The sequence below is a fragment of the Vibrio sp. TRT 2004 genome, assembly GCF_050113735.1.
GTDB lineage: Bacteria > Pseudomonadota > Gammaproteobacteria > Enterobacterales > Vibrionaceae > Vibrio.
In genome coordinates this window covers 1-57671 of record NZ_JBNJOH010000009.1, presented here as the reverse complement: position 1 = coordinate 57671, position 57671 = coordinate 1, and the positions used below count along the sequence as shown (strand labels likewise).

44 protein-coding genes and 3 pseudogenes (1 of these 47 running past the window's edge) are annotated in these 57671 nt (G+C 45.1%); 23 read left to right on the top strand and 24 right to left on the bottom strand.

Annotation, left to right across the window (positions count from 1 at the left end):
• On the bottom strand, positions 1-269 hold the 5' end (the start) of the coding sequence (locus tag ACQEXR_RS05895) for a LysR family transcriptional regulator (protein WP_138973207.1). The gene continues 652 nt to the left of window position 1, outside the view; the window shows 269 of its 921 coding nt (coding positions 1-269); the start codon lies at positions 267-269; its stop codon lies beyond the left edge, outside the window.
• Positions 259-711, bottom strand: a complete 453-nt coding sequence (locus ACQEXR_RS05890) for an Lrp/AsnC family transcriptional regulator (protein ID WP_331417468.1) — start codon at positions 709-711, stop codon at positions 259-261. The genes ACQEXR_RS05895 and ACQEXR_RS05890 overlap by 11 nt, the downstream gene beginning before the upstream one ends.
• A gap of 203 nt (positions 712-914) precedes the next feature.
• Between ACQEXR_RS05890 and yjeH the strand changes: the two genes are divergently transcribed.
• On the top strand, positions 915-2174 hold the full coding sequence (gene yjeH, locus ACQEXR_RS05885; protein ID WP_427019934.1) for an L-methionine/branched-chain amino acid transporter: 1260 nt from the start codon (positions 915-917) through the stop codon (positions 2172-2174).
• Here yjeH and ACQEXR_RS05880 read toward each other — a convergent pair.
• Together ACQEXR_RS05880 and ACQEXR_RS05875 are read right to left on the bottom strand one after the other, a co-directional pair.
• Positions 2167-2925, bottom strand: a complete 759-nt coding sequence (locus ACQEXR_RS05880; protein WP_331428032.1) for a class II glutamine amidotransferase — start codon at positions 2923-2925, stop codon at positions 2167-2169. The genes yjeH and ACQEXR_RS05880 overlap by 8 nt on opposite strands.
• Before the next feature lie 38 nt (positions 2926-2963).
• On the bottom strand, positions 2964-4385 hold the full coding sequence (locus ACQEXR_RS05875) for a PLP-dependent aminotransferase family protein (RefSeq protein ID WP_427019933.1): 1422 nt from the start codon (positions 4383-4385) through the stop codon (positions 2964-2966).
• Positions 4386-4481: 96 nt separating this feature from the next.
• Between ACQEXR_RS05875 and ACQEXR_RS05870 the strand changes: the two genes are divergently transcribed.
• Positions 4482-5141, top strand: a complete 660-nt coding sequence (locus tag ACQEXR_RS05870) for a pyridoxamine 5'-phosphate oxidase family protein (protein WP_427019932.1) — start codon at positions 4482-4484, stop codon at positions 5139-5141.
• Here ACQEXR_RS05870 and ACQEXR_RS05865 read toward each other — a convergent pair.
• Positions 5138-5410 (bottom strand): annotated as a pseudogene (locus tag ACQEXR_RS05865) (helix-turn-helix domain-containing protein); the annotation flags it as partial. The gene ACQEXR_RS05870 and the pseudogene ACQEXR_RS05865 sit on opposite strands and share 4 nt — an antisense overlap.
• Between ACQEXR_RS05865 and ACQEXR_RS05860 the strand changes: the two are divergent.
• The 5 genes and pseudogenes from ACQEXR_RS05860 to ACQEXR_RS05840 form a co-directional block, all read left to right on the top strand.
• Positions 5411-6292 (top strand): annotated as a pseudogene (locus tag ACQEXR_RS05860) (HlyD family secretion protein); the annotation flags it as partial.
• Positions 6293-6488: 196 nt separating this feature from the next.
• Positions 6489-7835, top strand: a complete 1347-nt coding sequence (locus ACQEXR_RS05855; protein ID WP_331428029.1) for a magnesium transporter — start codon at positions 6489-6491, stop codon at positions 7833-7835.
• 728 nt (positions 7836-8563) lie between these two features.
• On the top strand, positions 8564-9802 hold the full coding sequence (gene codB / locus ACQEXR_RS05850) for a cytosine permease (protein ID WP_331417476.1): 1239 nt from the start codon (positions 8564-8566) through the stop codon (positions 9800-9802).
• A 9-nt stretch (positions 9803-9811) separates the two neighbouring features.
• The gene (locus ACQEXR_RS05845) at positions 9812-11089 is read left to right on the top strand and encodes a cytosine deaminase (protein WP_331417477.1); all 1278 of its coding nucleotides are present in this window, start codon (positions 9812-9814) and stop codon (positions 11087-11089) included.
• Between the two features lie 630 nt (positions 11090-11719).
• The gene (locus ACQEXR_RS05840) at positions 11720-12169 is read left to right on the top strand and encodes a dCMP deaminase family protein (RefSeq protein ID WP_138973198.1); all 450 of its coding nucleotides are present in this window, start codon (positions 11720-11722) and stop codon (positions 12167-12169) included.
• A gap of 121 nt (positions 12170-12290) precedes the next feature.
• Here the strand turns inward: ACQEXR_RS05840 and ACQEXR_RS05835 are convergent.
• Positions 12291-13283, bottom strand: a pseudogene (locus ACQEXR_RS05835) (sensor histidine kinase); the annotation flags it as partial.
• Here ACQEXR_RS05835 and ACQEXR_RS05830 point away from each other — a divergent pair.
• Both ACQEXR_RS05830 and ACQEXR_RS05825 read left to right on the top strand, forming a co-directional pair.
• Positions 13263-13589 carry a hypothetical protein gene (locus ACQEXR_RS05830; RefSeq protein WP_331427622.1) on the top strand — a complete coding sequence of 109 codons (327 nt, stop codon included), beginning with the start codon at positions 13263-13265 and terminating at the stop codon, positions 13587-13589. The pseudogene ACQEXR_RS05835 and the gene ACQEXR_RS05830 overlap by 21 nt on opposite strands.
• A gap of 337 nt (positions 13590-13926) precedes the next feature.
• Positions 13927-15363, top strand: a complete 1437-nt coding sequence (locus tag ACQEXR_RS05825; protein ID WP_138973197.1) for a glyceraldehyde-3-phosphate dehydrogenase — start codon at positions 13927-13929, stop codon at positions 15361-15363.
• A 195-nt stretch (positions 15364-15558) separates the two neighbouring features.
• Here ACQEXR_RS05825 and ACQEXR_RS05820 read toward each other — a convergent pair whose 3' ends face one another.
• The gene (locus ACQEXR_RS05820) at positions 15559-15765 is read right to left on the bottom strand and encodes a hypothetical protein (RefSeq protein WP_138973196.1); all 207 of its coding nucleotides are present in this window, start codon (positions 15763-15765) and stop codon (positions 15559-15561) included.
• Positions 15766-16019: 254 nt separating this feature from the next.
• On the opposite strand from ACQEXR_RS05820, the gene ACQEXR_RS05815 reads away from it, so the two are divergent.
• Both ACQEXR_RS05815 and ACQEXR_RS05810 read left to right on the top strand, forming a co-directional pair.
• Complete coding sequence (locus ACQEXR_RS05815) at positions 16020-16505, top strand: acyl-CoA thioesterase (protein WP_427019931.1); 486 nt, start codon at positions 16020-16022, stop codon at positions 16503-16505.
• A 123-nt stretch (positions 16506-16628) separates the two neighbouring features.
• Positions 16629-16874 carry a hypothetical protein gene (locus ACQEXR_RS05810; protein ID WP_269375684.1) on the top strand — a complete coding sequence of 82 codons (246 nt, stop codon included), beginning with the start codon at positions 16629-16631 and terminating at the stop codon, positions 16872-16874.
• 336 nt (positions 16875-17210) lie between these two features.
• Here ACQEXR_RS05810 and malG read toward each other — a convergent pair whose 3' ends face one another.
• The 3 genes from malG to malE form a co-directional block, all read right to left on the bottom strand.
• Complete coding sequence (gene malG, locus ACQEXR_RS05805) at positions 17211-18101, bottom strand: maltose ABC transporter permease MalG (protein ID WP_138973193.1); 891 nt, start codon at positions 18099-18101, stop codon at positions 17211-17213.
• A 12-nt stretch (positions 18102-18113) separates the two neighbouring features.
• The gene (gene malF, locus ACQEXR_RS05800; RefSeq protein ID WP_427019930.1) at positions 18114-19688 is read right to left on the bottom strand and encodes a maltose ABC transporter permease MalF; all 1575 of its coding nucleotides are present in this window, start codon (positions 19686-19688) and stop codon (positions 18114-18116) included.
• Positions 19689-19762: 74 nt separating this feature from the next.
• Positions 19763-20944 (bottom strand): maltose/maltodextrin ABC transporter substrate-binding protein MalE, encoded by a 1182-nt coding sequence (malE, locus tag ACQEXR_RS05795; protein ID WP_331417484.1) that lies wholly within the window; start codon positions 20942-20944, stop codon positions 19763-19765.
• A gap of 653 nt (positions 20945-21597) precedes the next feature.
• Between malE and malK the strand changes: the two genes are divergently transcribed.
• Positions 21598-22716, top strand: a complete 1119-nt coding sequence (gene malK / locus ACQEXR_RS05790; RefSeq protein ID WP_138973190.1) for a maltose/maltodextrin ABC transporter ATP-binding protein MalK — start codon at positions 21598-21600, stop codon at positions 22714-22716.
• Positions 22717-22941: 225 nt separating this feature from the next.
• Here the strand turns inward: malK and ACQEXR_RS05785 are convergent, their stop codons facing one another.
• On the bottom strand, positions 22942-23772 hold the full coding sequence (locus ACQEXR_RS05785) for a phosphate ABC transporter substrate-binding protein (RefSeq protein ID WP_426952548.1): 831 nt from the start codon (positions 23770-23772) through the stop codon (positions 22942-22944).
• Between the two features lie 172 nt (positions 23773-23944).
• Here ACQEXR_RS05785 and ACQEXR_RS05780 point away from each other — a divergent pair, with 172 nt between their 5' ends.
• Together ACQEXR_RS05780 and ACQEXR_RS05775 are read left to right on the top strand one after the other, a co-directional pair.
• Complete coding sequence (locus ACQEXR_RS05780) at positions 23945-24298, top strand: DUF3024 domain-containing protein (RefSeq protein ID WP_426952546.1); 354 nt, start codon at positions 23945-23947, stop codon at positions 24296-24298.
• Between the two features lie 412 nt (positions 24299-24710).
• On the top strand, positions 24711-25340 hold the full coding sequence (locus tag ACQEXR_RS05775; RefSeq protein WP_138973187.1) for a response regulator transcription factor: 630 nt from the start codon (positions 24711-24713) through the stop codon (positions 25338-25340).
• 84 nt (positions 25341-25424) lie between these two features.
• Here ACQEXR_RS05775 and rnb read toward each other — a convergent pair whose 3' ends face one another.
• Positions 25425-27431, bottom strand: coding sequence for an exoribonuclease II (gene rnb, locus ACQEXR_RS05770; protein ID WP_427019929.1), 2007 nt, complete (start codon positions 27429-27431; stop codon positions 25425-25427).
• 404 nt (positions 27432-27835) lie between these two features.
• On the opposite strand from rnb, the gene ACQEXR_RS05765 reads away from it, so the two are divergent.
• On the top strand, positions 27836-29800 hold the full coding sequence (locus tag ACQEXR_RS05765) for a DEAD/DEAH box helicase (RefSeq protein WP_427019928.1): 1965 nt from the start codon (positions 27836-27838) through the stop codon (positions 29798-29800).
• A 56-nt stretch (positions 29801-29856) separates the two neighbouring features.
• On the opposite strand, the gene ACQEXR_RS05760 is transcribed toward ACQEXR_RS05765, so the two are convergent.
• Together ACQEXR_RS05760 and ACQEXR_RS05755 are read right to left on the bottom strand one after the other, a co-directional pair.
• Positions 29857-30843: a chemotaxis protein gene (locus ACQEXR_RS05760; protein WP_138973184.1), complete on the bottom strand. Its 987-nt coding sequence runs from the start codon at positions 30841-30843 to the stop codon at positions 29857-29859.
• A 147-nt stretch (positions 30844-30990) separates the two neighbouring features.
• A complete protein-coding gene (locus ACQEXR_RS05755; protein WP_427019927.1) occupies positions 30991-31956 on the bottom strand; it encodes an ABC transporter substrate-binding protein in 966 nt (321 codons plus the stop codon).
• A 121-nt stretch (positions 31957-32077) separates the two neighbouring features.
• Between ACQEXR_RS05755 and ACQEXR_RS05750 the strand changes: the two genes are divergently transcribed.
• The gene (locus ACQEXR_RS05750) at positions 32078-34027 is read left to right on the top strand and encodes an ATP-binding protein (RefSeq protein WP_427019926.1); all 1950 of its coding nucleotides are present in this window, start codon (positions 32078-32080) and stop codon (positions 34025-34027) included.
• Positions 34028-34043: 16 nt separating this feature from the next.
• Here the strand turns inward: ACQEXR_RS05750 and ACQEXR_RS05745 are convergent, their stop codons facing one another.
• From ACQEXR_RS05745 to rbsD, 6 genes are all read right to left on the bottom strand, one after another.
• Entirely contained in the window at positions 34044-35048 is a 1005-nt protein-coding gene (locus ACQEXR_RS05745) for a substrate-binding domain-containing protein (RefSeq protein ID WP_331417491.1), read from the bottom strand.
• A gap of 27 nt (positions 35049-35075) precedes the next feature.
• Entirely contained in the window at positions 35076-36002 is a 927-nt protein-coding gene (gene rbsK / locus ACQEXR_RS05740) for a ribokinase (protein WP_331417492.1), read from the bottom strand.
• A gap of 123 nt (positions 36003-36125) precedes the next feature.
• Positions 36126-37004, bottom strand: a complete 879-nt coding sequence (gene rbsB / locus ACQEXR_RS05735; RefSeq protein WP_138973180.1) for a ribose ABC transporter substrate-binding protein RbsB — start codon at positions 37002-37004, stop codon at positions 36126-36128.
• Between the two features lie 60 nt (positions 37005-37064).
• On the bottom strand, positions 37065-38048 hold the full coding sequence (gene rbsC, locus ACQEXR_RS05730; protein WP_138973179.1) for a ribose ABC transporter permease: 984 nt from the start codon (positions 38046-38048) through the stop codon (positions 37065-37067).
• Positions 38045-39550, bottom strand: a complete 1506-nt coding sequence (gene rbsA / locus ACQEXR_RS05725) for a ribose ABC transporter ATP-binding protein RbsA (protein ID WP_427019925.1) — start codon at positions 39548-39550, stop codon at positions 38045-38047. Before rbsA ends, rbsC begins: the two co-directional genes overlap by 4 nt.
• 24 nt (positions 39551-39574) lie before the next feature.
• On the bottom strand, positions 39575-39994 hold the full coding sequence (rbsD, locus tag ACQEXR_RS05720; protein WP_427019924.1) for a D-ribose pyranase: 420 nt from the start codon (positions 39992-39994) through the stop codon (positions 39575-39577).
• Positions 39995-40303: 309 nt separating this feature from the next.
• Between rbsD and ACQEXR_RS05715 the strand changes: the two genes are divergently transcribed.
• Complete coding sequence (locus tag ACQEXR_RS05715; protein ID WP_331427633.1) at positions 40304-40567, top strand: DUF3012 domain-containing protein; 264 nt, start codon at positions 40304-40306, stop codon at positions 40565-40567.
• A gap of 62 nt (positions 40568-40629) precedes the next feature.
• Here the strand turns inward: ACQEXR_RS05715 and ACQEXR_RS05710 are convergent, their stop codons facing one another.
• From ACQEXR_RS05710 to ACQEXR_RS05695, 4 genes are all read right to left on the bottom strand, one after another.
• On the bottom strand, positions 40630-41298 hold the full coding sequence (locus ACQEXR_RS05710; RefSeq protein ID WP_427019923.1) for a LuxR C-terminal-related transcriptional regulator: 669 nt from the start codon (positions 41296-41298) through the stop codon (positions 40630-40632).
• Between the two features lie 207 nt (positions 41299-41505).
• Complete coding sequence (locus ACQEXR_RS05705) at positions 41506-42504, bottom strand: trypsin-like serine protease (protein ID WP_427019922.1); 999 nt, start codon at positions 42502-42504, stop codon at positions 41506-41508.
• A gap of 97 nt (positions 42505-42601) precedes the next feature.
• Positions 42602-43720 (bottom strand): glycine cleavage system aminomethyltransferase GcvT, encoded by a 1119-nt coding sequence (gene gcvT, locus ACQEXR_RS05700; RefSeq protein WP_331417498.1) that lies wholly within the window; start codon positions 43718-43720, stop codon positions 42602-42604.
• Between the two features lie 258 nt (positions 43721-43978).
• Entirely contained in the window at positions 43979-44599 is a 621-nt protein-coding gene (locus ACQEXR_RS05695) for a helix-turn-helix domain-containing protein (protein ID WP_138973173.1), read from the bottom strand.
• A gap of 372 nt (positions 44600-44971) precedes the next feature.
• Between ACQEXR_RS05695 and ACQEXR_RS05690 the strand changes: the two genes are divergently transcribed.
• The 6 genes from ACQEXR_RS05690 to ACQEXR_RS05665 form a co-directional block, all read left to right on the top strand.
• Positions 44972-46267 carry a serine hydroxymethyltransferase gene (locus ACQEXR_RS05690; protein ID WP_331427635.1) on the top strand — a complete coding sequence of 432 codons (1296 nt, stop codon included), beginning with the start codon at positions 44972-44974 and terminating at the stop codon, positions 46265-46267.
• A gap of 34 nt (positions 46268-46301) precedes the next feature.
• Positions 46302-46682 carry a glycine cleavage system protein GcvH gene (gene gcvH, locus ACQEXR_RS05685; RefSeq protein ID WP_138973171.1) on the top strand — a complete coding sequence of 127 codons (381 nt, stop codon included), beginning with the start codon at positions 46302-46304 and terminating at the stop codon, positions 46680-46682.
• 121 nt (positions 46683-46803) lie between these two features.
• On the top strand, positions 46804-49677 hold the full coding sequence (gcvP, locus tag ACQEXR_RS05680; protein ID WP_426952529.1) for an aminomethyl-transferring glycine dehydrogenase: 2874 nt from the start codon (positions 46804-46806) through the stop codon (positions 49675-49677).
• Positions 49678-50247: 570 nt separating this feature from the next.
• A complete protein-coding gene (gene lnt / locus ACQEXR_RS05675) occupies positions 50248-51783 on the top strand; it encodes an apolipoprotein N-acyltransferase (RefSeq protein ID WP_427019921.1) in 1536 nt (511 codons plus the stop codon).
• Positions 51776-52303, top strand: coding sequence for a hypothetical protein (locus tag ACQEXR_RS05670; protein ID WP_427019920.1), 528 nt, complete (start codon positions 51776-51778; stop codon positions 52301-52303). Before lnt ends, ACQEXR_RS05670 begins: the two co-directional genes overlap by 8 nt.
• Positions 52300-57671 (top strand): SpvB/TcaC N-terminal domain-containing protein (locus ACQEXR_RS05665; protein ID WP_427019919.1); only part of this gene is annotated, 5372 nt, incomplete at its 3' end. The genes ACQEXR_RS05670 and ACQEXR_RS05665, both read left to right, overlap by 4 nt.

The following is a 57671-nucleotide window of genomic DNA, read 5'->3' as shown; positions in this document are numbered from 1 at the left end:
GGATCAAACGGCTTATCGGCCAGAAGAGCATCAAACTCTCCAAGCAAGCTACGTAGCTTGTCCTGCATTTCAAGGGCTCTTGGTGTAGGCACAAGCTGGTTACCATCACGAACCAGTAACGGATCACCGCATACATCACGCAGTTGCGATAGCTGTCGGCTCACAGCAGATTGTGTAATATGCAGTCGCTGTGCCGCTCTGCTGACGTGACACTCTTCAAGTAAAACATGCAGCGAACGCAACAGATTGAGATTTAAGTTACTTAGCATGGTGTAAAGTGTTAAAAAATTCGGTTAGCACAGTGTGGGTCATCAAATGACGAAGCTCTGGGATTTTTTGCAATCGATCTCGAATCGCATTCAATTGCGTCATCGTTTCAACTTCAACGTAAAGCATCATATCGGTTTCTCCACTAATTGCATGGCACCATTTGACCCCATCAATTTGATAGATTTGATCGGCGTAGGTCTCGCAATATTGAGTCGAACTCGACATATCAAATTTCAACGCTAGATAAGCCTTAATGAATTCGGTGCTCTCCTTTTTTGCCACCGATGCGTGATAACCAAGAATAACCTTCTCAGATTCTAGTTTTTGAATGCGTGCGGTCACTGCTGAGCGCGAAAGATTTACCTGGCGTGCAATATCGCTTACGCTCTCTCGGGCATTGAGTTTTAAGATATTAAGAATCTGCTGATCAAACTTGTCCATTAAGTTACTTCCCATGTGCTCCAACTTATCCTGTCGGTTGAGTGCAATGTGACATAAAAAGTCGCCAGATGAAAGCAGACAAATTGACAGCGCTTAGTTAGCAAACCGACAATATGACGGCAAACTGCGACGAAATGACTAATGCATAGATAAGCCGCTTCAGCTAATCTATGTGAAAAAATATGCAGGGATGCAAGAAAAACATGAGCCAATTAAAACAAGAGATTACATTGCTGTCAGGGATCGGACAGCTATCAACGACCTTGCTAGGCACGGGATTATTTATGGTGCCAGCCATCGCTGCAGGCATCGCTGGTCAGTTGTCGTTATGGGCATGGCTGGTGCTGTTTATTGCCATCTGCCCTATCGCTTTAACCTTTGCTCAACTGGGTAAACACTTTCCCAACGCTGGCGGCACCGCCTATTTTGTTCGCAAAGCATTCAATACCAAACTTGAAAAAAGCGTCGCTTGGCTGTTTTTAAGCGTCATACCGGTAGGGGTGCCTGCCGCGATCGCTTTAGCCGCGGGTTTCCTGCAACAACTACTACCCGACGGCCTCGGGTCCTCGTTAACAGCGCAAATAGTAACCGTTGCACTGTTGGTTGGCGTCAATCTGGCAGGTGCGAAATCATCAGGCCGCCTACAGACCGTCATTGCCATCGCCATTTTTTCTTTGATTACGGCATTTTGGTGGAAAGGCGGCTTTACTGTCCAAGACCTCACCTTGCCTCCTCTCACCACTGAAGGCTTACTGCCGATTGGATTGGCTCTTGGCGTGATGTTTTGGTGCTTTGTTGGTATTGAAGCCTTTGCCCATATGGGAGAAGAGTTTAAGAATCCACAACGCGACTTTCCAATCGCTATCATCATTGGCTGTTTTGTCGCGGGGGCTACTTATTGGATCTGTTCAATCATCATTCTCAAAATGGGCGCGTTCGGTAACCCCGCGTTCGACAGTACCTCTATTCCCTGGATATCAGAGCAGTTGTTTGGGGTTGAATTCAAAACACTCATCAGTGTGATTGGTTTTGCTGCCTGTTTTGCCAGTGTCAACCTATACACTCAGAGCCTGTCACGTATGTTGTGGGCACAAGCAAGAGAGTACACACCTCAAAGCGCAATCGCTCGTTTATCCATTCGAGGTGTACCCGCCAACGCTACCCTAGCCGTCGGCGCAGTGGTTTTGGTGTCATGTCTGTTCGGTGAAATGTCTGGCTTAGACTTGGAGTTTTTCCTTAAGCTCGCGAACGGAATCTTTGTACTTATCTACCTGCTCGCGATGCTGTCAGCCTATAAGCTACTGACCGGTTTTAGCCGCAAGCTTGCGGGTCTCTCACTAGTGCTGTGTAGCGCAGTATTTGTCTGCCTTGGTTGGTCGATGCTTTATGCAGTCTCTGTGTTCGCCATACTAAACCTACCTTGGAAAAGATGGCGAACGCTAAGACAGAGCAACGTTAGATAAGAAAACTTTCGACAACGTCAGAGTGGATTTGGAGAATACTTTGTGGTGTAACCGATTTCCACTCACTGCTTTGCTCTAAAGGCTCAGAAGCCAATACGATGTTGGCGCCATCTTGTTTGATAAACACGGTCGGCGCATCTTGGTTAGAGCTATAACGCACTACCCAGAAGTGTTGACCATCAGAAATACAGATCGACGCTTTTAGCGGATCGCCAATCTGTTTCTTTTCCATCTCGATACGAATCGTTTCCAACGTTTTTCTTATCGCTTCAATCGGGTTGTCTACCAAACCATTTTGCAACATTAACAGGAAAATCAACTCGCTGTCAGTTGTCCCCATACGTTTCAAAAATAGTGGCTCACTGAGCAATAGCTGCAATGGGTATTTAACCTGATCAAAACCACCTATCTGACCATTATGAAGAAACATCCAGTTCTCATAGATGAATGGATGGCAATTAGAGCGCGAAACTTGCGTTCCGGTGGACGAGCGTACATGTGCCATAAAGCGATGTGAACGGATATGGTGAGCCAAAGAGCGAAGATTCTCATCTCCCCACGCTGGTAAAACTTCATGGAACTGGCCCGGCGTTTTCCGCTCAGTATACCAACCCAGTCCAAAACCATCAGCGTTGACACGAGTCACTGCTTTTCTCGCTTCTAAGCTTTGATGGACCAATGAGTGTTCCGGCTGATAAACCAACTCATCTAAATAGATCGACTCTCCCTGATACGCTAACCAGCGGCACATGTTCTTCCCTTATATGATGTTTACTTTGCTTCATATCATCACGATTCAAACAACTCGGCAAGCGTTTGAATGTGCATTTCTATCTCGTTTAACGCAACGTTTCCAAAACCTAGTACTGCACCAGACCAGTCTCGTTGAGTTTGACTAGTATGTTCATAATAGCTCAAAGGACGAATCACGATTCCACGTTGTTTCGCTAAGTCCGTCCACTGCTGTTCATCAACATAACCTCGCCATTTAAGGGTAATGTGCAAACCTGCCGCTTGGCTGATGACTTCAACCTTATCCGCGAAATAGAGCGTGATCATTTCAAGCATTCGTTGATGCTTTAGCTTATACAAACGGCGCATCTTGCGAATATGGCGGATAAGATCGCCTTCTGAGATAAAGTCTGCGAGAGCCGCTTGGGCATGAGTGGGCGAGTCCCCTGTTAGCGCATCTTTAATCATCAACGCCTTCTTAACCTGCGATTCCGGAACCACAAGGTAGCCGAGCCTCAAGCCGTTAAACATCACTTTGCTCAAAGAGCCAACATAAATCACATGATCGTCATAACCGGTTTTTGCCGCCAATCCCTGTAAACTTGGGTAAGGACGATGAGCAAACTGGAACTCACTGTCGTAATCATCTTCAATGATCCACCCCTGCCTCTGCTGCGCCCACTCAATCAACCTGAGTCGTTGATTGATATCGAGCGTTGTCCCCATTGGATATTGATTACTGGGTGTCACATAAATCACCCGTGCTTCGCTTTGCTCAACCCTCTCTAAATCGAGGCCATTTTTTTCTGTCACTGTCGCTTCAAGCAACGCTAAGTTGAACAGTTTGAGTACTTTAGCCATTTGTGTATAACCAGGCTGTTCCATTAACACACCTGAGTCATGCTGCTTAGTTAACAACGCGGCAATGGCCAAAGCCTGCTGAGCACCAGATGTAATAATGATCCGACTGGGCTGACAAACCACGGAGCGACTTGATGCCAGATAGCTAGATAGCGCCTGACGCAACGCCATATCTCCTTGCACCTCTTGCCCTCCTAATAACGAGGCTCGACCTAAGTGACGCATGAGTAGCCTTTGCCATTTCTGCTGAGGGAATTGAGCCAAATCAGGAACTCCGGGAGCAAACGCTTGATTATTAATCGAGGAGGTAGTCACACACTGAGGTTCGGCCCGCGCCACAGAGGTGGCAACAAACTGATCGGGCAGTTCAAGTGCGACGAAGTAGCCTGACCCGATGCGACTTTCTAAATAGCCTTCTGCGTGAAGCTGTTCATAGGCGTGTATCACGGTGTTTCGACTCAGATTGAGCTCTTGTGCCAGTTTTCTCGTCGAGGGAAGCTTTAAGCCTTTACCCCATAACTGCGCGACTATCTTGTTGCGAATCGCCTCAAACAACGCGGTTTGTTTGGTGGTCGTCTTGTCATCAAGTTGCAAGTCGCCAATATCAATCAACGCCATAAAGTGGATCCATCCATTATCTAAAACTGGCTCTAAATTAAGATCCAATCTAAAGCTACATTAACGATAAATCAAACCGTTATCGAGGAGAGAGTCATGTTATCGACCACCAGCCGAACTGAAATTAAAAAAGGGGCGCATAAAGCCGTCAGCGACAGGCAAGCTTTGTACGACATCATCGATGAATCACTGGTCGCACATATTGCGATTACCACTCAGGATCAACCCTACGTGATCCCAATGCTCGCTTGGCGTGTTGACGACTATGTCTACATCCATGGCGCTCACAATAGCCGCTTATTGCGCAATTTAAAAAGTGGAACTCAGACATGTTTGACCTTCACTCTGTTTGACGGTTGGGTATTGGCAAGAAGTGCATTTCACCACAGCGCTCACTATCGCAGCGCGGTTGTATTGGGCCAGTTTACTCCGATTGAAGATCTGAGTGACAAAGACAGATTGCTCAATCACTTTATTGAGCAAATCGCGCCACATCGTACACAGGATGTCCGTTTAAGTAGCACTAAAGAGTTAAACACCACCATGCTACTCGCTATTCCTTTGACAGAAGCGTCAGTGAAGATCAGTTGTGGTGAGGTAAACGACGATCAGAGCGATCTCTCACTAAACACTTTTGCAGGCTACCTACCCTATCGAACCGTTGTTGGTCCCCTAACGGCCGCCAGTGATTCCAAGCATCAGCACCTCCCTGATTACAGTCAGGCCTATGGTTCTCGTTGGCACGAGGAGACTTAATTCACTCTCTGCCCATCCAAAGCAAAATGCTGTATGTATTGGCTGGGCGTCATCCCGCGATTTTTCTTAAACATCCGATTAAAGCTCGCGGTATTTTGATAACCTAATCGTCTCGCCACGGTATCCGTGTCCACCCCTTTAGCCAGCATAGAGACAGCGATATTGCTCAGCACATAGCCACATACCGTTGAAAAGTTCATGCCCAGTTTTCTCAATGCTCTTTGAAGCTGTTGGGGCGACATAGCTAATAAGGAGCTAACATGCTCAAAGCAGCACAAGTGGCTCATCAAGTTTCGATTGAAGACATTGCCATTGCAAAAGCAACCTACACCTCGATGTTGCAGGACGTTAAGACGACTCAAAGTCGCTTAGCCTCAGCCAAAGCAGACTACGAGTTGCAACAGAAAATGCTTAAACGGTACCAAGAGCAGAACCGTGTGGTAAAAAATACCATTACTGCCAGTGATATCGATAAGCAGCAAACCACCGTTGAAAAAGCTCGACATAACATCGCAACGATTGAGTCTGAGTTAAGCAGTAAGAAAGTCGCGGCAGATAAAGCAAAGTTGGCGATTACCAAGTCAGAACTTACGGTTCAGAGCCGCCAAGCGGATTGGAAAACCGCAAGCGAACAACTGGCGAAAGCTCAATGGGACTTAGACAGCACCAAAGTCTATGCTCCGGCGGATGGATTCGTGACGAACTTTATTCTGCGAGAAGGTCAGCGCGTCTCTATGATGCCTCGCCTCCAAATGTACACCAATGAGAAATACGTATTAATGCGGGTTAATCATCAGGCTATCCGCAATGTCAAACCGGGTCAGCCGGCTGAATTTGCCTCTTCAGTCTACCCTGGTAAGATTTTCTCAGCTCAAGTAGAAGGTATTGTTGAAGCCACTGGTGAAGCACAGGGTAACTTATTAGGTATGGACCAATCCGTGCGCACGACAACGGGAAATAACTTGCAAAACAAGCACCACTTTGTGCGTCTGAAGATTGAAGAAGGTCAAGGCTACGATATACCTGTTGGTTCCGTCGGCTTGGCGTGGGTGAGCGGTGAAAAACCGATTGGATTCATGGCGTTTTTGGATGCAATTCGCGGAATTATCATCTGCATGAAATCGCAGCTTTACTACTTCTATTCCATTTAATCACTGCAAGGACACAAATATACCGCCAGCCCGTCTGGCGGTATTTGGTTCACCAGCGATTAATATGGCTTAAAAACGTCCACTCAACCTCAATCCAATGCTCAAACTATTGTCTGTGACTCGCTAGTGTATTGTTTTTCTGCTAATTTCAACTACCGTAATAAACAGAATCTCCGTATAAACAACGAGGTAGTTAGTGAGCCAGTTCCAAGATCTCTCCACCCTTATTGCGCAGATCGCGCAAGCAAATGAAGCCAATCAGATTAGCATTCTTAATAACGCGATCGAACTTGGTTTAGATTCCGGCTCTATTGCACTGGTTCTTGAAGCCTTTCCCCTAGAGGATCGTGTGCGTTTATGGCGCAGTCTCCCTCTTGAACTTCATATCGATGCATTGACCGATGCCCGTGCTGAAGTACGTCATTCTATTATCGACCAGCTTTCTGAAACCGAGTTGAAGCTAACTCTAGCAAAACTCGACAACTTATCGCTTATCGAATGGGCCGATTCTCTTCCTGAAGAGATCATTAATGAAGCCTTGCAGTTAATCGAGAAGGACGAACTTGAGCTCTACGACCAAGCAAACCAGTACCAAGACGATGAATTAGGTCGTTGGGCAGAACGTAAAGTGGTGACATTACCTTTTAGTATTTCGGTCGAAAAAGCGAAAGGGTTGATGGAGCGATACAGCTATGATGCACCGCAAAAAATCTACTTAATCAATAAAGCTAAACAGTTTCGTGGCATGGTAAGTTACATTGATCTACTCCGTGCCGATCCTGTTGAGAGACTGAAAAATCTCGCATTAGACAATATCGTGCCCCTCAGTGCTAAGCTGAGTTTGGCGGAAAGTATCGATGCTTTGGAGCACTCCCCTCTACCCGTTATGCCCGTCACTGACGAATCACAATTGCTGGTTGGTGAAATAGATTGGCAATTTGCTCTAAGCAGCCAACGCGAAATCTACGAAGCGCGATTAATGGCCGGTACCGGTATGGACGAAGGCGATGACCTGTTCGCTCCGGTTGTAAAGAGCTCACAGAAACGTGGGGTTTGGCTTGGTATCAACCTAATGACGGCGATTTTAGCCTCTGTCACCATCGGGTTGTTTGAAGATGTCATCGCCCAAGTCGTGGCATTAGCGGTTCTAATGCCGATTGTTGCCTCAATGGGCGGTATCGCAGGTAGCCAAACCCTTACCCTGATGATCCGCGCTATGGCTCTTAACCAGATCACAACGGGTAACCGTTGGGCGCTACTTAAAAATGAAATTGGCATTGGTTCGATCAACGGACTGCTGTGGGCATTGATCATCGGCGCGATTGCTGGCTTATGGTTTCAATCATCAATCCTCGGGGCAACGATCGCCTTAGCCATCATAGTCAACATTATTACCGCTGCTATGTTCGGGGTGCTGATTCCAATCGCACTGGATAAACTTAAGTTGGATCCCGCTCTTGCGGGCTCTGTAATCCTCACCACAGTCACGGACGTCGTTGGCTTCTTTGCTTTTCTTGGCACAGCGAGTTTGGTCATGCTGTAAAGGCAGAATTAGCAAATATGATATGAGTTGCATTTTGCAATTTCAATATGCAAAAAGAAAGCGTAAATATCTGCAAATACCCGCCGTTTTAGCGCAATTAGTCGCTATTAAAACTGGCACATATACTGCAATAGTATGCTTGACCCTTTTTAAGCCGAGGGTCACCTAGCCAACTGACGTTGTTAGTGAACCTGATTTGTTCACATTTATAGCGGCCAATCTCCGAACTTGAGATTGGCCTTTTTGTTATATGAAGAACTGACTCAAACCATCGGCTCTCTACATCAGAAACATTCTTTTTTTAACCTTTAAACCAAATCCACCCAACAAGCCAACATTAACACCACTCAAAGATCGAAAATTAACCACCCATATTAGAACAAAGCGCAATGATGATAAGAAAACGTTTGCTTATCTGAAGAGAATGGCTAGCACCAGCAAACACTAATTACAGAATGCCATATATGGCAACTTATACAAAAAATTCATATTTGCGTGAAATTTATCAGATTTAAGTTCAACTAAATTCATCTTTAATGTGAAATAAACATAAAAAAACAAAAACAATAACGCATTGTTTTTAATGCACTTAAAATAAACATATAAGGAATTTATTCAAAAAAATCACCTAGAGAATTGACAGCAAATTAAATATCAACATAATACGCGCCGTTTACCTAAAATATACTGACAAATTTTCATCATCATTCTATTTGCGGAGGTTATAGATGGCTGCGGACAATAACTACAGTCTTGGACCAGTACCGGACACAGCGAGAAAAGGCGTTGCTTCACTGACCATGGTCATGTTGGGACTGACATTTTTCTCCGCAAGTATGTGGACAGGCGGTTCACTTGGTACGGGGCTCTCATTTGACGATTTCTTCCTCGCAGTCCTAATTGGTAACCTCATTCTTGGCATTTACACTTCTTTTCTCGGCTACATCGGCGCTTCTACTGGTCTCTCTACTCACCTTCTTGCACGTTTCTCATTTGGTACTAAAGGCTCATGGCTTCCATCCGCTCTATTAGGTGGCACTCAAGTGGGCTGGTTTGGTGTCGGTGTTGCCATGTTTGCCATTCCAGTTCATAAAGCAACGGGAATTGACACCAACACCTTGATTATCATCTCTGGCCTGTTAATGACTGTAACGGTTTACTTCGGAATTAAAGCGTTAATGGTACTTTCAGCGGTTGCGGTACCCGCAATTGCTATCCTTGGTAGTTACTCTGTGTCTATGGCAGTAGACAGTGTTGGCGGATTGGCACAACTGCAACTTATTGAGCCTGAAACCCCGATGGACTTCTCAGTGGCGTTGGCAATGGTAGTAGGTTCGTTCATCAGTGCTGGTACCTTGACCGCCGATTTCGTTCGTTTTGGTAAAAAGCCAGCTGGCGCGGTACTGGTGACCATGGTGGCGTTTTTTATTGGTAACTCACTGATGTTTATCTTTGGTGCAGCAGGAGCGGCGGCAACAGGTCAAGCGGACATTTCTGATGTGATGATTGCGCAAGGATTACTGATCCCGGCTATCATTGTTCTGGGTCTAAATATCTGGACGACCAATGAAAACGCCCTATATGCATCGGGACTAGGCTTCTCTAACATTACAGGCCGTTCAAGCACCATAATGTCTATAGTCAACGGCATAGTAGGAACGATATTCGCTTTGTGGTTATACAATAACTTCGTCGGCTGGTTAACCTTCTTATCGACTGCAATCCCACCAATTGGCGGCGTAATCATTGCTGACTTTATCATCAACCGTAAACGTTATGGAAACTTTGCAAATGCCCAATTCAAAACCGTTAACTGGGCTGGTATTGTTGCTGTAGCCGTTGGCGTTGCGGCAGGTAAATTTATTCCGGGAATAGTACCGCTAAACGCTGTACTTGGCGGTGCACTTTGCTACGCACTTCTAAACCCACTATTCAACAAATACGCGCTGAAAACACAAGCAGCGTAAGGAAGCATCATGACAACGCTATTGATCAAAAACGTAACACTACCAGACCAAGAGGGTTTGAAGCAGATCCTGATTGAAGATGGTCAATTTAAGCAGATCTTAGACAACGATGCTGATTTGGCTTACCAAGGAAATCTTCTCGACGCAGAAGGTGGATTAGCTGTTGCGCCGTTTTGTGAACCACATATTCACTTAGATACCACCCAAACCGCAGGTGAGCCTAACTGGAACATTTCAGGCACTTTGTTTGAGGGGATTGAACGCTGGGCTGAGCGCAAAGAATTGCTTTCTATTGACGATGTCAAAACACGCGCTAAACAGACTCTGAAATGGCAAATTGCCAATGGTGTCCAACACGTCCGTACCCACGTTGACGTATCAGATCCAACACTGACTGCGCTAAAAGCGATGGTTGAGTTGCGTGAAGAGATGAAACCATGGGTTGATATTCAAATCGTCGCTTTTCCGCAAGAAGGAATACTCTCCTACCCAAACGGTAAAGAGTTGATGGAACAGGCAGTACAATTAGGTGCCGACGTGATTGGCGCAATCCCTCATTTCGAGTTCACTCGCGAATATGGCATTGAATCTCTGCATTATGCCTTCGAGTTAGCACGAAAATACGATTGCCTGATTGATGTTCACTGTGACGAAATTGATGACGAACAGTCGCGCTTTGTAGAAACCTTAGCAGCGCTCGCGCATAAATATCAGATGGGTCACAAGGTGACGGCAAGTCATACCACGGCTATGGGGTCATACAACGGTGCTTACGCTTCTCGCCTGTTCCGTTTACTGCGTATGTCTGGCATCAACTTTGTTGCGAATCCTTTGGTCAATATTCATCTTCAAGGACGCTTTGATGATTACCCTAAGCGTCGCGGTGTCACGCGAGTTAAGGAGATGCTGGCAGCCAATATCAATGTCTGCTTTGGGCACGATGATGTATTTGACCCTTGGTATCCGTTGGGCACGGCGAATATGCTACAAGTGCTTCACATGGGGCTGCATGTTTGCCAGGTGATGGGTTACGAGCAAATCAACAACAGTTTAGATCTCATAAGCACCAACTCAGCACGTACGCTGAACATTACCGACAAGCATGGCATCGAAGTCGATAAACCTGGCAGCTTGCTGATACTACCTGCTGAGAATGGTTTTGATGCCGTCCGACGCCAGGTTCCTGTTCGATACTCTGTACGCGCAGGTAAGATCATTGCACAAACTCAACCTGCAACAACGGAAATACATTTGGATAGCACTGAAAGCGTGACGTTCAAGCGATAAGAAAACCCCACTAAGCTTTCGCCTAGTGGGGTCTATTCTTACTCGCAGCAATCCGGCTACTAATAGGTGCTCCCTGCATCTATTCCTTGATAGTAAGCTGAATCCTTCAGCACTTTCCTTATCATCGCCTTCCTAGCGGTGTCCTTCGCTTTCCATGCCAATTATTCATCCTGAATAATCGAATCTTCTTCCTGAAGATGACCTATCCTTGGGTCTTTCCTGTTCCGTGTCTGCATCCTGCCGACAAATTAAGATTAAGCTAACGGTATTTTTTCACAACGGATAAATTTTCATTTTTGATAATTTTTCCTTTGCTCAAGAAACATACAAAACATTTAATATTAATAAGTTACGATTAACTTTACTGTTTTTCTCAAACAACCAAGCTCTCAATGCTCACGACCTCGTGAGAGATCTCGCACAAAGTGACAGGCGTATCACTGCATTCTTGCGCTTTGATAAAGTGACTTGGATCACTAAGCCTCCTTGTACGAGAGTGAATCCACCAAACAGCAGCGCTTTTTTCTGGACTAACTGCACTTAAATTAGGATATTATGACCAGATCAATATCACAGAACTCAATTAACCTAGTTCAATTCTAGGCCGATATCTTTTAGAGGACAGACTCAATGATTTCTAAGTGGGCTCAACGTTTTTACCAAATGGCGGAATTAGTCGGCTCTTGGAGTAAAGATCCGTCTACTCAGGTTGGCGCCGTTATTACTAAACAGAACCGAATTGTCTCTGTGGGTTTCAATGGCTACCCGCACGGTATTTCCGATAGCGCGATGACCGATGATCGAGAGATGAAATATTTGAAAACGCTTCACGCCGAAGAAAACGCCATTTTGTTTGCTAAACGTGATTTAGATGGATGTGAAATCTGGGTAACTCACTTTCCTTGCCCGAATTGCGCCGCCAAAATTATCCAGACAGGTATTTCCGCAGTCCACTGCCCCGAGCAAACAGCTGACTTTCTATCCCGTTGGGGAGACAAAATCACCGTAAGCCAAGAGATGTTTTTGCAAGCCGGCGTAAAAGTGAACTGGCTGCCATTGAGCGAACTTGGTCAACCTTAATTAAAATTTAAGGTCTCAAACAATTGTTGTGATTTGTAGGGTTTAGGCAGATAAGCGTCCATACCAACGCCAAAACAATTCTGAATTTCTTCAGGCAATACGCTAGCCGTCAAGGCAATAATCGGCGTGTAATACTGCCATCCTCTTGAGTAAATGGCTTGAAAATTTCACTCAGCTTTTCCTGTGAAATGCCTACCCCACTGTCAGCAACATGACAAACGAGGAACCCTTCCTGTGCTGCCACTTCAATACTGACCGATCCCTGTTGGGTGAACTTCACCGCATTACTGAGCAAGTCCATCAGAACTTGTTTAAAGCGAGAGTCATCGATATCAATATGGTTAGAAAGATCATCCGCGAACTCAACTTTCAATTCGACGTCCTGCTTTAGCGCTTTTGAACTAATCATATTAATTGTGTCAAACACCATTTCTCGTAAACTGACGCTGTGAATTGATAGCATCAGGTTTCCAGATTCAATCTTAGACAAATCTAAAATATCGTTGATCAGCACTAGCAGGGCATGAGACAAGGTATCAATGTCCGACAAAATCTCTTTCTGGCTGCTCGATAGATGGCTATCCGAGAGTATTTCCGCCATGCCAATAATTCCGTTTAGGGGCGTGCGAATCTCATGGGACATATTGGCAAGAAAGATACTTTTTGCTCGGCTGGCTGCCTCAGCGTCTTCTTTTGCCATTACCAGTTTTTGTTCATACTCTTTTTGTTGTTCTATGATTTGGTTGAGCTCGCTGTTGATTCGCATCAGGGTGCTATATCCCCAGGTAAACATCACAGTAAAAATGGTAACGCCTAAAATTGCGATTAACCACAGTGCTTGCTGAAAATCTCGGCTAGCCAAAATGTCGAGTAGCACATCGATCTGCTCAGAGTCCGCGCCGAGATTAATAAATTTGTCCAAATAGAACTGCTGCCTTTCACTGATACGAAAGTACTCCTCCGCATAATCTGTGTATACCCAACCGAACCAGTTGATTTCCTGAGTCAGCCAAGCCTCTCTCTCCATCCAGTAATAGAGCCAACTCAAATCAGAAAGCACCAAATCTAAGCTGTGAATCGCAATCGAAGAGTTATGGCTAGCCAGTGGTTGCACTTTCAAGCAGAAGCTATCTTAACCAAGGATATTAGTGCTAACTGGTATGCGGGGCTAGATTACAGTTTGGGGAAAATCACACCTTATATTCAATATGGTCAGGCTCGGGTTTCAAGAACCAGCGAAAGCTACTTAGTCGGATTTCGTTATGACTGGACACCACAAATCAATACATCTCTCGAATGGCAACGGTTCACAGGAGAGCAAAACGTGATCAGTGGACAGTTTACTCAGTTGCAAGATCCGAGCAAACCGCTCGCGTCTAAAGTCGATGTCGTTTCCGCGGGTGTATCGTTTACCTTTTAAGTGTATTAATCAACTTTGATCACAGACAGACGAGATAAATCGCATTCTTGTTACACATTTTATGTGCGACAAGTATTTTTTATCACGAAATAAGCTACATCCTTTAAAAAAGTCAATAGGCGTTCCCTCGTACTCATTACAGTATTTTTCGCCAAATCACCCTCAATCTATGGCCTTTAGGTCTCATATTAATTTTACTAGCAGAATAAGATGTTAGACCTTACAATCCTGCCGCATAAAAATTACAAAAATAATACATAGTTTATTTATCTCTACCTGCTCCCCTACAACAGCAAAGTAGAGTCAGTCCCCAAAACGTGAAAGGTCCAAACGAAACATGAGTCCAGAGAAACATCTTTTAGACTGGCAAACTAGCCAAACGATTGCGGAATCTATTTCTCCCCTGCTTGGTCAGCTTTACCGTCAGAAAGGCGTAGAAGTTTTACTTTTCGGTAAAACACTAGTCAACGCGGCAACCATTGATATCATCAAAACTCACCGTCTAGCACGCCGTTACACAGGTACTTCTCTTACCCCAGAACAAACTCTTCCACTGATTAAAGCGTTATCTGAAATGGAACTGTCACCATGTCGTGTCGACGTTGGTCAGCTTGCGCACGAGTTCTGGAAAGGACGAGATGATGAGCATGGCGTAAAGGATTTCCTTCACACTGCTCTAATGGGTGCTATGGATGGCAAGAGCGTTACGGAACCACGTGACGTCGTGCTTTACGGCTTTGGTCGTATAGGTCGTCTGCTTACTCGTCTACTTGTTGAGAAAAGCGGCCCAGGCTACCCACTAAGATTAAAAGCCGTTGTCGTTCGTGGTGGTAAAAAAGGCGATCTAGAAAAACGCGCCAGCTTGCTACGTCGTGATTCTGTTCACGGTCAGTTCAATGGCAGCATCATTGTTGATGAAGAGCGCAAAGCAATCATTGCAAATGGCAACTTCATCCAGTTTATCTACGCAAACAAACCACAAGAAGTGGATTACACCAGCTATGGCATCAACAACGCTCTCGTTGTTGATAACACAGGTGTATGGCGTGATGCTGAAGGTCTGAGCCAGCACCTAGAGTGTAACGGCGCAGAAAAAGTTCTGCTGACGGCTCCAGGCAAAGGCGACATTAAGAACGTTGTGTTTGGTGTTAACGACAGCGTTATTCAACCTGAAGACACGATTATTTCTGCGGCGAGCTGTACAACGAACGCTATTACTCCGGTACTAAAAGCGATCAATGATAAATACACTGTCACTTCTGGTCACATTGAAACCGTTCACTCGTTCACTAACGACCAAAACCTAATTGACAATTTCCACTCAGGAGAGCGTCGTGGTCGTAGCGCTTCGCTAAACATGGTATTGACTGAAACGGGTGCAGCGAAAGCGGTTGCTAAAGCACTACCTGAACTAGCAGGTAAGCTAACTGGTAACGCAATTCGAGTACCAACGCCTAACGTCTCTATGGCTGTTGCAAACCTTAACCTAGAAAAAGGGACTAACAAGGAAGAGTTGAACAACTACCTACGTGAAATCGCTTTGACCTCTGAGCTAGCGGCGCAAATCGATTACACTGAATCTACTGAAATCGTATCAACTGACCTTGTTGGTTCTCGTTTTGCTGGTGTCGTTGATGGCGCGGCGACGATTGCTCAAGATAACCGTTGTGTTCTGTACATTTGGTACGACAACGAATTCGGCTACAGCTGCCAAGTTGTTCACTGTATGGAACAGATGATGGGTGTTCGTTACAAAACGTTCCCTACAAAATAATCTCGCGGGATAAATAAGCGGGTTCTATTGGATAGAGCCTGCTTATAACAGAATATCGCTCTCACCTTCTCGGGAGCAAAACTCCACAACACTAATACCTATAATAATCCCCCGTAGTTGCCACTTCCGTTTTATGGTAGTGGCCTTTTTGTTTTCACCACGAGAGAGTCACAAGTGCCGTCTATACTACGGTCATTATTTGGAGACTTCTTCAAATTCACCCTCGATAACGTTTTTACGGTTACCTTGGCTGAACATAGGGTGGTTCATTTTAATTGCTCGTTCGAGTTTTTTACCTGTAATAAGCGCCGCTATCGTTAGCGGTATAGCTAGAATCAAGCCAAATATGAGGGTAAAGAATCCGATGAAAAGCGCAAATACGCCAGTAATCATTCTATTCATAATCAATCCTCTATTAAGTTAGCTTTAGCTTAACGAACTCAAAATGAATCAAACATGAACAGAAGTTTAAAAAAAACGCCCAAGAGTATGCCGCTTCAATCGTAAGACCACGAAGTGCTGCATACGACGACAATATCAGGCTTGAGACCTTGTTTTTGCGTCTAAACTCCAATAGATGTTGCAGATAATTGACAGCTTTGTTATCTAGTATTTTAGCGAGTCGTAAACACACCTATAACAATAAGGATTGACAGATGAGTACTGGTCAACGAGATATAACCTTACGTTTTCTAGCTGAGCCCGGAGATGTTAACTTTGGCGGTAAAGTCCATGGTGGCGCCGTGATGAAATGGATAGATTTAGCGGCATACGCTAATGCTGCCGGATGGAGTGGTAAGTATTGTATTACTGCCTACGCAGGCGGAATTCGCTTTGTTCAACCTATTCATGTGGGTAACTTGGTCGAAGTCAGTGCCAAAGTGATTTACACAGGTCGAAGCTCCATGCATATCGCAATCGATGTACAGGCTTGCGATCCTAAAGAGCTCAAGAACAGGTTAACTACTCACTGCATCGTGATCATGGTTGCGGTCGATGAAGAAGGCAAACCTACCTCTGTTCCAGAATGGGTTCCAGAGACACCTGAAGACATCGAATTACGCGACTCAGCCATCCGTCTGATGAATATGCGCAAGCAGATCGGTGAAGAGATGGAAGCTCACGTCAAGTATCTGAAATAACCCATTCAACACACGGTTGTGATGGCAGAGAGTGTTTTGGCACCACAACCCAGCCTCTGTCATTTTTCTTTCATGTTTCTTTGTTTAAATCCTTGAGCACAGAAACAATTGAAGGAATAGACCTTGAACCTGAGTCAAACCACATTGAGTGAAACAACGCTGCTGAACCTTAAAGCGATCGAATATCAATGGGTGAGAACAATGTACGTTGAAGGGTATAACGACACAGAGATTAACCACTACATTCGTACTTGCTTCGGTGGTGATGAGCTGTTTGCTGATCTCTTTCGCAAAGTGGCGTTATCACAGGAAAGTATCTATGTGCTTTTGCAACATTTAGGCTGTGCGCCTTCTAACCGCGAGCTATAAACCCTAGCATTTCTGTGCTTTTTGCCGCAACTATCTGCAACGCCTCTATGCGTTGCATTTTGTAATCACCGCCTCCTCGCAACACAGCTATTCGACCCTGCCGTTCCATTTTTGCCTCCGTATAATCCCTTGATAGCTGAATTTCAGACATAAAAATACCCGGACAAGCCGGGCAATGGTTACAAAAACTGTTAGTAGTAAATAGTAAGGAATCTAGCTAACAGCCAGCTATGCGTAACGCCAGTTATGCTCTCTTCTTAACTGATCGGCGGCCAAACCAAAAGTGTTAAGCAGAGAAACAAATGGGCGACCTTGCGGTCGCCCTTATCGTTCTTATTAACCTTTCACACCACCGGCGGTCAATCCTCCGACCAACCAGCGCTGAGCAAGTAAGAATACGATGGTTATTGGTAAGGCAGACAGTACTGCTGCCGCTGCAAAATCGCCCCACAAATAGTTTTGAGGGTAGAGGTATTGCTGCATACCAACCGCTAATGTGTAAGAGTTTACATCAGAAAGTAGCAATGACGCCACAGGAACTTCTCCTACAACACCAATGAACGACAGAATAAACACTACCGCAAGAATTGGCACAGAAAGAGGGAGTAGTACCAATCTAAACGCCTGCCAAGGTGTCGCACCATCAAGAGCTGCGGCTTCTTCCAATGAGGTGTCAATCGTTTCAAAGTACCCTTTGATGGTCCAAACATGCAGTGCGATACCACCAAGGTAAGAGAAAATTAGACCACCGTGTGTATTCAAACCAAGGAACGGAATGTACTGACCCAACTTATCAAACAGCGCATAAAGTGCCACAAGGGCTAGCACGGCTGGGAACATCTGAAAAATCATCATTGCTTTCAGAATCGTTTCTTTGCCTTTAAAACGCATACGAGCAAAAGCGTACGCTGAAGTAGTAGACAGAGCCACAATAAGCACAGATGTAATACCCGCAACTTTCACAGAGTTCCACAACCAAGTAAGAACAGGGAACGGCGGTGGTGTAACCGAGCCATCAGCGTTTGTAACAGAGAAACCTAATGCCAGTTTCCAGTGCTCCAGTGACGGATTATCTGGAATCAGGCTACCCGTTGCGAAGTTACCTTCACGGAATGAGATCGCAACCACCATCAGTAGTGGGAAGATAATCGCTGACAAGAAAATCCATAGGGCAATATGCGTCGCCCATACGCGGTATTTAAGTGACTTACCTTGTACCATTGCCATTGTCAGTACTCCTTAATCTTGAGACAGCTTAGTGAAGCGTAAGTTGAGTAGTGCCAATCCACCAACCAATAGGAAGATAAGCGTTGCGATAGCACTTGCCAGACCAAAGTCCTGACCGCCACCACCTTCAAATGCGATACGGTAGGTGTAGCTGACGAGTAAGTCGGTGTAACCCGCTGGCTCAGAAGTACCAATCATGTTTGGTCCACCTTGAGTCAACAACTGAATTAGAACAAAGTTGTTAAAGTTGAACGCGAAACTCGCAATAAGTAACGGAGTAAGCGGCTTGATCATCAACGGTAATGTGATAGTACGGAAGTTATCAAAGAAGTTAGCACCATCAATTGCCGAGGCTTCGTAAAGGTCATCCGGAATCGCTTTAAGCAGACCCATACACAGAATCATCATGTAAGGGAAACCTAACCAAGTGTTAACGATGACGATCATTGCCTTCGCCGTTAGCGGATCTGAAAACCACGATGGACTGATACCAAATAGTGCTTCTAGTACCATGTTGATCTCACCAAAGCTTTGGTTAAATAAACCTTTAAAGATTAGGATTGAGATAAACGCTGGCACTGCGTAAGGCAAAATTAGCAACACTCGGTAGATTGCACGACCCTTAATCTCCTCCCATTGAACGATACTCGCAAGTACCAGACCAATGATCACGGTCAGACCAACGGTCAACGCTGAGAAAAGAATTGTCCAAATGAAGATGCTGACAAACGGTTCTTTAATACCTTCGTCTTTCCAAACTCGCTCAAAGTTCTTCGCACCAATGTCGACGACAAAACCAGGAGATACCGTCGCACCACTAAATTGACCGTTCTCGTCAATAGGCTGGTAGAAACCAATCTCCATGTTTGGACGTAGAGTTTCACCAGTACGGTTGTTGTAGAGCGTCTCGCCGTCATCTTGCATCGTGTAGAGCGGTACAACCGCAGCAAACTTACGTAAGCCGCTCATGCGGATATCGTCACCATTTGGAAGGTGCAGGTCGAGATTACCCAGTGCCACTTTGTGGCTGATAATCGTCTTAATTTGTTCCTTGTCACCCTCAATCGAGTCAACAGGCTTCAAATCCATATCGCTTGCTGTCAGGGAAGCAAGGTCAAAAACATCAGTTGCTAGCAGTTGATCACCCTTCTTAATTGAAAGAAGGTGACCTGTCTCTGTTTTATACAGAGTGAATGGATAGCTATCACCACTTTGGAATGTACGATCCATCAGTACCACTTGGGCACGGTCAAATGAAAGTTGGTTTTTCGCACTGTAGTTAGTGAAAGCAAGACTGACCGTGTAAGCAAGAGGGAACAGGATGAATAGAATCATGCCTGCGATGCCTGGATAAATGTAACGGTGTGCGTATGTCTTTTTACTACCAAAAATGTACAACGCCAGAGCGGTTAAAATAAGGGTAAGTAGCGCAAAAGCCGTCTCACCACGAGAATACATAAGAACGGTTGCGTAGCCATTAACAATACCAACAGAGGCCAATACGCCCCATTTGATGAATACGCTTTTACTTGATGGCAAGCTCGTTGTTGTAGATGGCATAACATCTGTACCTTGAACTGACTGCATAAGAGAACCTGCTAGCGATAATAAAACTTGAAAAGGAGGAGAGGTTACCCTCTCCTCAAAAGGGTATTACTAAATTATTTGGTCATTTGTTTTTCTGCATCAGCAAGTGCTGCATCTACAGTTTGGCGACCGTCAACAACGTTAATGATTGCGTTTTTAGCGGCACCCCAAAATGCGCCCATTTGTGGGATGTTAGGCATGATTTCGCCATTCATTGCGTTGTCCATTGTGGCTGCAATACGCTTGTCAGCATCAAGTTCACGTTGGAATGAGTTAAGAGCAACCGCACCAAGTGGTTTGTCGTTGTTTACTTTACGTAGACCCTCGTTGGTTAGTAGGTAGTTCTCAATGAACTCAACCGCGAGATCTTTGTTTGGTGAAGCAGTGCTGATACCAGCAGTTAGTACGCCAACAAAAGGTTTTGAAGATTGGCCGTTGAACTTAGGTAGCGTCGTTACACCGTAGTTAATGCCAGACTTTTCAATGTTACCCCAAGCCCATGGGCCATTGATTGTCATTGCTGTTTTACCTTGGTTGAACGCTGACTCAGAGACAGAGTAATCCATGTCTGAAGAAATCACGCCTTTGTCGACAAGACCTTTCACAAAGTTCATTGCGTCTTTAACGCCATCTTTCGCGATACCTGCATCTTTCACATCGTAGCCAGCTGCACCATATTTGAATGCGTAACCGCCATCAGCTGCCATTAGAGGCCATGTGAAGTACGGTTCTTTCAGGTTCCACATGATTGCGGATTTGCCATCTGCTTTTAGCTTAGCGTCTAGAGCCGCGACTTCTTCCCAGCTCTTAGGTGGATTTGGTACAAGATCTTTGTTGTAGATAAGAGATAGAGATTCTACCGCTACTGGGTAGCCGATTAGCTTGCCGTTGTACTTAACTGCATCCCAAGCAAAATCGACAATACCTTCTTTAAGTTGTTTTGACGGGTTCACTTCAGCCAGCAGACCCGCTTCTGCGTAGCCACCGAAACGGTCGTGGGCCCAGAACACAATATCAGGACCGTCGCCAGTTGCAGCAGTTTGTGGGAACTTGTCTTGAAGTGCGTCAGGGTGAGCAACTGTTACCTTGATACCAGTATCTTCTTCAAACTGTTTACCTACTTCAGCAAGTCCATTGTAGCCTTTGTCACCATTGATCCAGATCGTTAGTTGACCTTCTTCGATAGCAGCATTTGCGCCAAATGAGCCAAGAGCAACAAGAGTTCCTAGTGCTACTGTGCTTAGGGCATTTTTCATGTTCATATCCTTTTTATATTTGTGTTGTAGGGCTCAACCAGAGGCTTCACCGTATTTCAGCAGTTATTTTCAGCCAAACGAATCAATGGCTCATCCTCCTACTCCCTACGCCCTCGCTATTATGGACTATTTTCGTGATCTCCATCGATACAGGTTAGCGACCTAAGTCACAAATCAACTCTCGAACGTGATCGAACTCTATATAAATGCAAGCAATAATTTGAACTTGATCTCTTTGTGCTTTCTCATCCCTTGATAACCTCATCCCCTCCTACTCCCCCTACAATTATTGCGTATAGGAGGATGTCGTTGCCCTCATTTTTCCGCAAACTACAGTCATCCAAGAGTGGATGGTAAGAACCCTTTCCAGTAAGACATGAATCATGTCACTGGTTGCAATGCCGCGAGGGTTTGCTAAGAGTACACAAGTGACATAGGTATTCAGGTAACTGATTCAACCGGGGGAGAAGCTTGTGTTACACGGGGGAAGCAAACTTGACTTTGGCTTGATGGGTGTCGCGAGGAACTCCTTCACCCATATTTTCTTACCTGTAAAAAATCCATTTTCTTACCTAATTCCTACTATTATTGCCTTGTCCATAATTCATATAATGATAGGCAGTAAAATATAAAATTGATCGAGGACGAGCTAGATGGCGAGTGTCACGTTAAAAAATGTATGTAAAGCTTACGGTGACTTACTGATTTCAAAGAATGTAGATCTAGACATTCAAGAAGGTGAGTTTGTCGTATTTGTTGGTCCATCAGGCTGTGGTAAATCTACACTGCTACGCTGTATCGCTGGCTTAGAGGACATCACTTCCGGCGACCTATATATTGGCGATGAACGAATGAACGACGTTGAGCCATCAAAGCGTGGGGTCGGCATGGTGTTCCAGTCGTACGCACTTTATCCTCACCTAAACCTTTACGACAACATGTCTTTTGGTCTCAAACTTGCCAAAGCGGATAAAAACGAAATAGATAAACGCGTTGAACACGCAGCGGAAATCCTCCAGCTCAGTCATCTTCTAGAACGTCAACCAAAAGCGCTTTCTGGTGGTCAGCGTCAACGTGTTGCAATCGGGCGAACACTCGTTTCGCAACCCGATGTATTCCTACTAGACGAACCTCTGTCTAACCTAGATGCTGCGCTTCGCGTACAGATGCGTTCAGAGATCACAAAGCTACAGCGCAAACTGGGCTGCACCATGATCTATGTAACGCATGACCAAGTAGAAGCGATGACCATGGCTGACAAAATCGTGGTATTGGATGCTGGTTTTGTCTCTCAAGTGGGCAAGCCTTTAGAACTTTACCACTACCCACAAAACCGATTTGTTGCAGGCTTCATTGGCTCTCCTAAAATGAACTTTATGAGTGTATTTATCGAAGCCGTTGAGAAAGAGCGCGTTATGGTTCAGTTGGCAAACGGGACGACTTTCTGGATCCCTGTCGATGGCACGACAGTGACGCGTGGTGAACGTATGTCACTGGGTATCCGTCCTGAACATTTACTACCGTCAAATCAAGGTGACGCAATCATTGAAGGTGAAGTCAATATCGTCGAAAAACTAGGTAACGAGACACAAGCTTATCTACATATCGATGCCGCTGATGCAGACATGATCTTCCGTCAACCAGATACCCTAGCGGTTGAACCAGGTGATAAGTTATCGGTAGGCATTCCAGCTCACCGTTGCCACTTGTTCCACAGTGACGGCAAAGCATGTCGTCGATTGTATAAAGAATCTGGAGTGGAGCTCGACTAACAAGTCTGCTCATTAAAAGTCCCGCTGATAGAAAGCCCCTACTCATAGGGGCTTATTTTATCTCTATAGGCGGTCATCATTGTTTCAGCCATACCTAGCCCTGTGATCTTGTTTGTAACGAGGTTTCGGCATAAGGCTACGCTGATTAACTGATGTAGCTGATCAGATCGTAACGTCCTGATTTAGTTCCATCAAATTACCCAACAAAGTCGTGGAAAATCGCTATTACTTCTGTTTTTTGTCTCTGATGGAGGTATAACCGTACTCATCAATCAGATTTTTCGCTTCATCTTCCGCCAAGTAGTGTACAAACTCTTGAGCGCTTTCGCTCAGACGACTTTGATCGTAAAGCACTAAGAACGGGCGGGCCAATCCATACTTCCCTGACGCAATGTTATTGGTATTAGGGTCGACTCCCTCAAACTGAATTGCTTTAATCGAACTATCTACCGAACCCGTTGAAATAAAACCGATCGCCTGCTTGTTATGGTTAACGATCGTTTTAACCATACTATTGCTATTAACGACTAAGTTATCTGGATTGATGTCCGAGACCATTCGACCGTTAATCGTCTTAGTTAAACCCATTAAGCTTTCAAAGCTATAACGCGAACCTGAAGACGCTTCTCGCGTTACCACAGCAATTTTTTGGTCACTACCACCGATCTGCTTCCAGTTAGTAATCTTGCCCTTGTAGATATCAAACAACTGTTCTCGTGTCACATTGTCAACCATATTCGACTTATTCACGACAACAGCGAGTCCATCGTAAGCAATTGGCATCACCGTCAATGATTCAGTTTGTTCACTCTCAGTCAGGTAACGCGAGCTCATTCCTATGTTTGCAACACCCTTATTAACAAGCGTGATTCCCGCACTTGAGCCTACACCTTGAACCGCTATAAAGCTTTCAGGGTGAGTGGCATTGAATTTTTCCGCTAAGACATCCATGATACGTGCAACAGAAGTTGAACCTGATACGTTTACTTCTTTCGCAAATATTGGCGCTGAAACCAATGATGTAGATAAAAGTGCAGCCAGCGCAATGCGAATCATATTTTTCTCCTGATAGTTGATAGACTCGAGTTAGCCGACCTCATAATATTTCCATAAGATGACAATTTTGTGAAAAACTGGGCAGATAAATAGTTCTGATGTAAATAGTATCTGTATGCATTAGGTATTCTGCTCTGATTAGAATACAGCACATTACTGAAGTGAGAGTGCAATGGGATTAGTAAGTTTGCTACAACGTCAGGTTGAAAGTCGTGCAGAGTCGATCTGTAAAGTGAGAAACCAAAACACACCAGCCGAGTTAGGTAAAGCCCGTTACGAGGTCACCAATAACGGTGTCATCTTCATAAAACAGCATTTCTTACTCGATTCAGCTCACTGCGATTACATGGATTATATTGCGAAACTATCTTGGTGCGCCAATACCCAACGTTGGCAGTTGTTCATCCCCCATGAAACTCAAATAGACACTTGGATACCTTACCCATTTCTACCTCACAGTACCGACTTGACCGCCCTGATACGAGAAATAGATAAAGATCCCAAACAGATGTTCTGGAGTGATTGATAGCGAGCGCATTCCATTGCCCAATAAACAAGGCCACTGCGAATAAAACACACCAAAATTAAATAGAATGATATTTATTTAAGTCAACTGAAGCATTTTCATTATAGGCTAGCTTGACATTTATTAGCCTTTTACTCTAGAGAAAAAATCCTACATTTCTCATTCTCTTCGTGTAGGAAATATCGTATTTAATGCAAAACTATAAATGTTATCCCCATAAATCAGGTTATATTCTACAAATGTATTATAGAATATGACATGCATTAATATGCTCAGTTGAACAAGAATTGACATACATGAGTCACATCTAAATAAAAGTAAAGCAAGTCCTTAATTACCCATATAAATCATGTAGTTAATGTTTTTATTCAGCTCACGTAACAGTAGCACAAAACTAAAAAGAAGTAATACTATGTTTAAAAGTAATGGAATGGAAAAACACGCCGTCCTTATATATGATGACCACCCTATCGTGTGTGAGTCACTTAAAATCATCTTATCCCGAATTAAATCGGTTGATAATATTGTCTGTACTAGCAATTACAAACAGGCTATCAGTATTATCTCTTCACATGAGTTTGATCTATTAATCTTGGACGTCAACTTAGATAGCGCCGATGGATTTCAGTTTTTCCGACGCGCAAAATCTCACGGATACAGTGGAAAAACTGTGTTTTTCTCCTGCAATAGCCAAGACTACTGCTCTAAAGTCGCTTATGAACTGGGAGCAAATGGCTACATAGATAAATCAGAGGGTCAGGACGTTATTATTAACGCCTTGGAAACGGTACTGAGTGGTTATAACTTTTTTAAGTCAAATCAGAGAGATATATCATCTAAGGTGCCCAAACTATCCAATCGGGAGGTGATGGTATTGAACTACTTATTGCAAGGAAAATCGAATAATGACGTGTCGCATATTTTGGGCTTGAGTCCAAAAACAGTGAGTACATATAAGCGAAGAATCTTAGACAAATATGGCGTATCAAGCGTTATTGAGTTAATTGAAGTCAGTAAGCGGGAAGCAATTACTGGTGATTAACCTTTTTCGAGAACAAAAAAATGTGCGCAACGATTATTTGAAATGCCAGTCAGACGACTGGCATTTTTTCGCAGGTAGGAAAGGTTACGAATCTGTCTCAGAAGCGGGCTCTTCTGCACACTCTAAGTCAGCAAATACTTGAGTAGGTTTGGCAACTAAACTGCGCGTTTCCTGATTAACTTCCGTTAACACCACTTCAAGAACATCACCCAAACGGTATGTTAGTTCTTTGTCGACAGAAACTGTGCCCATGTCACCGTTGCAATCCAGACGCTCTTTGTTGGCTAAGATGAGGGAACCAGGGATAAAGGCAGCAGCACCATTCTCTAATAAACGAACACGCATGCCTGCACGGTTGATATCAAAGATTTCACCTTGGAATTTGGTCTCTTTTGCTGGCTCTTCCGCCAACGTACGAGCATATAGCCAGTCACCAACGTTACGTTCAGCAATCTTGTGGTGCTTTCTATGAATCGCCAACTCTTCGCCTACGGTTTCGTCTGCAACTTGCTCAGGCTCTTTGCCTAAAATATGCGCTTTCAACATACGGTGATTGATCATGTCACCATACTTACGAATTGGTGAGGTCCAAGTCGCATAAATGTCTAAACCCATCGCATAGTGTGGTAACGGCTGATTGCCCATTTCACTGTAACTTTGGAATTTGCGAATGCGGTTGTCCAAGTAACTCGTCTCTTGTTGGCTTAACCAACGACGTAACTCAGCAAATCCTTCCAACGTTGCCACAGACTCTACAGTGAACGGCAAATCGCCTTCTGCATTGACGAACGAGATAACATCTTGGATTTTCTCAGCTTTAAAGCCAGAGTGAGTGTTAAACACACCTGAATTAAACGCCTGCTTCAGTGTACGTCCTGCGCAAATATTGGCGGTAATCATCGCCTCTTCAACCAAACGGTTCGCACTGCGGCGCATATCGGCATGAATCGCGACCACATCGTTGTCTTCACTGAGTTCAAATCGATAGTCTGGACGATCAGGGAACACCACTGCATTCTGTTCACGCCACTGTGCACGAGCCAATGAAAAGTCGTATAAGTCACGGACAACTTGCGCCGTCACTTCGCTTGGTTGCCACTCACTGGATGAGCCAGACTCTAACCAATCAGACACATGGTCGTACACTAGGCGTGCATGAGACTTGATATTGGCGGCAAAGAACTGGATATCATCCGCAATCACACCATCTTGTCCGACGGTCACAGTACAGCAAAGGGCTGGGCGAACTTCATCTTGCATTAATGAACATAATTCATCAGCAAGGTCTCTTGGCAACATTGGGATATTGCGCCCAGGTAAATAGATAGTAAAACCACGTTCGCGTGCCACCTTATCCATTTCACTGTCTGCTGAGATATACGCCGTTGGATCCGCAATAGCGATAGTGAGTTCAAAATCACCGGATTGAGTTCTCTTTGCATACAGAGCATCGTCCATATCTTTGGTAGAAGCGCCATCAATTGTGACAAACGGAATGTGAGTCATATCGATACGTTCTAGATCGGCATCATCTTTAATTTCCCAGTGTTCAATACCAGCAGGTTCACTATTGGGTAAATCATTCTGAGCCAGTGTTACCCACCAAGGTGCGATCTTATCGTCCGCATCGGTGATTTTGTCGCTAATCTCGACAAAGAAACCATTGTCACCTTTTAGCGGGTGGCGAGTTAAATGACCGACGACCCAGTCGCCCTCTTTTAGATCATCGCTTTTAATCCCTTTGCGTGTCTTCGCTTTTAAAGCCAGCTTTTTAAGCTGCGGATGATCAGGGGTGACATTTAGGTTGCCTTTGATCAGTTTCACGCGACCAATAAAACGAGTTAGACCTTGCTCAATCAGCTCCTCAGGTTCCGCTACTTCACGCTCTTTCTCTGTACGGATGATGGCTTTGACTTTGTCACCATGCATACATTTCTTCATATATGGTGGTGGAATAAAGAAGCTCGTTTTACTGTCGACTTCTAAGAAGCCGAAGCCTTTCTCAGTTGCCTTAATCGTGCCTTCTTTCTTAGGAAGCGTTTCTTGAATTTGCTGCTTGAGTTGAGCCAGTAGAGGGTTATCTTGGAACATCTATCTTGTTTTACCGAGTAAGTATCTAACCAAAAAATTCCGCCCACTATATCACTGCGTCTATAGCCTAGCTAGCGCATAAACATGACAACTTATCGTTTCGCCATTAATTCAATCAGTTACCCCATGCCGTAAAATGGTCAGATTTCATGCTATTGGTGTATCGAGATGAGCAAGATATAAACTAGATGACTTAATTAAGGGAATAATTGTGATGAAATTCAATTTTTTCTAGCTTTTTTTATGCTTTTAGGGAATAATCCGCCCCCTTATTTACGTCCCTAGTGGCTTGATGCGATTTACGACTTTTCCGCATCTGAATGGAATCAGCTCTCAACTGGATTGGTATTGGAATTGGTAGAGCTCGTGGGACCTTTTGTTGACATATATAAAGTAGGATCCCAATGACAGATTCCGTAATTCAGTTCAGCGACCTAGCGCTTAACGACCCAATTCTTTCAGCTCTTGAAGGTATGGGTTTCGTTTCACCAACTCCAATTCAGGCTGCGGCTATCCCGCACCTATTGGCAGGTAAAGACGCACTAGGTAAAGCTCAGACTGGTACTGGTAAAACTGCGGCTTTCTCTCTACCTCTTCTTAACAAGCTAGACCTAGCACAACGTAAGCCTCAGGCTATCGTTCTTGCGCCAACTCGCGAACTTGCGATTCAGGTAGCGGCTGAAATTAAGAACCTAGGTAAAAACATCGATGGCCTTAAAGTGCTCGAGATCTACGGTGGTGCATCTATCGTTGATCAAATGCGTGCACTTAAGAACGGTGCGCAAATCGTAGTCGGTACTCCTGGTCGTGTTCAAGACCTTATCAACCGTGATCGTCTGCATCTTGACGAAGTTCATACATTCGTCCTTGATGAAGCAGACGAAATGTTAAACATGGGCTTTGTTGATGATGTAACAGAGATCATGGAGCACGCTCCAGAATCTGCGCAACGCGTACTATTCTCAGCGACTATGCCTCCAATGCTGAAAAGCATTGTTGAGCGTTTCCTTCGTGATCCAGAAACGATTGACGTTGCTGGTAAAAACCACACAGTAGACAAAGTAGAACAACAATTCTGGGTTGTTAAAGGCGTAGAAAAAGACGAAGCGATGTCTCGTCTTCTAGAAACTGAAGAGACTGACGCGTCAATCGTATTCGTACGTACTCGTCAAGACACAGAGCGTCTAGCAGACTGGTTATGTGCACGTGGCTTCAAAGCATCGGCACTACACGGTGATATCCCTCAGTCTCTACGTGAGCGTACTGTTGATCACATCAAACAAGGTGTTATCGATATCCTAGTTGCAACTGACGTTGTTGCACGTGGTCTTGACGTTCCACGTATTACGCACGTATTCAACTACGACATCCCATTCGATGTTGAATCATACATCCACCGTATCGGTCGTACAGGCCGTGCTGGACGTAAAGGTAAAGCAATCCTTCTCGTTCGCACTAACCAGCTACGTATGCTGCGTACTATCGAACGTGTAACTAAATCATCAATGGAAGAGATTCAACTTCCTCACCGTGACAAAGTTGCAGAATCTCGTCTAGCTAAACTAGGCGCAGAACTAGAAACAGAAAAAGAACACAAAGCACTAGAAAAATTTGCTGAGCTTGTAGAAAAGCTTCAAGAATCTCTAGAACTAGACGCAGCGACATTAGCCGCTATCCTGCTTAAGCGCCAACAAGGTAAACGTCCACTGTTCTACATTGGCGAAGACCCAATGACTGAAGCAATTGAGCGTGACAAGCAACGTCGTAAAGAGCGCCGTGAAGGTGGTCGTGACGGCGGACGCGAAGGTGGTCGCTCATTCAATACTCAAGATTGGGATACTTACCAACTTCAAGTTGGTCGCGAGCAAGGTGTTCAGGTTAAAGATATCGTTGGTGCACTTGCAAACGAGCTGGGCCTGACTAAAGGTTCTATCGGTGCAATCAAACTAGCACAAGGCGAAACTTACGTTCAGCTACCAAAAGCGATGTCTTCTGAAACTGCGGGCAAACTACGTAAGCTACGTATCCGTCAGAAGCAAGTTGACGCTGTAGTCTGTGACTTCAACGATTTCCGTGAGCCACGTCGTGGCGGTCGCGATGGTGGACCTCGTCGTGACGGCGGTTTCCGTGGTAACCGTGAAGGTGGTAATCGTGAAGGCGGCTACCGTGGTAATCGCGAAGGTGGCCGCGAAGGCAACCGTGAAGGTGGCTACCGTGGTAACCGTGAAGGCGGTCGTGATGGCAACCGTGAAGGTGGTCGTGCTCGTCGTGAAGGTGAACGTCGCTTTGACCGTAACCGTGGTGGTGATCACCGTGGTAACTACCGTGGCGAACGTGGTCACGGTCGTAGTACTCGCAGCGAAGGTTAATCTACGCTTGAATACAAAAAAGGATACGCATTGCGTATCCTTTTTTTATTTGTTAATCATTTAGCATTGTCGCGAAAAACATACTTATCCATCATCGACACCATGCGACCAATTTCTGGTTTAGTAATCGTGTCATTTGCGCCTAAGGCCAATGCTTTCGCTCGGTTGTCTTCGCTCATCAGTGACGAAAACATCACAATTGGAATGTTAGCGTAAGCTTCGCTATCTCGTAACCGTTTGACCAAGTGCATACCATCCATTCGAGGCATTTCCACGTCAGTCACTACGCCGTCGATCAATTCACTGACTGGTAGATTCTCTTCTTTGGCAACTTCAATCAAATTCATTAATTTGTCGTGTGCCTCACCGCCATCTTTACACGCAATGACGTTGTAACCAGAAGAGCTCAATGTATCTTGAATCATCGAGCGGATGAACGCTGAATCGTCGACCACCATTAGAGTCTTGGCGTTGCGCTTCTTGACCATACGTTGGTTAAGATCGACGCTCTTATCCAAAGTCACATCGTATTTTTCCATACTCAGTTCTGGGTTGATGTCAGCAATGATCTTCTCAAAATCCAATATCATGATGAGATTGCCATCTTTACGAACTACAGCAACCACACAATCTTGTTCCCCCGCTTCCAAAAACTGGCTAGGTGACTCAACGTCATTCCAAGAGATTCGATGAATGCGGCTAATGCTATCGATTAGAAAACCATTAGTCATATTGTTAAAGTCAGTAACAATAACGAATTTACGTGAGTTGTCATTTGAGGTCGGAACACCAAGCCAACCAGCCAAATCCACCAGTGGTGTTAAGATGTCTCTTGACGAGAACACCCCAACCATATGAGGCTGTGCATTTGGGTAATCTGTCGTATCTGGTACTTGAATTACTTCACGAACCTTAGCGACATTAATCCCGTAATAGCAGGTTTTCTTTCGACCGTCCGGCAACTCTTTGACTAAATGGAACTCGATGATTTCCAGCTCGTTGGTGCCGCTTTCCGTTAAAATCGTACTACTTGATCCGCTCATAATTCTACTTTCAATATTTGATCATTATTAGTTATCGTCATCAATCACTAATACTTTGATACTTTTTAACTGCAATTCAATATTTTGTAAATCTAATCAGCAGACTGACTTCAAACTTCTTACTATCTGCTAGTTTGACTACAACATTTACTCAATTTGCTGCCAGTGAGGTGGCATGTTTAGCCCCCAACGCGACAGCTCACTTTTCGAATAGATCGCCTTACCTTGGTTTCCGGTCGCAATCGGTATTACGGTTGAGGCGCCTTGTACTGCAAGCTGATTGACCATTTCCGCCGCTTCAACACCATGACTGTGCCCAAACAACACAACGCCACCAGCGGCTTTTCCAGCACCAACAGCAAAGTCCCAAAATGCGAAAATCGGTAATGGTGAGTTTTGGCTCGTCCACTCGATCACTTCCTCAGCATGAACATTCTCACCGTACTCATCAACCAGTGTTTGATACAAACCAACGATGATTACAGTAAAGCCTTGCTGCTTCGCGCTGACAACCTGATTTCGCCAAGCCTGCCGAGTCGCGAGTGCTTTTATCTCAACATCTATCCCAAGGTTTTGTCGAATCATTGTGTATTGATTATCAATGTACGACTTCGCAATATGCGATGTCACCCCAGAATCAAACAATATCAGAACCTTGAACTCCTTTGTTGCGAACACATTCCTCAGCTCTCCGAGAGATTTGACGAACAGTGGACGTTCCAAAACACCCGTAACATTGGCTTGTCCTTGATACTGTTTCAATATTGCTCTCGGGTTGGAGTTAATACCAAGGAAAACGATGGAAACTGGCTCATCGTACAGTTTTGGGAGCATGTAGTTAAGTGCATTGTCGTCACCCAGCATAACGATATCAGGCTTAAACTCTTGATAGGCGGCAAAAGCCTGCTCTGATTTCCGTTCAAATTGCTCCATCGGTAGACGTTTAGTGTCCATCTGAAATGTTTCGAACTCAATAGAGGGCAACAACGTTTGCTTTATGCCTTCGATGTAACTCGCATCCCAAGAGTAACCTGAGTGATAACTTTCAATAAGTAGCACTTTGGTTGCTAAGGCTTGTGACGAAAAAATAAGGCAAATGACTATCCAACGCATTGGGCTCTCCTACCGTATTTGTTAAGTGTAGTTGCCCTTCCACAACCCTCCACTTTATGTCGTTAATCACAATCAAATCTCGAGGTCTATACTGAACAGATAAACTATTGAATGAAGACATATGAGCCGCACTAAAGAAATCGAAGACAGTCAAAGCAGCCCTATATCAAGCCGTATCGGTCGGCGCATTATTTTGATTATGATATTGCTCAGTGGTTCGATCACTGTGCTGATCACACTATTGCAGCTCGCTTGGGACTACCAGAAAGAGTTTGACGCAGTCAGGCAACGTCAGATAGAAATTCGCGATATCCATGCTCCCTTGATTGCGGCCTCTTTGTGGGAATTTGATCTTGTGTCATTGCAGCAAGAGATCGATGGCTTGGTCAATTTGCCCAAAGTCGATTACCTACGAATTAAAAGCGGCGATTATCAGTTTCAGGCCGGCACGGAAATCGTCGACAATCCGATCACAAAGCGATACACCCTGCTCTATCATCACCCTACATCAACACTGGTCGAAGCGATTGGTAAAATCGAAATCCAAACAGATGCACAGCAAATCTACAACTATCTGATATGGCAAGCGATTTACTCATTGCTGATGAACGCAGGCAAAACACTCTTTGTCTGTTTTATCGTCCTGATGGTGTTCCATAAAAGTGTCAATCAGCGGCTCTTTTCCATCGCCCGACATCTGCGTAATTACAACCCCAGACATCCGACTGAGCCTCTGGTACTGCCGCATTATCGCTGGATATCAGAAAAGGACGACGAGATAAACTGGCTCGCCGATGACGCAAACAAAATCACCACTAACATTACGCGTCTGTACGGCAACATTCAGCGTGAGCAGGAACGATTAGCAGAGTTTGCACACGTCTCTTCAGACTGGCTATGGGAAACCGATCAGTTCGGTCATCTCACCTACGCCTCTGAGAGCATGCAGTCTGCGCTTAATATTCCCTATGACACTAAGCCGCTAATTAAGCAGGTCGCCGCATTAGCTCATTGCACAAACCTTCATCAAAAGTTGGCGCAGCAAGGTGATTTTTCTATGTGTGAAGAGACGATCACCATGAACTGCATTACCTACTATCTACTCTTTCATGCCAAAGCACGCTTCGAGAACGACAAATTCGTCGGCTTTCGTGGTACCACCATCAATATTACCGAACTAAAACTTACTCAAATTGAGCTTGAGGAACTGAATAAGAACCTAGAACACACGGTTGCTTCTCGTACATTAGATCTCAAACAAAACATGGAACAACTCAAGCAGACTCAAGAGCAACTGGTTGAATCAGAAAAACTGGCAGCCTTAGGAGGACTGGTAGCTGGCGTTGCCCATGAGGTCAACACACCGCTTGGTATCGCGGTGACCGCATGTTCTGTCGTGCGTGATATCGCCAACGAGGTGACGCAGTCATTCGAAAATCAAAATCTGACTCACGAACAATTTACCTTTTTAATGGAGCAACTAACCGAAAGTAGCGGCATGCTCGAGAACAACCTTAACCGTGCAGCCAAGCTCATTCGAGACTTTAAACAGACCGCCGTCGATCAAGTCTCCGAAAGTCAAAGCGAGTTCAACGTCTATCAGGTGTTAGATGCACTGATCGCAAGTTTGTATCCAGAAACAAGCAAGCTTCCTGTAGCTCCGAGATTACAAGGAGAACTCTCGGTAATGATGAACAGCTTACCCGGTGTTTTGACTCAGGTTATCTCTAACTTAATCATCAATAGCATCAATCATGCGTTTAATGAACAACCCAATCCGGAGATAAGTATCGTATTTGAACAACAAAATGAATCGATCATCGTGCACTACAGAGATAATGGTTGTGGCGTCGATGCTTCACTGCATAGCAAAATTTTCGAACCTTTTTACACGACTGCACGCGGCAAAGGAGGATCTGGGTTAGGACTTAATCTAGTCTTCAATCTGGTCAAACAGAAACTCAAAGGAGAGTTGTACTTTGAGTCTCATTTGTCTCAGGGGGTATATTTTAAATTGCGCTTACCTCAGCACCTGCCTGAATCCGAACAAGAGACTTCCGTCAACTGTTGAGCAGCGTGTTTCTGGGTTACTTTATGTTTTGTACGGTTGCCCTTTCAACTAGAGTCGGCTCTAGCTGAACCACTTGTGCGTCCGTTGCGCCTTTTTCAAGTCGATTAAGCAGCGCTTCCACCGCCGCTTTGCCTAAGCGGTATTTTGGCTGATGGATAGTCGTCAGTGATGGGCTCATAAACTTAGCAATATGAATATCATCGTAGCCAATAATTGAAATATCTTCAGGAATACGAATCCCTTTCGCGTTGGCTGCGTTGATCACCCCCATTGCCATCATGTCGTTACAGACAAAAATAGCACTCGGTAATCTGCCTTTCGCAAGCATTTTGTTGAATGCCTCAAACCCGCCTTCACATTCAAAGTCCGCTTCAATGATCCAATTGGCGTTAAAGTCTAAGCCTGATTCATTCAGTGCGCGTTTATACCCTTCATAACGCATTTGGGCTTGGTGTTTGACCAACGGGCCGGTAATACAGCCAATCTCGGTGTGACCGGAATCGATAAGATGTTTTGCCGCCAGATATCCTCCGCGCAAAGAGTTATCCTGAATCTTATCGCTGGTAAACAGCATTGGCCCCCAGTCCATCACCACTACGGGAATATCAGGGTACTGTTCGAAGACTTCGATGCGCTCTCCTTCAAGTGAAGAACACATCAGGATCAAACCGTCGACTCGCTTTTGCAACAAAGTATTGATAGACTCTCGCATTCGCTCATGGTCGCCTTCAGTGTTACACAAGATAAGATTGTAGCCTTGATGATAGCAACTACGCTCAACACCTTTCACGACCTCACCAAAGAATGGGTTGGTCGAAGTCGTCACCAACATCCCAATGGTCTTCGTCCTGTTAACTTTGAGACTTCTTGCTAAAGCTGACGGACGGTAGTTAAGTTGTTGAGCCGCACTATTCACCCGCACAGAGATCTCTTCGCTCACATAGCGTGATTTGTTTATGACGTGGCTAACCGTGGAAGTCGAGACTCCCGCAAGCTTTGCAATATCTTTCATGGTTGCCATGTCATTTTCTCCATCAAATAACCATCTCTACGACTCACTGTGTTCGGCTAAAAATGTATCCACTTCTTCTCTGGTTGGGATTGACGTCTGTGCACCAAACCGAGTTACTGAGATAGCCGCCGCTGCGTGAGCAAACTTAATTGCTGATTTTAGAGGTAAATCTTCCAACAGACCAGTGACCAATGCCCCATTAAAGGTATCTCCTGCGGCAGTGGTATCCGTTGCGTCGACTTTAAAGCCCGAGATCAGCTCGCCTCGGCCATTCTCACTCAACCACACACCTTTAGCACCTAAGGTAATCAAAACAATTTCGATGCCCTTACGGTGTAACGCATTTGCGGCTTCTTGCGCACTCTCGTCGTCAGTCACCGTGATGCCTGTTAACACTTCTGCTTCGGTTTCATTCGGCGTAATCACATCAACACAAGCGAGCAGTTGATCAGACAGTTCACGCGCTGGAGCTGGGTTTAAAATCACGTTAGTTGCGGCGCTTTTTGCAACACTGGCTGCTTTTTCGATACCGCACATTGGTGTTTCAAGTTGCATCAGTAGGAATCTTGCACCACGGATGCGCTCCAAATCGGATTCAATCGCTTCAGCGGTCAGTTTGGCGTTGGCTTCAGCAGAAATACAGATACTGTTTTCACCACTATCAGAGACTTGAATCATCGCAATGCCAGTTGGGCAGTTTGGCTCCATTTTGACACCAGCGATATTGATGCGATCCATCTTAAAATTTTCTCGGATATTGATACCGAAAGCATCATCCCCAACACAGGCGATAAAACCGGTATCCGCATTAAGACGTGCAGCGGCCACCGCTTGGTTTGCGCCTTTCCCACCGGGAATAACTTGGTAATTACGACCATGAAGCGTCTCGCCAGGGCGAGGAAAAGAAGGCACTTGAAGAACATGGTCAGCGTTAACACTACCTAAAACCACTAACTTATTCATAAGGTAATCCTCGGCTCAATTGAGCCTTGCAAATGTGAACAGGAGTAATAGCGATAAACTTTGCGACAAAGCTCATGGCTATTCGCCCTCCGCACCCTGTTTAGGCGGGAGGGCTAAGCGATATTATTTAGTGATCACTTTTAGCGGTACTGGGATGTACGCTTCAACCGCTGAACCTTTCAGTACTTTATCCGCGGTTTCAATGCCAAGCGCACCGATTAGGTCTGGTTGCTGCGCGATAGTTGCAGACAATTTGCCACGGTTCACCGCTGCAATACCGTCGTCAGTACCATCGAAGCCGACAATCATCACATCTTTACCTGAAGCTTGAACGGCACGTAGCGCACCAAGAGCCATTTCATCGTTCTGAGCGAATACAGCCTGTACGTCTGGGTTAGCCGCGAGTAGGTTTTCCATCACGTTAAGACCTTTAGTACGGTCAAAGTCTGCTGGTTGGCTCGCAAGAACTTCCATTTCGCTGCCTTTAACCGCGTTCATGAAACCTTCGCCACGCTCACGAGCTGCTGATGTACCCGCGATACCTTCAAGCTGGATAACTTTCGCTTTCATACCCACTTTTTCAACGATGAAGTTACCCGCCATTTCGCCACCAACAATGTTGTCTGAGGCAATGTGACTCACTACTTCACCACGGCTAGCACCACGGTCTAGTGTTAGAACAGGGATATTAGAGCGGTTTGCCATACGAATTGCATTCGATACTGCATCAGAATCCGTTGGGTTGATCAGAATCGCTTTTACACCACGAATGGTTAAGTCTTCAATATTTGATAGTTCTTTGCTTGGGTCGTTCTGTGAGTCCAGAACAATCAGGTCGTAACCTAGCTCTTTAGCTTTCGCTTCTGCGCCATCTTTCATCGTTACAAAAAATGGGTTGTTCAGCGTCGACAGTACGATTGCCATCGTGTCCTGTGCTTGCGCCGATACAGAAACGGTTGAAGAAAGTAGTGCTGCAGAGATTAAAGTTGCGAGTTTTTTCATTTTCTCAGTCCTTGTGTAGGGCGAGCCAAGACACGTCACTTGGCTCTATTTAGTTATGATTTACTTGTTTTTGTTGTCGACCAGTACCGCAAGCAAAATAACAACTGCTTTCGCGATCATTTGGTAGTAAGACGAAACATCGAGTAGGTTGAGCGCATTGTTGAGGAAGCCGATGATTAGTGCACCAATCAAGGTTCCCATAATTCTGCCCTTACCTCCCATCAAGCTAGTGCCACCCAATACCACAGCAGCGATAGCGTCTAGCTCATAGCCCATACCCGCAGTCGGTTGAGCAGAAGAGAGTCGAGAAGTCACGATGATGCCTGCCAATGCAGCGAGTAAGCCACAGATGGCGTATACGCCAATTTTTACACGATCAACGTTGATACCAGATAAACGGGTTGCCGATTCGTTACCGCCCAAGGCGTAGACGTAGCGACCAAAACGGGTGTGATTCAGCAGATACCACGCAGCAGCAAACACAATCACCATTAACCAAACCGGTACTGGAATACCTAGTGCGTAGCCCGTACCAAACCAAGCAAACGCATCCGCCGTATCAGTAAAGCCTGTAGAAATAGGACGACCGTCGGTGTAAACCATAGTGACGCCACGTAGCAAAGTCATGGTTACCAAGGTAGCAATAAATGCCTGCACCTTACCTTTAGCGATAATGACACCACTGATGGCACCCAGTGCGGCACCCGCTAGCAGAGCGGTTGGCACCGCAATCAGGACAGGCACTTCCATTGCGATAAGGCTCGCGGCAAACGCACCGCAAAGTGCCAGTACCGAGCCAACGCTAAGATCAATACCCGCGGTAAGAATGACCAATGTCATACCGACCGCAATAATTGCATTGACGGACGTTTGGCGCAGAATGTTGAGAATATTGTCAACGGTAAAAAAGTTCGGGTTTAAAAACGATACGACGACAATTAAGAATAGAAGTGCGATCAAAGACTTTTGTTCAATCAACCACTCTTTGCTAAACAGCTTCTTGCCGTTTGTTTGTGTTGGTTTGCTCATGGTATTGGTACTCATGCTGCTTCCTCGTTAATCTTTTTGCCTACGGCACAGGCGAGTAGTTTTTCTTGATCGGCGTCTTTAGCATTGAACTCGCCGCTAATTCGTCCTTCATGCATCACTATGATTCTGTCACTCATACCCAGAACTTCCGGCATCTCTGACGAGACAAGAATGATGCTCATACCGTCGGCTTTAAACTTATTGATCAGTTGATAGATTTCTTTCTTGGCACCAACGTCTACACCGCGTGTCGGTTCATCCAAAATTAGGACTTTCGGCTTGGTCATTAGGCCTTTCGCAATCGCCACTTTCTGCTGATTACCGCCTGATAAGTTGCCAATGATCTGATCACGTGTCGGTGTTTTGATGTTGAAAAGCTTGATAAAGTCTTCAACGGCAATAATTTCGTCTTGGTGCTGGATTCGACCACCTTTTGCCAGCTTATCGAGCGCACATAAAGACATGTTTTCTTTGACCGAAAGCCCCAGAATCAATCCGTCTCCTTTACGATCTTCAGAGATGTACGCAATCCCATTCGCCAAGCCATCTTGTGGGCTGACTGGGTTGATGGTTTTATTGTCGAGATTGATGACACCTCGTTCACTTGGCAGTGCTCCGTAGATCACCTTCATCAGTTCAGTTCGACCCGCGCCCATAAGACCGGATACACCCAAGATCTCACCGCGTTTGAGCGTGAAGCTCACATCCTGGATGCCTGAACCCGTTAAGCCAATCACTTCAAGGCAGGTTTCACCATGGCGGACATCAATGCGTGGGTATTGTTCATCAAGCTTACGCCCAACCATCATTTCGATTAGGCCATCTTCATCGGTATCCGACACCTGACATTGACCAATGAACTTGCCGTCACGTAAAACGGTAATATCATCGCAAATTTCAAAAATCTCTTTGAGACGATGAGAGATGTAAACAATGCCACATCCTTGAGCGCGTAACTCGTTGATGACGTTAAACAGCGACTCTGTTTCAGTATCAGTCAACGCGTCTGTCGGCTCATCCATAATGATGACTTTTGATTCGAACGACAGCGCCTTCGCGATTTCAACCATCTGTTGTTCGCCCAAGCTAAGCTCGCCAAGCAAGGTGCTTGATGAATGTTTAACGTTAAGGCGGCCAAGCAACCGATCGGCTTCTTGGTACATCTTGTGCCACTGAATGCCACCAAACGCGTTGGTAAACTCACGGCCAAGGAAAATGTTTTCGGCAATCGTCAGTTCAGGGATCAGATTCAGCTCTTGGTGAATAATACTGATGCCCGCCTCTTGAGAGTCGCGAGGTCCTTTAAATGCTGCGGTTTGCCCTTGGTATTGAATGGTGCCCGCATCTTTGCTGTAGATACCAGTCAGTACTTTCATCAAGGTCGATTTGCCGGCACCATTCTCTCCCATCAGGGCCATGACGCGCCCAGGGTAGACATTCAGGCTCGCCTTATCTAACGCCTTAACGCCAGGGAATGCTTTCTCGATCGAGCTCAACTGTAGGATAGCTTGAGTCATAACTCTTCCTTACTATTGCGAGGGTTAGAAAACCACGCCCGCTTGAAATATGACGTTTGCATAAGGAGTACACTCGCCGGTACGAACGACTGCTCGGCTCTGTCGGGTACGCGCTTTAAAGTCCTCATGTGACACATAGGAAATAGAGATCTCTTTACCGCAACGCTCACTCTCTGCAAGTAGCTCAACTTTCAGCGCCTCATGGAGTTCTGGACTAACCGTTGCAAATTCTTGCGCAATCACTACGCCTTCAATTTGAGATTCAGACAACATCACTTTAACGGTTTCCATAAACGACGGAACACCATGTGTCAGGGCTAAATCAATACGCTGAACCTCGTCTGGTATTGGTAATCCTGCGTCACAAATCGTTATCTCATCGGTATGACCTAACGTCGCTACCAAGTACGAAAGCTCAGAATTTATTAGGGTACTTTTCTTCATCTCATCGACCTATCAAATACACGTTTACAAAATGGTGAGTCTTGATTTCACTATCAGATTTGTTATTGAGAAAAAACTCATCGAAACGTTTCGATAGAATAATAGTCGCTCACCTCATAAATTCGAGAGCGAGATAAGTAGAGTGTGAATTTGATCTTCTTTGGCAACCACTATTGTTCGCACAGAGTGATTCAGATCACCCCATCGAAACGTTTCGATAGGCTATTTTCTTTATTTTTTCATTCCCCAAACACCAAACCCGACCGTTTTAGGTATAGTGACGTCCACTGACAATCTTTGGAAAACAAAATGAAGAAAATCATACTTTCTGTAGTCACTCTTCTTGCACTAAATGCCTGCAAAACTGAGGTGGGTACTCAAGCGTGGTGTGACGAGATGGCAGACAAACCAAAAAGTGAATGGAACGCTCAAGGTACCGTCGATTACGCTAAACACTGTGTGTTACTCGATGCGGTTGGAAGCGAAGCTTGGTGTAGTGATCTCGAAGATAAACCAAAAGGTGACTGGAGCGCCAATGAAGCGACCAGTTACGCGAAACATTGCGTATTCTAAACAACAAAGGTCTGGTGTTATCCAGACCTTTGTATTTCATTGATTGAGATGAGATTGTAAAACTAAACGCGCTCTTCTAGCGAAATGTTGTTATTAGCCCATAACAAAGCTTGCAGGCGATTTTTCGCATTGATCTTCTTAAAGATATTATGAAGATGCGTTTTAACCGTATTCTCACTGACGAACAGTTCGTCTGCAATTTGGATATTTGACGCACCGTGACCAAGTAAACGCATGATCTCCTTCTCACGTTTAGTGAGGTTGGCATAAGCCTGAGACGTGGTCACTGTATTGGCACAGCGGAAATGCTCGATATAGTCTTGCGCGACTTTTCGCGATAGCCACATCTCATCACTCATGATTTTTTCCATGCCTTTAAGCAGCAGAGGAACTTCGTCATCAAGGTAAAAGACCCCAACCAAATTGCGCCATTTAAACAGTTGGCTTGAAGACGCATCAATTGGGCAATTGAAAACAACTTCTTTGATCGTAGCATCGCTATGAGATTTGGCGCTGCTATAGTATTCAAACTTGCTATCATCCAAATAGTGATAATCAATAAGCACTAAGCTATCTAGTTGCCCCTGCCCTTCATCCATTGCTTGCAAAGTATCAGCCGTCACTATGCTAACTTGTAATCCTAAGCCCTTCTCCAAAGAGTCCTTAAGCAGTTTAGATTGCATGCTTACATCAGAAATCAGAGTAATCTTGTCGTTATCACGGTTAGTCATAATGGGTCCCTGCACACGTTGTTGATAAATTAAAACTATCGTTTAGAACTAAATAGTCAACATGTTGATTAAGCAGATGAATTAAACTACCGTCATTTAATTCATGTTAATCATGGACTTAGAACTGATTTCTTATTTTTGAGAACACGCCGAGTTATCTGTTAGGCGATTCACAACAGCAAAAAAATTATACCAGAAGAATGACGGTTAACTATGCTGTTGCAGATAAGAAGACTTACGACGCCATAGAGCAATACCACTCAAGATAAGTAGTCCCAACCAACTGTTTGCCCCACCTGAGTCTCCACCCGAGCTATTTGCGTTTATCGAATTGAGGTAACTGAATCGCTGCGCATCGTTGACCGTCACTTTTGGCGTTTCTGAACCATTGAGTACTGAACTTATCCAGGCCCGATGGTCTGACACCTCTGTAAATATTGAATTGGCAATCACACTCATATCACCACAAGTCGTTGGACCAAAACTGGTAATGCCCACCTGCTTGTTGTTCCAGAATAATGGGCCACCGGAATCCCCCTGACAGGTTGCATTATCACGACCATTTTGGCTTGACGCTCCGTCCATGCATAAATTCGCTGACGTATCGACATTGTATAAATTACAGTTCGAATTGCTAACGTAGCTCAGCTGAGTTTCCTGAAGAGCCTCGCTATCGTCACGACCAGACTGGGTATTACCATGACCAACCGCAAAGAAAGGATCACCTGAATTGATACCTCGATAGTTGGTCGCATCGGTACTGCTTGCGAGATCGGCGTAATCGAACACGGCGGTAATAGGCTGGGACAGCTTCAAAATAGCAATATCATTGGCTAAAGTATCGTTGTTGTAGTTGTCTGGGTAATAGTATTCACTCACCATCACTCGCTGTGTGATAGCGTTGGGAAAGTCCGACTCATTCTGAAGTTGGGGAACGACTGAGGTAAACAGCTGGGTATTGGTATTGCCATAAATACAGTGCGCCGCCGTCAGTACATAGTACTGTGTTAACAGCGTGGCACCACAGTACGGCGACGTACCATATATACGATCATAATCGATACGATCGTACATGAGACTCGTAAAAGAGGGATACTTGGTTGCACTAATATCATTGCCATTTACTACATATGGCGTAATTGCAACACTGGTATAAGCGCTGGTTACATATAAACTAGAAAGTAAAACGGCTAACTTTCGAATCACGGCTCGCTCTCCATAGCACTTGGGTACTATATAAGTATAAAAAAACCTCTCAGAATTGAGAGGTTTTATCAAAAGAATTTATTTAGGTCACGAGATGTTAACCTCGGTAATACCTTTGCGGAACAAATGGCATTTTTTCAACTGTCATTGGTAGCTTCTTACCACGTACATCTGCAAACAGTTCTGTGCCAATAGCAGCAAGGTCTGCACGCACATAAGCCATAGAAACTGGCTTACCCGCATTAGGACCAGCAGTACCACTCGTCACGACACCCACTTGATTATCCTGAGCGTCAAACAGCTCTGTACCTTCACGAACTGGCGCTTTAGTTTGACCAACTAGACCAACACGCTTGCGAGAAACATCTTTATTTTCAATTTGGTTTAGAATGATATCTGCACCAGGGAAGCCGCCTTCGCGCTCACCACCGATGCGACGAACCTTCTGAATACCCCAAAGTAGGCTTGCTTCCACTGGAGATGTAGTTGCATCAAGATCATGACCGTATAAGCATAAACCACACTCTAAACGAAGTGAGTCACGTGCACCGAGACCAATCCACTCAACTTCTTCTTCGTTTGTCAGCTTTTGTGCCAGCTCTTGAGCATGGGTGTTCGGTACCGAGATTTCATAACCATCTTCACCCGTGTAACCACTGCGGCTCACGATACACTCTACGCCAAGAATCTCTAGCTTCTTCACATCCATAAAAAGCATATCGGCAACTTGTGGGTTGAATCGCTTGAGAACGTCTACAGCCTTAGGGCCTTGAAGCGCAAGAAGAGCACGATCATCAATCACTTCCAGCTCTACGCCAGACGGTAGGTGCGCTTCCAGATGGTCAATATCCTGTTGCTTACATGCCGCATTGACAACAACAAATAGATGATCGCCTAAGTTAGCCACCATCAAATCATCCATAATGCCGCCCTGTTCATTGGTAAAGAACGCGTAGCGCTGGTTGCCAGAAGGCAGATCGATAATATCAACAGGAACCAGTGACTCAAGAAACGCCGCTGCGCCCTCACCATGAAGACGAAGCTGTCCCATGTGCGACACATCAAACAGGCCTGCCTCATCACGCGTGTGTAGATGCTCTTTTTTAACACCAAGTTTGTACTGAACTGGCATATCATAACCAGCGAAAGGTACCATCTTTGCGCCAGCTTCAACGTGCAGTGCGTGCAAAGGTGTTTTGAGTAGTTCTTGAGTCATTGTTGTCTCCATTTAGTCAGGTTCGTTTTCCATTCAAGGAAACCTTGTTTCCAATAATAAACACGAGTAGATAGAATTTGCACGATTAACAAGATCAGAACCGTTCAAAATGTGACATTTAACATCATATTCACAATAAAGACTGAAAATAAAAACGCCACCTTGACGAACAAATCGTCAAGATGGCGGTATTGTATTCATGCTCAACCCAAAAGCAACCGTTTGCATTCACTATAAGAAATTAACAAACCGTTCACGTTACTTTGCAGTAACCCACAAAATGTGCGCGTCTTGCTCACTGGTTGAGACCAACATATGCCCCATATTGGCATCATAATAGACGCTATCACCTGCATGCATTTCTACTGGTTCATAGAATTCGGAATAGAACATTACTGAACCAGATAAAATCAGTAGAAACTCCTCTCCGTCATGTCGCACCCAATCGGTGTACTCATCAAAGCTTCGAGCGTGGACCTGACTCTTAAATGGCATCATTTTCTTGTTAGATAGTTGCGTAGCCAGAAGCTCATGCTCATAGGTAGGTGTAGGATGCGGTTTACCCTGATTTGCCTTGGTAATATCTCTACGCCCTGTTGCCACCTTTTTTCTAGGCGGTTCAAACAGTTGCGGCATATCTATCTGCAATCCAGATGCCAATTTCTGCATCGCTTGGAAGGTTGGAGAGATCTGCTCATTCTCGATTTTACTTAACGTCGAACGCGCCAACCCTGTACGCTGACTCGCCTCTTCTAATGTAATGCCCAACTTGCCACGAATATCTTTAATTCGCTGCCCCAGTTTTAGCGGTTCAATGTTTTCTTCAGCCTCTTTGGCCAGAGTCAAAGATGGATAATCATCAAAGATATCTTCGGGCATATTTCCCTCTTAATTTCTACTACTTCCTGTCTCATTTTTCATTGTGCACGAAGCGTAAAGTGGAAGAAAGGTTCGAATGAGAAATAAACCGTGCTCTTGTTAACAAAAATAGAAACCTTGTTTCCAATAGGAAATTTTTGGTTGATTGTTCCTTTCACAACCGTTATGTTACCAACTTGTTAGTTGTAGAGATGTTATTTCGGAAGCCAAATGTTGAGGAATTTAACCCTTGGTTTCAGTTTTCCCCGCTATTTTGGGGTATGGAAATTCACCCTGCTCGTGCATAGAAATGAGCAGACAAAGAAGTAGAACTGACGAGAACCAATTAGCGTATATAAAAATCTCGTTGGCACGAATGGAAGGTCATCTACCATGAACAAACCGTTTCAAAATCATAGCCTAGAGAACTTTTTCTCTACTAACCTTGCTGCTACTGATGATGCTGTATTCGCTGGCATCCAAGCCGAGTTCACTCGTCAAAACGAACAAATTGAGCTTATCGCTTCTGAGAACATTGTTTCTAAAGCGGTAATGCAAGCACAAGGAACGTGTTTAACAAACAAATACGCAGAAGGTTATCCAGGCCGCCGCTATTACGGTGGTTGTGAACACGTAGATACGGTTGAGTCTATCGCTATTGAACGCGCGAAACAGTTGTTCAAGTGTGAATATGTCAACGTTCAGCCTCACTCTGGCGCTCAAGCAAACGGTGCGGTAAAACTGGCTCTACTTCAACCTGGTGATACCATCCTAGGTATGTCTCTAGACGCAGGTGGTCACCTGACTCACGGTGCTCGCCCTGCACTTTCAGGCAAATGGTTCAACGCAGTACAGTATGGCGTTGACCGTGAAACACTTGAAATCAACTATGAAGATGTTCGCGCATTAGCGGTTGAACACAAGCCTAAAATGATTATTGCAGGTGGTAGTGCGATTCCACGTACGATTGATTTCGCTAAGTTCCGCGAAATCGCAGACGAAGTGGATGCAATCCTAATGGTCGATATGGCACACATTGCTGGCCTAATCGCAACGGGCGCTCACCCTAGCCCACTACCGCATGCACACGTGGTGACGACCACAACTCATAAAACACTACGTGGTCCTCGCGGCGGCATGATTCTGACCAACCACGAAGAGATCATCAAAAAGATCAACTCAGCCGTTTTCCCTGGTCTACAAGGCGGCCCACTAATGCACGTAATCGCAGCTAAAGCAGTCGCATTTGGTGAAGCGTTAGGTCCTGAATTTTCAACTTATATTGATTCAGTGATCGACAACGCAAAAGTTCTTGCGGAAGTATTGCAAACTCGCGGTTGTGACATTGTGACTGGTGGTACAGATACGCACCTGATGTTGGTTGACCTACGTCCTAAAGGACTGAAAGGCAACAAAGCAGAAGAAGCCCTAGAACGTGCTGGGATCACATGTAACAAAAATGGCATCCCATTCGACTCAGAGAAGCCTATGATTACATCGGGCATCCGTTTGGGTACGCCTGCAGGAACAAGCCGAGGCTTTGGCGCTGAAGAATTCAAACTCATCGGTAACTGGATTGGCGATGTACTAGACGGGTTGGTTGATAACCCAGAAGGCAACGCTGAAGTAGAGCAACGTGTTCGCAAAGAAGTGAAAACACTCTGCGCTCGCTTCCCACTTTACCAATAAACAATTTAATACAGTTATTTTTGGAGAATAAGCAATGGACAACACACTGAAGTTTGCAGACAGCCATGAATGGGTTCGTGACAACGGTGATGGCACAGTAACTATCGGTATTTCGGAGCACGCACAAGAGATGCTAGGCGACGTTGTATTCGTAGACTTGCCTGCTGTTGAAGACGAAATCGAAGCAGGCGACAGCTTCTCACTTGTTGAGTCTGTAAAAGCAGCGTCGGACATTTACGCCCCAATCACGGGCGAAATCGTTGAAATCAATGAAGATCTAGAAGACAGCCCAGAGCTTATTAACGAAGAACCTTATGAAGGCGGCTGGATTGTTAAAGTGAAGATGTCTGATCCATCAGAGCTAGACAATCTAAAAGACGCAGAAGAGTACCTAAACTCAATCGAAGACGAGTAATTAGGAATACAGCAAAGCTGCCCCGTTTAGGTGGCAGCTTTTTTTCAACGTTCGGACGTATAATCAATATTATCAGCAATGCTGTAATCCGTTACCCGAATGATGGAGTAGGTAAAGGACAATGACTGAATTACTTCAAAGCCTCAGCACACAAAATGAGTTCGTTGCACGCCACAATGGACCAAACAAATCTGACCAACAAAAAATGTTGGAAGCGATCAACGTAGCGAATCTAGACACATTGATCGAAGAGACGGTTCCAGCGCAAATTCGCCTAGAAAAGCCAATGACGCTTGCAGAAGCAAAAAGCGAAGCAGACATGCTGGTTGCCATGCGCGAATTTGCTAACCTTAACCAAATTAAGCGTACCTTTATTGGTCAAGGTTACTACAACACTTTCACACCAAACGTAATTTTACGTAACGTGCTAGAAAACCCAGGTTGGTACACTGCGTACACGCCATACCAACCTGAGATTTCTCAAGGTCGTCTTGAAGCACTGCTTAACTACCAGCAGATGGTCATGGATCTTACTGCAATGGACATTGCGAACGCATCACTGCTTGACGAAGCAACAGCAGCCGGCGAAGCAATGACTCTGTGTAAGCGTGCAGGTAAGAGCAAGAGCAACGTTTTCTTCGTTGCTGATGACGTTCATCCACAAACGCTTGAAGTCGTCAAAACTCGTGCTAAATACATCGGTTTCGATGTTCAAGTTGGCGCAGTTGAAACACTGGCTGACCAAGACGTGTTCGGTGCATTACTTCAGTACCCAGGCACAACGGGTGAAGTTCGTGATCTGACTGACATCATCACTAAAGCACATGAAAACAAAATTCTAGTAACGGTCGCAACCGACCTACTCGCCTCAGCTCTTATTAAACCTGCGGGTGAAATGGGCGCTGATGTAGTAATCGGTAGTGCTCAACGCTTCGGCGTACCAATGGGCTACGGTGGCCCACACGCTGCATTCATGGCAACACGTGACCAACATAAACGTACGATGCCTGGCCGTGTTATCGGTGTTTCTATCGATGCCAACGGCAACCAAGCGCTACGTATGGCAATGCAGACTCGTGAACAACACATCCGTCGTGAAAAAGCGACCTCGAACATCTGTACTGCACAGGCTTTGCTAGCGAATATGGCCTCTTTCTACGCCGTTTACCACGGAGCAGAAGGTCTGCGTACTATCGCGCGCCGTACTCACCACATGACAGCGATCCTTGCGGCCGGCCTTAACAAATCCGGCTTTGAACTGGCTCACAACAGTTTCTTTGACACCATCACTATCAACTCGGCAGACAAAACAGACGAGCTATACGCGAAAGCGCAAGCCGCTGACATCAACCTGCGCAAGCTTGATGGTAAGTTAGGCATCAGCTTCGACGAAACAACAACCACGTCGGATATCGAAGCACTATTTGCAGTATTTGCAGTATTTGCAGTTAGCCAAGATGTGAATACCCTTTCTTCAGAAATTGCTAGCAACGAGTTTGCCGCGATTCCAGAAGCATTGCGTCGTACATCTAAGTACTTGACTCACCCTGTGTTCAACACGCACCACAGCGAAACGCAAATGATGCGTTACCTGAAGCAACTTGAGAACAAAGACTTCTCGCTAACACACGGTATGATCCCACTAGGCAGTTGTACAATGAAGCTTAATGCTGCTGCTGAAATGATCCCAGTGACATGGCCTGAATTTGGCTCAATTCACCCATTCGCACCAATGGATCAAGCCGCAGGCTACTCAGCTCTAGCTAAAGACCTAAAAGAGAAGCTATGTGAAATCACAGGCTACGACGCGTTCTCACTTCAGCCAAACTCTGGTGCATCAGGTGAATACGCAGGTCTTATCGCGATTCAGCGCTACCACGAAAGCCGTGGCGAAGGGCACCGTAATGTGTGCCTGATCCCTAGCTCAGCACATGGTACTAACCCTGCGACTGCGTCTATGGTGTCAATGAAGGTCGTCGTTGTTAAGTGTGATGACGAAGGCAACATCGATATGGCCGACCTAGCCGCTAAAATCGAAAAGCACGCAGAAAACCTATCAAGCATCATGATCACCTACCCTTCGACGCACGGTGTGTATGAAGAGCAAGTGAAAGAAGTATGTGAAATGGTTCATGCCGCTGGCGGTCAGGTTTACCTAGACGGTGCCAACATGAACGCACAGGTGGGCTTAACGTCTCCAGGCTTTATCGGCTCAGATGTTTCACACCTGAACCTACACAAAACGTTCTGTATCCCACACGGTGGCGGTGGTCCTGGTATGGGTCCTATCGGTGTTAAATCACACCTAGCACCTTTCCTACCTGGTCACATCGAAAATGGTGTTGAAGGCAACGACTACGCGGTATCTGCTGCGGATCTAGGTAGTGCTTCAATCCTGCCAATCTCTTGGGCTTACATCGCGATGATGGGTGAAGCGGGTCTAACAGAAGCAACAAAAGTCGCGATTCTAAACGCAAACTACGTGATGGAGCGTCTACGCCCTCACTACCCTGTACTTTACCGTGGTACTAACGGCCGCGTTGCTCACGAATGTATTATCGACATTCGTCCGCTTAAAGAAGAAACAGGCATCAGCGAAGAAGATATCGCTAAACGTCTTATGGACTACGGATTCCACGCGCCAACGATGTCGTTCCCTGTTGCGGGTACACTGATGGTTGAGCCAACAGAATCTGAAGACCTAGAAGAACTTGACCGCTTCTGTGATGCCATGATTGCTATCCGTGAAGAGATGGACAAAGTCAAAAATGGTGAGTGGCCACTAGACAATAACCCTCTAGTGAAAGCGCCTCACACTCAAGTTGACCTGTCGAAAGATGAATGGGACCGCCCTTACTCGCGTGAGCTAGGCTGCTTCCCATCACCTGCGACTAAGAGCTGGAAGTACTGGCCAACCGTTAACCGTGTAGACAATGTCTACGGTGACCGTAACCTAATCTGCTCTTGTCCAAGTATCGACAACTACGAAGATTAATTATCTCGTTGATCACAGATAACCGAGTTGGAAACTAACTTGAATAAAAAGGCGAACCGTTTGGTTCGCCTTTTGTTTGGGGGGCGTTGTAGCCCATATGAACAACCGACTTATATGGCGTTGACCACTACCACACCGTCCTTAAAGTCGGGTGGTAAGGATTTTCGTTGGTCGTTTAGCGTCCACTTTTAGAAATTAGATACAAGTGCTTCCTCGCTCTAGACGAAATCATATAAAGTAATCTCCTCGCAGCCTAGTCCTGATATGACCTACTACAATCGATAATGTCATTCCAATGCAGGACTAGCATCAGGGTTACCTAAGCCTCACATTTCTCTCTTGCATGCGCTGAAAAATGTCCCAAGCAGTCCTGATTCGATAGATGCATTTAGAACTAACTATAAGCGCAATAAAATCACGTTATTCAAGTCAGCATTTACTTAAAATTCACATTGTAAGATGCTCGTTCCGCCTCTGTATTTTGTACACAAAAAACACGCTAAATTGCCAGTTGCATATGTTAATAATACCACCTAGTTATTGTGGTTATATTATAAAAAAGAATGATGTATGTGGTGGTTAGGGATAGTCGTAGGCGTTGCTCATGCAATGTCTTATCGCTTTGAATTAATAAGTTTAGGGATAGCACTGATTAGTTTTGCTGTTCTTTTCTTTGTGCATATTCAGCTCAAAACAAAAAGCGCTCGATGTGCCTTATGGATGTTATTTGGATTAGGGTATTACGTTACCTCACTGTTTTGGGTGAACGGTTACCTCGCTGATGAGTACGGTGACGCCAGTTGGATACGTTGGGGACTTTGGCCCTTACTTATCTTCATATTATCACTAAGCTTTCTGATTGTTCCTATTGTTACTCTCGGGCTGTCTCGTCGCAGTGCATTGGTGACGCTTCCCTTTGTCTTAGTGTCTATTGATATCTTACGTGAACTTACCAGCTTTTCGTTTTCATGGTTACATCCCGGTTTCTTATTCCTAGATGTCGGTTTGTCCGGCTGGTTAAGTGTTATCGGGGCTTTTGGTGGCAGCTTTTTAGTTTATGTCGTGGCGAGTTTGTTGGTCTATGTGTTTATCAATCGATCGTCACCGGCTCGCCCCTTGAGCCAATTTTTGATGAGTATTTTGGTTATCGTTGCGCTCGATAAAGGCATTCAAGCGGTGAATAACTACTACTTCTCGCCTGACCAAGCGAAGGTTCGAATGATTCACGGGAATTTCAGTGGTACACACAAGCTGTCCAAAAATGAGGTCATTGAACGTGTTCAGCGTTACGCATCTCTTTCCTTGCAAGCGCCAAGAGCCGACATTGTCGTGTGGCCTGAATCTTCGATGTCCATGCCGTATCGAGAAATTGCTCCTTTTGTTCAGGAAAGCCTACAGAAAATTGACGACAAACACGTGGTAGTTATTTGGGGTGGACAAGCGAGAAATGGCCAACATTTACAAAACGTGATTTACCGAAACAATGAGCTTGCCCCTATTTACTATAAGCAGCGTTTGGTGCCTTTTGGTGAGTATCGCCCCACTTGGTTTATTGATTGGATGGAGCGCGTGACGTTATCTAGAGGTGGCGATATGCAAGTCGTCCCCAATACGAGCAACGTCCATAATATTGGGCCGCTCAAAGCGGTGTTGGCCGTATGCTATGAGGCGCTCTATTCCGATGTGTTCGCCTCTAAATTACAGTCCGGTAATGTCGCGATTTTACTGAGTGATGTGGAATGGACACAAACCCCTTGGGTAAAACAGTTTCTACTCAAATTGACGCAGGTGAGAGCGGCTGAAATTGGAAAGTCGATTATTTATCCGACCAATCAGGGCTTTACTTCGCTTGTCGCACCTAATGGCGATGTGCTTTCTCAAGTTACTCATCAAAGAACGCAGGTATTGGATGTCGTTGTGCCACTCCAAACACGCCAAACTCTATACACGCAGTACGGACACCAATGGATATTGTGGCTATCACTCGGTGTCTTGCTGTCACTGCATGCACTTAATCAGCTTGGGCTAACAAATGTTCGCTCTACCCATAATAAGCGCCTCTTTAGCGCAGCGAAAAATAACGAAACAAGGATACGTCATGGTTAAACGTTGGTTCACGATAGGGGCTGGTTTTGCTCTTGTTGTCGGCATTGGTATCGTTGCCCTTAACTACGATAAATCGGTACATACTCAGAGAATAGGCACGCCTGTCGCAAGCTCTTCTTCTCCAGATATGGGGAGTGCGTCAGATTCATCAACCATAGCACTCACTGAGTCGAGCCATGACTTTGAGTCTCAAAGCGAGCGCCTTGAAGCTCAGATGCTGGCAGAGCTGGACATGTTTAACCAAGATATTGCTGATGCTAAACGTCAGTTAGATGAAGAGACGGTGATAGCTCAATCTGAAGAAGAGTCCCCTGAATTGGTATTGGCTAAAGCGAGTATGATTTTGTCAGAGCTTGAGCAAGAGGGCATTGTATTCACCTACGACCCTGTATTACTGACTCCTGATACGCCGTCGACTCAAGTTCAAGCAATTGAAAAGCAAGTGATTGAGGTCGAAGACGATCTTATCAATATTGAACAACGATTTAACAATTTGGGTAACAACAAGGAGTCGTTATGATGAGAATTAAATCGAGCTTATGTATCGTTGCACTCTCTTGTTTCTCCCTCCCTTCTCTTTCCTCTTCTGTGGGGGAACTCAGTGGTAGTGCATTTGTTTCTCAAGGAAAATCAGGTTATCAAGTTGATTTGCAGTTACCGAGTGGCGTCAATGAGCTTGTCCCTTCTTTGTCTGTCAGTTATCAACAGGGCTCAGGGAATGGGCCACTAGGCTTAGGAGTGAGTTTGGATGGCTTATCTAGCATCACTCGCTGTAGCCGAAATGAACAAGATGATGGTGTCAACAGTGGGCTCCGTTTTGATGATACCGATGTCTACTGTTTGGATGGCAAAAGGCTTTTCCTAGTCTCGGGGCAGTTAGGTAAAAATGGCAGTGAATACCGCACTAAGGGAGGTTGGCAAACTAAGGTAGTTGCAAACGGCAGCCTGACTTCGGGGCCTGATAGTTGGACGATTTATTCCGCAGATGGTTATGTGACCCGATACGGTTCAAGAGAAGACGCACAACTTACGGTTGATGGTCATGGGCTCGAATGGTTTATTTCTCAGCAATCTGACCGATTTAATAATGGTATCGACTATCGGTACCGAACTCACCAAGGTCAACATTATCTTGATAAAATCCAATACGCAGATGTAAGCCTTAACTTTAATTACGTCAATCGCCCTGATGTCCTCTCTTCCTATCGGTTTGGTCAGAAACAAACATTGGCACAAAAGCTCGATAATATTCAAATTAACCGCAGTGGTCATGCGCTTCGCCGCATTGAATTCACCTATGGTGAAGTGAACTCTCAAGGCATTGAACTGACGCGTTTAAATAGCTTGCGAGTGTGTGGCTCGGATGAGGAATGTATGCCTGCTCATACCTTTGAGTGGGAAAGTAACCCTTATGCCGGTAGTGAGCCGGAGCAAAAAACGCTCTACCGCCTGAGTGAGTTTAAAGGCTTTGTTGCTGGCGACATCAATCGAGATGGTTTGAGTGATATTTGTTATTTAAAAGACGGCCTCTACTGTGGCTTGAATGAAGGTAATGGCCGTTATGGCAGTGCGGTGAAATGGAGCAGTGATTTCCAAGGTAGTGCATGGGAAGAAGCAGAAAACTACGCATCCATCAGCCTAATGGATATCGACGATGATAGTTTTCAGGATGTCTGTGCATTCAATGAAACGGGCTTTTTCTGCGCATTAAACCGCAATGGACGCTCGTTTGATTCCGGGCATTACTGGAGCCGAAATTATACGATTGATAAAGCGGTACGCCTATTGGATGCCAACAATGATGGATTGGTGGATGTTTGCCGCGTTGAATCGAACCGTGTGGTGTGTGCGAACAATACCGGAAGTGGCCTATCATCAGACTATGTGCTGATTAATCATGGTTATCCTTTAGAAAAAAGCTATGAATCTATGAAATTTCTTTTTCTAGATTTCACGCCAGAGCCAGTAAAAATGCCACAAAGCCAATTCATCGATATAAATAAAGATGGGTTTGCAGACCTTTGCGGGGTAAGGCTTGATGGTCACTTTTACTGCTCATTAGGCAAGAAGTCGGAAGGGAACCTGTCATTTGAAGCACCAGAACGCTGGGCTAATCAGTTGCCGATAGGTGGTCAATTGCCCTCAGATCCACAGCCTAATCTCGATCCATACTTTCAAGATGTGGCTAAGGTCGAACAACTTCAACGCACCATGAACTTGGTGGATATCAGTGGTGATGGTTTACCAGAACTGTGCTATCGAAGCGGGAATAACTATGTCTGTCATCAAAATACAGGCAAAGGTTTTGAAACTGCCACAACGCGTTTGGTTCTTGGACGCGACCACTTTGAAATCTCTGATGATGATGACGATAATGTTGCTCAAGTGGAAGCCTCTATCATGCTATCTGATCGAAACAGCGATGGGCTAGCCGATTTCTGTTACATCGCTGGAGAGCGAGTGTATTGTGCCTACGGTAATGGCGATCGTTTTAATCAATCAACACTTCTCGCTACGATAAACGCAGACCTTGAACTTCTTGATGATGACATTACATATTCAGATAACTATGTAAAAAAAATCTTTGGTATTAAGACGACCATTTACTATTTGTATTCCAATAACATTTACGGCCCGTTTAAAAAAGGCGTGGATGCGAATGGCGATGGTCTACTTGGCGATTGTTACCGCTCTATCGATGGATTAACGTGTTTGTCTTATGAGTTTGAGCCATTAGCACTACTTAAATCTGTGACATCTGGCTTAGGGATAAAAAGTGAGTTCGAGTATGGCATGACAGGCGATGCTTCGGTGTTTCAAAATGCAGCCCCACCGCAAGGACTCATTGGCTTAACGCCAAACTTCAAAGTAGTGAAAGCCCTCAAGCAAGACAATGCTATTGGTGGCACTAATCGAACTGAATACCTATATAAAGGTTATCACGCACATAAGGACAAGGGACTACTTGGATTTGGTGAAATCCAGACTCATGATGTTGAGCGCAAAACGAAGTCGATTAGTACGACTGCGTACCACGGAGACTGGGTGCCTTATATCGCTAAAACCGAAACTAATATTAACAATCGCAAAGTAGCAGAAAGTCATTTTGTTTATCAAGATGTTAATGCACCTGTATCAGGTCAAACATGGCCTCAATTGGTCGAAACCAACCAGAAGGCGTGGGATTTATCCTCGAACCTGTTAACGAATACGACGACTCAATACCGTGGCTATGATGCGCTTAACTTTCCAGATACGATTACCAAAGTAATTGAAGATGGTGACGGAGGGCAATTCATTGAAACCACGACAACACGCTACCAACACGACACTCAGCGCTGGCTGATTGGTAAACCAACTAATATCAATGTCACTAAATCGAACCGTCACGACTCCCAAGTAAGGCGTACCTCTTTCTCTTATGATGCTGATACTGGCGCATTAGTTGAACAAACTTTAGAGCCCGGACATGCATTGGCATTAACGACTCGATTTGGTTATAGCCCTAAAGGGTTTAGAACCTCAGAGCAAACCACGGGAAGTGGTGAAACCAGACAATCGGCAACGGCTTACGATGTCTATGGACGAGTGACCAGACACACAAACGCACTCGGTCATGCTGTGAGCACCACCTATGACAACCAATGTGGTCTGCCGCAGAGCATTACCGATGCGAATGGTTTGGTCACACGCTTTGAGTATGATGATTATTGTCGCGAAGTGAAGAAAACACTTCCTGACGGCAATTGGGTTGCGCAGGTGTATGAGTGGAGCGATGGTGCTGATGCAGGGTTAGACCAGCATGGATTAACCCTCGGTGACCGCAGTGTCTTTATGGTGACCACACAAACCTCGCAAGGCGGGCTGTCAACGACGTATTTCGATGGATTAGGCCGAGAAGTTCGCACGACACAACTCAATGGTGATGGTAAAACAGTTATTGTCGATATCGCTTATGATGCCAAGGGGCAAAAAGTGGGCGAAACCATGCCTTACTTTGAGGGCTACTTCGCTGGCGATGCGACTTTCTGGTTGCAAACCGCTTATGATGATTTAGGTCGCCCAATTAGGCAAACCCAGCCTACAGAAGATGTTGGTGACCTAGTATCCACAACGTACTATCAAGGCTTAACCGCGACAATAACTGGTCCTGGTCAGTTTGAAAAAGTCGAGCAAACCAATGGCCTAGGTCAGACGGTTCAAATTGCTGAAAATGGGCAATCGACGGTTCGCTATACCTATGACGCAATAGGGAACCTAACAAAAACCGATACCAATGGTTTGGTGACGGAGCTGACTTATAACCAGCTAGGTTATAAAACTCAAATGAACGACCCTGCAATGGGCGCGTGGACGTACGGACATAACGCTTGGGGCGAGCTTGTTTGGCAACAAGATGCTAAGGGGCAACGCACCACCTTTACTTATGATGCACTTGGCCGAAAAACGGGTGAAACTCGTCCTGATGGAGTGAATCAGTGGCAATATGACCAAGTCTTGAAAGGTGGCCTTGATGTCGCAAGTAGTGATAGCAGCAATCGCAGCTACACATACGATGCCCTCGGTCGAACAGAGTCTATGACCTTAACGATTGATGGCTCTAGTTACACCACTCAGTATGAGTACAATGAGCAAGGCCGACTAAGTCGAGTGATTTTCCCATCGGGTATGAATCTGGATAAAGATTATGATGTCAATGGCCTACTCAAACGAATGAGTATTCCCTACTCAGACATTTGGGATAGCCAATATTTGCAAATTGAAACTGCGCTGATGGAAACCTCAGAGCGCATCATGGAACTTGAGGCACAGGCCTACGAGCTAGAGCAAAGCGCCCAATTTTACATTGAAGAATCTGAACGTCTGCGCCAAGCCGCAGAGCAGTTATTTGCACAAAGTGCTAGCTATCAAAACACGGCGAATCAGCTAAGCGCCAGTGCACAGTCTTTGTTTAGAAGTGCAAGTATTAATATTCAGAGAGCAAATGGGTATCGAGCCAAAGCTAATTACTATTGGGCGGCGTATAGTGGGACAATATTCAATCATTACAAGACTCAAAACGGTTATGCGTATTATAAATATGATCGCTGTCTGAAGAAAGACTGGAAAGGAAACTGTAAAACCCGAAAAGTGTATACAGAGAGGGTACCTCTATGGATGGTTGAGAATAATTTTTGTTGGCCTTCTGGTGGCAAGTTAAAAGCAGGTTGTTTTGTAGGGCCTTCTTCATCGGTTAACTTAACGCAAGTCTATAATCGTTGGGCTGACCATTATTATGCCATTGCGAATAGCCAACGTGCACAAGCAAACCAAGAACAAAGCCAAGCGAATCATTACCAAGCGTTATCTGATAACGCAGAAGCTAGGGCGGATGAGCTGATTACGCAAGCTCAGAGCTATGCGTCTCTTGCAAGAACGCAAACCGACTTGTTGTCTAACTTGACGGATGAACTGGATGATTTAGTGGTGGCAGAGGCAGAACTTCAAGAAATCCTTGACCAGCGTCTTGAAGATGAAACGGCTGAAATTGTTTGGGTGGCGACCAGCCGTGATAACTTCGGTCGAATCGGTGGTGAACTGTTTGGCAATGGTCTACTAACTCGACGTGATATAGACCGCTCTCGTGGTACGGTTCAACGCATCACTACAGGCATGGGCGATACCTATCTGCGTGATATCAATTATACCTATGACGAGCGCAGTAATGTGTTAAGTAAAGTCAGTGCGATACGCAATCAATCTGAATACTACCAGTATGATGACTTTGACCGTCTAACGCAGTGGAACTTCAGCGATAACAAGAGTGTCTCCTCTATTGAGCGCGACTATCGTTACGATGTCTATGGCAACTTGACGTATAAAACCGATCAAGGTGACTTTGAAGTCAA

What these genes read in the sequence shown, in the direction of transcription:
- ACQEXR_RS05695 (WP_138973173.1), bottom strand. Translation starts at nt 44,599, where the DNA reads ATGCCCGAAGATATCTTTGATGATTATCCATCTTTGACTCTGGCCAAA.
- ACQEXR_RS05670 (WP_427019920.1), top strand. Translation starts at nt 51,776, where the DNA reads ATGGTTAAACGTTGGTTCACGATAGGGGCTGGTTTTGCTCTTGTTGTC.
- gcvH (WP_138973171.1), top strand. Translation starts at nt 46,302, where the DNA reads ATGGACAACACACTGAAGTTTGCAGACAGCCATGAATGGGTTCGTGAC.
- ACQEXR_RS05760 (WP_138973184.1), bottom strand. Translation starts at nt 30,843, where the DNA reads ATGAGCGGATCAAGTAGTACGATTTTAACGGAAAGCGGCACCAACGAG.
- rbsB (WP_138973180.1), bottom strand. Translation starts at nt 37,004, where the DNA reads ATGAAAAAACTCGCAACTTTAATCTCTGCAGCACTACTTTCTTCAACC.
- malE (WP_331417484.1), bottom strand. Translation starts at nt 20,944, where the DNA reads ATGAAAAATGCCCTAAGCACAGTAGCACTAGGAACTCTTGTTGCTCTT.
- rbsK (WP_331417492.1), bottom strand. Translation starts at nt 36,002, where the DNA reads ATGAATAAGTTAGTGGTTTTAGGTAGTGTTAACGCTGACCATGTTCTT.
- ACQEXR_RS05815 (WP_427019931.1), top strand. Translation starts at nt 16,020, where the DNA reads ATGAGTACTGGTCAACGAGATATAACCTTACGTTTTCTAGCTGAGCCC.
- ACQEXR_RS05870 (WP_427019932.1), top strand. Translation starts at nt 4,482, where the DNA reads ATGTTATCGACCACCAGCCGAACTGAAATTAAAAAAGGGGCGCATAAA.
- gcvP (WP_426952529.1), top strand. Translation starts at nt 46,804, where the DNA reads ATGACTGAATTACTTCAAAGCCTCAGCACACAAAATGAGTTCGTTGCA.
- codB (WP_331417476.1), top strand. Translation starts at nt 8,564, where the DNA reads ATGGCTGCGGACAATAACTACAGTCTTGGACCAGTACCGGACACAGCG.
- ACQEXR_RS05845 (WP_331417477.1), top strand. Translation starts at nt 9,812, where the DNA reads ATGACAACGCTATTGATCAAAAACGTAACACTACCAGACCAAGAGGGT.
- rbsA (WP_427019925.1), bottom strand. Translation starts at nt 39,550, where the DNA reads ATGACTCAAGCTATCCTACAGTTGAGCTCGATCGAGAAAGCATTCCCT.
- rbsD (WP_427019924.1), bottom strand. Translation starts at nt 39,994, where the DNA reads ATGAAGAAAAGTACCCTAATAAATTCTGAGCTTTCGTACTTGGTAGCG.
- malF (WP_427019930.1), bottom strand. Translation starts at nt 19,688, where the DNA reads ATGCAGTCAGTTCAAGGTACAGATGTTATGCCATCTACAACAACGAGC.
- ACQEXR_RS05710 (WP_427019923.1), bottom strand. Translation starts at nt 41,298, where the DNA reads ATGACTAACCGTGATAACGACAAGATTACTCTGATTTCTGATGTAAGC.
- ACQEXR_RS05765 (WP_427019928.1), top strand. Translation starts at nt 27,836, where the DNA reads ATGACAGATTCCGTAATTCAGTTCAGCGACCTAGCGCTTAACGACCCA.
- ACQEXR_RS05755 (WP_427019927.1), bottom strand. Translation starts at nt 31,956, where the DNA reads ATGCGTTGGATAGTCATTTGCCTTATTTTTTCGTCACAAGCCTTAGCA.
- ACQEXR_RS05830 (WP_331427622.1), top strand. Translation starts at nt 13,263, where the DNA reads ATGGCTAGCCAGTGGTTGCACTTTCAAGCAGAAGCTATCTTAACCAAG.
- yjeH (WP_427019934.1), top strand. Translation starts at nt 915, where the DNA reads ATGAGCCAATTAAAACAAGAGATTACATTGCTGTCAGGGATCGGACAG.
- ACQEXR_RS05745 (WP_331417491.1), bottom strand. Translation starts at nt 35,048, where the DNA reads ATGGCAACCATGAAAGATATTGCAAAGCTTGCGGGAGTCTCGACTTCC.
- ACQEXR_RS05840 (WP_138973198.1), top strand. Translation starts at nt 11,720, where the DNA reads ATGATTTCTAAGTGGGCTCAACGTTTTTACCAAATGGCGGAATTAGTC.
- ACQEXR_RS05780 (WP_426952546.1), top strand. Translation starts at nt 23,945, where the DNA reads ATGGGATTAGTAAGTTTGCTACAACGTCAGGTTGAAAGTCGTGCAGAG.
- lnt (WP_427019921.1), top strand. Translation starts at nt 50,248, where the DNA reads ATGTGGTGGTTAGGGATAGTCGTAGGCGTTGCTCATGCAATGTCTTAT.
- rbsC (WP_138973179.1), bottom strand. Translation starts at nt 38,048, where the DNA reads ATGAGTACCAATACCATGAGCAAACCAACACAAACAAACGGCAAGAAG.
- rnb (WP_427019929.1), bottom strand. Translation starts at nt 27,431, where the DNA reads ATGTTCCAAGATAACCCTCTACTGGCTCAACTCAAGCAGCAAATTCAA.
- ACQEXR_RS05785 (WP_426952548.1), bottom strand. Translation starts at nt 23,772, where the DNA reads ATGATTCGCATTGCGCTGGCTGCACTTTTATCTACATCATTGGTTTCA.
- ACQEXR_RS05875 (WP_427019933.1), bottom strand. Translation starts at nt 4,385, where the DNA reads ATGGCGTTGATTGATATTGGCGACTTGCAACTTGATGACAAGACGACC.
- ACQEXR_RS05775 (WP_138973187.1), top strand. Translation starts at nt 24,711, where the DNA reads ATGTTTAAAAGTAATGGAATGGAAAAACACGCCGTCCTTATATATGAT.
- ACQEXR_RS05890 (WP_331417468.1), bottom strand. Translation starts at nt 711, where the DNA reads ATGGACAAGTTTGATCAGCAGATTCTTAATATCTTAAAACTCAATGCC.
- ACQEXR_RS05880 (WP_331428032.1), bottom strand. Translation starts at nt 2,925, where the DNA reads ATGTGCCGCTGGTTAGCGTATCAGGGAGAGTCGATCTATTTAGATGAG.
- gcvT (WP_331417498.1), bottom strand. Translation starts at nt 43,720, where the DNA reads ATGACTCAAGAACTACTCAAAACACCTTTGCACGCACTGCACGTTGAA.
- ACQEXR_RS05825 (WP_138973197.1), top strand. Translation starts at nt 13,927, where the DNA reads ATGAGTCCAGAGAAACATCTTTTAGACTGGCAAACTAGCCAAACGATT.
- malG (WP_138973193.1), bottom strand. Translation starts at nt 18,101, where the DNA reads ATGGCAATGGTACAAGGTAAGTCACTTAAATACCGCGTATGGGCGACG.
- ACQEXR_RS05750 (WP_427019926.1), top strand. Translation starts at nt 32,078, where the DNA reads ATGAGCCGCACTAAAGAAATCGAAGACAGTCAAAGCAGCCCTATATCA.
- malK (WP_138973190.1), top strand. Translation starts at nt 21,598, where the DNA reads ATGGCGAGTGTCACGTTAAAAAATGTATGTAAAGCTTACGGTGACTTA.
- ACQEXR_RS05820 (WP_138973196.1), bottom strand. Translation starts at nt 15,765, where the DNA reads ATGAATAGAATGATTACTGGCGTATTTGCGCTTTTCATCGGATTCTTT.
- ACQEXR_RS05690 (WP_331427635.1), top strand. Translation starts at nt 44,972, where the DNA reads ATGAACAAACCGTTTCAAAATCATAGCCTAGAGAACTTTTTCTCTACT.
- ACQEXR_RS05715 (WP_331427633.1), top strand. Translation starts at nt 40,304, where the DNA reads ATGAAGAAAATCATACTTTCTGTAGTCACTCTTCTTGCACTAAATGCC.